This window comes from Luedemannella flava, from assembly GCF_039528515.1.
Taxonomy (GTDB): Bacteria; Actinomycetota; Actinomycetes; order Mycobacteriales; family Micromonosporaceae; genus Luedemannella; species Luedemannella flava.
The window spans coordinates 1-57671 of the sequence record NZ_BAAALT010000182.1 but is presented as its reverse complement, the minus strand read 5'-3'; the positions used below and the strand labels follow the sequence as shown (position 1 = coordinate 57671).

At 67.5% G+C, this 57671-nt stretch carries 55 protein-coding genes, 2 tRNA genes and 1 pseudogene (1 of these 58 running past the window's edge); 13 read left to right on the top strand and 45 right to left on the bottom strand.

What is annotated here, in order from left to right:
* The 15 genes from ABD211_RS24575 to argS form a co-directional block, all read right to left on the bottom strand.
* Positions 1-368, bottom strand: partial view of a ricin-type beta-trefoil lectin domain protein gene (locus tag ABD211_RS24575; protein ID WP_344136499.1) — the 5' end (the start) only. Its footprint begins 1129 nt before the window's first position; the window shows 368 of its 1497 coding nt (coding positions 1-368); it begins with the start codon at positions 366-368; the stop codon falls past the left edge of the window.
* On the bottom strand, positions 365-940 hold the full coding sequence (locus tag ABD211_RS24570) for a PilW family protein (RefSeq protein ID WP_344136495.1): 576 nt from the start codon (positions 938-940) through the stop codon (positions 365-367). The genes ABD211_RS24575 and ABD211_RS24570 overlap by 4 nt, the downstream gene beginning before the upstream one ends.
* The gene (locus tag ABD211_RS24565; protein ID WP_344136492.1) at positions 937-1524 is read right to left on the bottom strand and encodes a type IV pilus modification PilV family protein; all 588 of its coding nucleotides are present in this window, start codon (positions 1522-1524) and stop codon (positions 937-939) included. The genes ABD211_RS24570 and ABD211_RS24565 overlap by 4 nt, the downstream gene beginning before the upstream one ends.
* Before the next feature lie 3 nt (positions 1525-1527).
* Entirely contained in the window at positions 1528-2109 is a 582-nt protein-coding gene (locus tag ABD211_RS24560) for a hypothetical protein (protein WP_344136489.1), read from the bottom strand.
* Entirely contained in the window at positions 2106-2786 is a 681-nt protein-coding gene (locus ABD211_RS24555) for a PilN domain-containing protein (protein ID WP_344136486.1), read from the bottom strand. The genes ABD211_RS24560 and ABD211_RS24555 overlap by 4 nt, the downstream gene beginning before the upstream one ends.
* A complete protein-coding gene (gene pilM / locus ABD211_RS24550; RefSeq protein ID WP_344136483.1) occupies positions 2783-3811 on the bottom strand; it encodes a type IV pilus assembly protein PilM in 1029 nt (342 codons plus the stop codon). The genes ABD211_RS24555 and pilM overlap by 4 nt, the downstream gene beginning before the upstream one ends.
* A gap of 9 nt (positions 3812-3820) precedes the next feature.
* On the bottom strand, positions 3821-4597 hold the full coding sequence (locus tag ABD211_RS24545; RefSeq protein WP_344136480.1) for a prepilin peptidase: 777 nt from the start codon (positions 4595-4597) through the stop codon (positions 3821-3823).
* 89 nt (positions 4598-4686) lie between these two features.
* Positions 4687-5133: a type II secretion system protein gene (locus tag ABD211_RS24540; protein WP_344136477.1), complete on the bottom strand. Its 447-nt coding sequence runs from the start codon at positions 5131-5133 to the stop codon at positions 4687-4689.
* Positions 5134-5177: 44 nt separating this feature from the next.
* On the bottom strand, positions 5178-6407 hold the full coding sequence (locus ABD211_RS24535) for a type II secretion system F family protein (protein ID WP_344136474.1): 1230 nt from the start codon (positions 6405-6407) through the stop codon (positions 5178-5180).
* A gap of 7 nt (positions 6408-6414) precedes the next feature.
* Entirely contained in the window at positions 6415-7539 is a 1125-nt protein-coding gene (locus tag ABD211_RS24530) for a type IV pilus twitching motility protein PilT (protein ID WP_344136471.1), read from the bottom strand.
* Positions 7540-7612: 73 nt separating this feature from the next.
* Complete coding sequence (locus tag ABD211_RS24525) at positions 7613-9283, bottom strand: GspE/PulE family protein (protein WP_344136468.1); 1671 nt, start codon at positions 9281-9283, stop codon at positions 7613-7615.
* An 80-nt stretch (positions 9284-9363) separates the two neighbouring features.
* Complete coding sequence (thrC, locus tag ABD211_RS24520) at positions 9364-10413, bottom strand: threonine synthase (protein ID WP_344136465.1); 1050 nt, start codon at positions 10411-10413, stop codon at positions 9364-9366.
* 12 nt (positions 10414-10425) lie between these two features.
* Entirely contained in the window at positions 10426-11700 is a 1275-nt protein-coding gene (locus tag ABD211_RS24515) for a homoserine dehydrogenase (protein WP_344136514.1), read from the bottom strand.
* Between the two features lie 18 nt (positions 11701-11718).
* Positions 11719-13101 (bottom strand): diaminopimelate decarboxylase, encoded by a 1383-nt coding sequence (gene lysA, locus ABD211_RS24510; RefSeq protein ID WP_344136462.1) that lies wholly within the window; start codon positions 13099-13101, stop codon positions 11719-11721.
* A 4-nt stretch (positions 13102-13105) separates the two neighbouring features.
* Complete coding sequence (argS, locus tag ABD211_RS24505; RefSeq protein WP_344136459.1) at positions 13106-14773, bottom strand: arginine--tRNA ligase; 1668 nt, start codon at positions 14771-14773, stop codon at positions 13106-13108.
* A gap of 120 nt (positions 14774-14893) precedes the next feature.
* Between argS and ABD211_RS24500 the strand changes: the two genes are divergently transcribed.
* From ABD211_RS24500 to ABD211_RS24490, 3 genes are all read left to right on the top strand, one after another.
* A complete protein-coding gene (locus tag ABD211_RS24500) occupies positions 14894-15697 on the top strand; it encodes a thioredoxin-like domain-containing protein (protein WP_344136456.1) in 804 nt (267 codons plus the stop codon).
* Positions 15694-16329 (top strand): DUF305 domain-containing protein, encoded by a 636-nt coding sequence (locus ABD211_RS24495; protein WP_344136453.1) that lies wholly within the window; start codon positions 15694-15696, stop codon positions 16327-16329. Before ABD211_RS24500 ends, ABD211_RS24495 begins: the two co-directional genes overlap by 4 nt.
* Positions 16330-16397: 68 nt before the next feature.
* Positions 16398-16469: transfer RNA gene (locus ABD211_RS24490), tRNA-Arg, on the top strand.
* Between the two features lie 148 nt (positions 16470-16617).
* Here ABD211_RS24490 and ABD211_RS24485 read toward each other — a convergent pair.
* From ABD211_RS24485 to ABD211_RS24415, 15 genes are all read right to left on the bottom strand, one after another.
* The gene (locus ABD211_RS24485) at positions 16618-17991 is read right to left on the bottom strand and encodes a tyrosine-type recombinase/integrase (RefSeq protein WP_344136450.1); all 1374 of its coding nucleotides are present in this window, start codon (positions 17989-17991) and stop codon (positions 16618-16620) included.
* Positions 17992-18201: a helix-turn-helix transcriptional regulator gene (locus tag ABD211_RS24480; protein WP_344136447.1), complete on the bottom strand. Its 210-nt coding sequence runs from the start codon at positions 18199-18201 to the stop codon at positions 17992-17994.
* A gap of 250 nt (positions 18202-18451) precedes the next feature.
* Positions 18452-19564, bottom strand: coding sequence for an AAA family ATPase (locus tag ABD211_RS24475; RefSeq protein ID WP_344136444.1), 1113 nt, complete (start codon positions 19562-19564; stop codon positions 18452-18454).
* Positions 19561-20457 carry a bifunctional DNA primase/polymerase gene (locus ABD211_RS24470; RefSeq protein WP_425560519.1) on the bottom strand — a complete coding sequence of 299 codons (897 nt, stop codon included), beginning with the start codon at positions 20455-20457 and terminating at the stop codon, positions 19561-19563. Before ABD211_RS24470 ends, ABD211_RS24475 begins: the two co-directional genes overlap by 4 nt.
* Before the next feature lie 80 nt (positions 20458-20537).
* Positions 20538-20681: a hypothetical protein gene (locus tag ABD211_RS24465; RefSeq protein ID WP_344136438.1), complete on the bottom strand. Its 144-nt coding sequence runs from the start codon at positions 20679-20681 to the stop codon at positions 20538-20540.
* A 78-nt stretch (positions 20682-20759) separates the two neighbouring features.
* Positions 20760-21146 (bottom strand): RRQRL motif-containing zinc-binding protein, encoded by a 387-nt coding sequence (locus tag ABD211_RS24460; RefSeq protein WP_344136435.1) that lies wholly within the window; start codon positions 21144-21146, stop codon positions 20760-20762.
* Entirely contained in the window at positions 21146-21424 is a 279-nt protein-coding gene (locus ABD211_RS24455) for a hypothetical protein (RefSeq protein WP_344136432.1), read from the bottom strand. The genes ABD211_RS24460 and ABD211_RS24455 overlap by 1 nt, the downstream gene beginning before the upstream one ends.
* The gene (locus tag ABD211_RS24450) at positions 21421-21759 is read right to left on the bottom strand and encodes a hypothetical protein (protein ID WP_344136429.1); all 339 of its coding nucleotides are present in this window, start codon (positions 21757-21759) and stop codon (positions 21421-21423) included. Before ABD211_RS24450 ends, ABD211_RS24455 begins: the two co-directional genes overlap by 4 nt.
* The gene (locus tag ABD211_RS24445) at positions 21756-22034 is read right to left on the bottom strand and encodes a hypothetical protein (RefSeq protein ID WP_344136426.1); all 279 of its coding nucleotides are present in this window, start codon (positions 22032-22034) and stop codon (positions 21756-21758) included. The genes ABD211_RS24450 and ABD211_RS24445 overlap by 4 nt, the downstream gene beginning before the upstream one ends.
* Positions 22035-22172: 138 nt before the next feature.
* Entirely contained in the window at positions 22173-24347 is a 2175-nt protein-coding gene (locus ABD211_RS24440) for a cell division protein FtsK (protein ID WP_344136423.1), read from the bottom strand.
* 97 nt (positions 24348-24444) lie between these two features.
* The gene (locus tag ABD211_RS24435) at positions 24445-24618 is read right to left on the bottom strand and encodes a hypothetical protein (RefSeq protein WP_344136420.1); all 174 of its coding nucleotides are present in this window, start codon (positions 24616-24618) and stop codon (positions 24445-24447) included.
* Complete coding sequence (locus ABD211_RS24430; protein WP_344136417.1) at positions 24615-25298, bottom strand: DUF2637 domain-containing protein; 684 nt, start codon at positions 25296-25298, stop codon at positions 24615-24617. The genes ABD211_RS24435 and ABD211_RS24430 overlap by 4 nt, the downstream gene beginning before the upstream one ends.
* On the bottom strand, positions 25295-25504 hold the full coding sequence (locus tag ABD211_RS24425) for a hypothetical protein (RefSeq protein WP_344136414.1): 210 nt from the start codon (positions 25502-25504) through the stop codon (positions 25295-25297). The genes ABD211_RS24430 and ABD211_RS24425 overlap by 4 nt, the downstream gene beginning before the upstream one ends.
* Positions 25501-25743, bottom strand: a complete 243-nt coding sequence (locus ABD211_RS24420; RefSeq protein ID WP_344136411.1) for a DUF6284 family protein — start codon at positions 25741-25743, stop codon at positions 25501-25503. The genes ABD211_RS24425 and ABD211_RS24420 overlap by 4 nt, the downstream gene beginning before the upstream one ends.
* A 24-nt stretch (positions 25744-25767) precedes the next feature.
* Positions 25768-25929, bottom strand: coding sequence for a hypothetical protein (locus ABD211_RS24415; RefSeq protein WP_344136408.1), 162 nt, complete (start codon positions 25927-25929; stop codon positions 25768-25770).
* Positions 25930-26419: 490 nt separating this feature from the next.
* Here ABD211_RS24415 and ABD211_RS24410 point away from each other — a divergent pair, with 490 nt between their 5' ends.
* From ABD211_RS24410 to ABD211_RS24400, 3 genes are read left to right on the top strand one after another with little or no spacing between them, the layout of a single operon-like run.
* Complete coding sequence (locus ABD211_RS24410) at positions 26420-27262, top strand: sigma factor-like helix-turn-helix DNA-binding protein (protein WP_344136405.1); 843 nt, start codon at positions 26420-26422, stop codon at positions 27260-27262.
* Entirely contained in the window at positions 27255-28127 is an 873-nt protein-coding gene (locus tag ABD211_RS24405) for a hypothetical protein (RefSeq protein ID WP_344136402.1), read from the top strand. Before ABD211_RS24410 ends, ABD211_RS24405 begins: the two co-directional genes overlap by 8 nt.
* Positions 28124-29122: a hypothetical protein gene (locus ABD211_RS24400; protein WP_344136399.1), complete on the top strand. Its 999-nt coding sequence runs from the start codon at positions 28124-28126 to the stop codon at positions 29120-29122. Before ABD211_RS24405 ends, ABD211_RS24400 begins: the two co-directional genes overlap by 4 nt.
* Before the next feature lie 426 nt (positions 29123-29548).
* Here ABD211_RS24400 and ABD211_RS24395 read toward each other — a convergent pair whose 3' ends face one another.
* Positions 29549-30199, bottom strand: coding sequence for a hypothetical protein (locus tag ABD211_RS24395; RefSeq protein WP_344136396.1), 651 nt, complete (start codon positions 30197-30199; stop codon positions 29549-29551).
* Positions 30196-31416: an AAA family ATPase gene (locus tag ABD211_RS24390; protein WP_344136393.1), complete on the bottom strand. Its 1221-nt coding sequence runs from the start codon at positions 31414-31416 to the stop codon at positions 30196-30198. Before ABD211_RS24390 ends, ABD211_RS24395 begins: the two co-directional genes overlap by 4 nt.
* Positions 31417-31871: 455 nt before the next feature.
* Here ABD211_RS24390 and ABD211_RS24385 point away from each other — a divergent pair, with 455 nt between their 5' ends.
* The 3 genes from ABD211_RS24385 (at position 31872) to ABD211_RS24375 (ending at position 32749) form a co-directional block, all read left to right on the top strand.
* Positions 31872-32135: a hypothetical protein gene (locus ABD211_RS24385; RefSeq protein WP_344136390.1), complete on the top strand. Its 264-nt coding sequence runs from the start codon at positions 31872-31874 to the stop codon at positions 32133-32135.
* 119 nt (positions 32136-32254) lie between these two features.
* Positions 32255-32324: transfer RNA gene (locus ABD211_RS24380), tRNA-Arg, on the top strand.
* Between the two features lie 170 nt (positions 32325-32494).
* Positions 32495-32749, top strand: coding sequence for a hypothetical protein (locus ABD211_RS24375; protein WP_344136387.1), 255 nt, complete (start codon positions 32495-32497; stop codon positions 32747-32749).
* Between the two features lie 508 nt (positions 32750-33257).
* On the opposite strand, the gene ABD211_RS24370 is transcribed toward ABD211_RS24375, so the two are convergent.
* Together ABD211_RS24370 and ABD211_RS24365 are read right to left on the bottom strand one after the other, a co-directional pair.
* Entirely contained in the window at positions 33258-33953 is a 696-nt protein-coding gene (locus ABD211_RS24370; protein ID WP_344136384.1) for an SDR family oxidoreductase, read from the bottom strand.
* Positions 33950-34639, bottom strand: a complete 690-nt coding sequence (locus ABD211_RS24365; RefSeq protein WP_344136382.1) for an SDR family NAD(P)-dependent oxidoreductase — start codon at positions 34637-34639, stop codon at positions 33950-33952. Before ABD211_RS24365 ends, ABD211_RS24370 begins: the two co-directional genes overlap by 4 nt.
* Positions 34640-34762: 123 nt before the next feature.
* Here ABD211_RS24365 and ABD211_RS24360 point away from each other — a divergent pair, with 123 nt between their 5' ends.
* Positions 34763-35809: an RNA polymerase subunit sigma-70 gene (locus tag ABD211_RS24360; protein ID WP_344136379.1), complete on the top strand. Its 1047-nt coding sequence runs from the start codon at positions 34763-34765 to the stop codon at positions 35807-35809.
* A 293-nt stretch (positions 35810-36102) separates the two neighbouring features.
* On the opposite strand, the gene ABD211_RS24355 is transcribed toward ABD211_RS24360, so the two are convergent.
* From ABD211_RS24355 to ABD211_RS24325, 7 genes and pseudogenes are all read right to left on the bottom strand, one after another.
* Positions 36103-36501, bottom strand: coding sequence for a hypothetical protein (locus ABD211_RS24355; protein WP_344136376.1), 399 nt, complete (start codon positions 36499-36501; stop codon positions 36103-36105).
* On the bottom strand, positions 36494-45241 hold the full coding sequence (locus tag ABD211_RS24350) for a hypothetical protein (RefSeq protein WP_344136373.1): 8748 nt from the start codon (positions 45239-45241) through the stop codon (positions 36494-36496). The genes ABD211_RS24355 and ABD211_RS24350 overlap by 8 nt, the downstream gene beginning before the upstream one ends.
* A 1432-nt stretch (positions 45242-46673) precedes the next feature.
* Positions 46674-47519 (bottom strand): hypothetical protein, encoded by an 846-nt coding sequence (locus ABD211_RS24345; protein ID WP_344136370.1) that lies wholly within the window; start codon positions 47517-47519, stop codon positions 46674-46676.
* 210 nt (positions 47520-47729) lie between these two features.
* Positions 47730-48791, bottom strand: coding sequence for an MBL fold metallo-hydrolase (locus ABD211_RS24340; RefSeq protein ID WP_344136367.1), 1062 nt, complete (start codon positions 48789-48791; stop codon positions 47730-47732).
* Between the two features lie 88 nt (positions 48792-48879).
* A complete protein-coding gene (locus ABD211_RS24335) occupies positions 48880-49560 on the bottom strand; it encodes a Rossmann-fold NAD(P)-binding domain-containing protein (protein ID WP_344136364.1) in 681 nt (226 codons plus the stop codon).
* A gap of 169 nt (positions 49561-49729) precedes the next feature.
* Positions 49730-50608 carry an SDR family NAD(P)-dependent oxidoreductase gene (locus ABD211_RS24330; RefSeq protein ID WP_344136361.1) on the bottom strand — a complete coding sequence of 293 codons (879 nt, stop codon included), beginning with the start codon at positions 50606-50608 and terminating at the stop codon, positions 49730-49732.
* Positions 50609-50764: 156 nt separating this feature from the next.
* Positions 50765-51669: pseudogene (locus ABD211_RS24325) on the bottom strand (SDR family oxidoreductase).
* Positions 51670-51766: 97 nt separating this feature from the next.
* On the opposite strand from ABD211_RS24325, the gene ABD211_RS24320 reads away from it, so the two are divergent.
* Complete coding sequence (locus tag ABD211_RS24320; protein ID WP_344136358.1) at positions 51767-52468, top strand: TetR/AcrR family transcriptional regulator; 702 nt, start codon at positions 51767-51769, stop codon at positions 52466-52468.
* 914 nt (positions 52469-53382) lie between these two features.
* On the opposite strand, the gene ABD211_RS24315 is transcribed toward ABD211_RS24320, so the two are convergent.
* Positions 53383-54156: a fibronectin type III domain-containing protein gene (locus tag ABD211_RS24315; RefSeq protein ID WP_425560520.1), complete on the bottom strand. Its 774-nt coding sequence runs from the start codon at positions 54154-54156 to the stop codon at positions 53383-53385.
* 473 nt (positions 54157-54629) lie between these two features.
* Between ABD211_RS24315 and ABD211_RS24310 the strand changes: the two genes are divergently transcribed.
* On the top strand, positions 54630-55220 hold the full coding sequence (locus ABD211_RS24310) for a hypothetical protein (protein ID WP_344136352.1): 591 nt from the start codon (positions 54630-54632) through the stop codon (positions 55218-55220).
* 48 nt (positions 55221-55268) lie between these two features.
* On the opposite strand, the gene ABD211_RS24305 is transcribed toward ABD211_RS24310, so the two are convergent.
* From ABD211_RS24305 to folE, 3 genes are all read right to left on the bottom strand, one after another.
* Complete coding sequence (locus ABD211_RS24305; RefSeq protein WP_344136349.1) at positions 55269-55721, bottom strand: hemerythrin domain-containing protein; 453 nt, start codon at positions 55719-55721, stop codon at positions 55269-55271.
* Positions 55722-55804: 83 nt separating this feature from the next.
* Positions 55805-55996, bottom strand: coding sequence for a hypothetical protein (locus tag ABD211_RS24300; protein ID WP_344136346.1), 192 nt, complete (start codon positions 55994-55996; stop codon positions 55805-55807).
* A gap of 85 nt (positions 55997-56081) precedes the next feature.
* On the bottom strand, positions 56082-56678 hold the full coding sequence (folE, locus tag ABD211_RS24295) for a GTP cyclohydrolase I FolE (protein ID WP_344136343.1): 597 nt from the start codon (positions 56676-56678) through the stop codon (positions 56082-56084).
* Between the two features lie 106 nt (positions 56679-56784).
* On the opposite strand from folE, the gene ABD211_RS24290 reads away from it, so the two are divergent.
* On the top strand, positions 56785-57432 hold the full coding sequence (locus ABD211_RS24290; protein WP_344136340.1) for a helix-turn-helix transcriptional regulator: 648 nt from the start codon (positions 56785-56787) through the stop codon (positions 57430-57432).
* Positions 57433-57671: the final 239 nt, after the last annotated feature.

Sequence of the window (57671 nt, the reverse complement as noted above, 5' to 3'; positions counted from 1 at the left end):
CCCGCGGTGCAGGTCAACCGGTTGGCGGTGACCCACGCGTCGGTGCGGCCCTGCGGGTCGGTGTCGAGGTAGTCGACGGTCACCTGGTAGCGGGCGGGCGCCGCTGCGCTGACCGCGCCGGTGAGCGGCCCGCACGGCAGTTTCGAGATCGGGGCGATGCCCCGCGCGTCGGCGACGGCCCGCAACTGCCCGAGCATCGCCTCCAGGCCCGCCTCCGCCGCGGCGAGCGCGTGGTTGCGCCGGACCTGGTCACGGGTCGCGTCCAGCTGCCTGATCGCCAGCGGTCCGAGGGCCGCTATCAGCATCGATCCGATGAGCACCAGCATGAGCGCCATCGGCAGCGAGCCGGTGTCGTCGCCGCGCCTCACGGCACCTGCCTCCCTTCGACGCATGCGTCGCTCGGCGAGAACTGGGAACTGTTCAGGGCGGTGAAGGTGACGTTCGTCTGCTTCCTGGCCAGGGCCGCGCCCGACCCGTACGTCGCGGTCAGGTCCACCCGCAGCCGCTGCGTGAGATAGGTGGCGTCGGGCGCGAACCGGGTGAACGGCGTCGCCGAGCTCACGTCCGAGATCAGCGGGAGCCAGCTGCCCGGCGTGCCGCCGAGCGGCCAGGACCGCTGCTGCAGCTGGCGGGCCGACACGCGCAGCCGCAGCTGTACGCACACGGAGGTCCCGGTGTTGGTCACCAGGTACTCGACGTAGGGGTCGGCACCCACCGTCCCCGGCGTGCCGATCGCCGAGGCGTACCGGATCTCCGTGTCCAGCCGCGCGAACGCGATCGCGACCCGCGACTGTGCCGCGGCGATCGACTCGTTCTTGTTGACCACCCGGTTGATCTGCAGGACACCGACCGTGACCATCGTGAGCACGATGGACATCAACGTCACGCTGACCATCACCTCGACGAGGGTGACCCCGTCGTCCCCGCGCGCCCGCCTCACCGGAACACCGGATCGGTGATAGCCGAGTTGATCAGCGTGGTCGTGACGTAGGAACACGACGAGGCCACACACCGGTTGTCGGCCCAGGTCACCACGACGACCACGCGGTAGAACACGGCGTAGCCGGCGACCTGGGTGGGGCCGCACGCGCCGCCGCTCACCGGCTGCCAGCAGTTGCCGACGTACCAGTTCTGACCGTACGTGATGCCGTTGACCACGACCGGCCTGGTCACGGTGGGCAGCGCGGCCGTCTGACCGGACGGGTTGATGGCCGCCGGGTCCGACGCGCGCACCATGTCGGCAAGGTAGGCCGTCACGCCCGCGGGCGCGCCGGCCCACTGCTGGTCGGTGGTGGTCCTGTCGCGGCCGACCACCACGGTCGCCCCGGGCATGGCCCGGGCCCGGTCGACGGCCTCGCCGGCGAGCTGGATCGCGACCTGCTTGACGCCCTGGCTGTGGCTGACCTTCATCGTGTTGATGAAGAACGTGGTCGTGGCGCCCATGACGATGGTGATGATGACGGCGGAGACGAGCGTCTCGATCAGCGAGAGCCCGTCGTCCGACCGCGTCCGGTGACCGGGCACGGCTCAGTCCGTCCCGCCGAGCGGTTCGGTCACGAACACCTGCACGGACACGGTCAGGATGCCCTTCTTGCCCGTGCCGTTGCGCAGCAGGTTCACGCTGTCCACGAGCGCCGCGCGCGGCTGGTCCAGCCGCACCTCGTGCACGAACGCGTCGAGCCTGGCCGGCGTGCCGGACAGGGTGAGGGTCAGCCGCAACGAACTCACGGCGGCCACGCCCGGCACCGGCGTGGCGTCCCCGACGGCCAGGGAGTCGACGGAGGCACCCGTCTTGTTCGCGGCGGACTGCAGTTCCCGCAGGAAGTCGGAGGTGGCGGGCGTGGTGGGGAGGGCCTCGCGGTTGGTCTCCAGTTCGGACCGGAAGCGCCCCAGGTCCGCGTGGTCGATCCGGAGCTTGGACAGGCGGCGCTGGTCGGCCACGAGCCGCTGCTCGGCCGCGGCGATGTCCTCCTCCAGCTGGGCCGTCTCGCTGTAGCGTGGGTGGATCAGGACGAACCAGCTGATCGCCAACGCGAGCAGCGCGGCGGCGGCCCCGCCGACCGCCCACAGCCGACTGGCGGTCCAGGACCACGACCAGCCGCGCATCACGGCTTCGCCTTCGTCGCCTCGAACCGCCCGCCGAGCGCGGCGTCCGTGACGTCGAGGCGCACCGCGAAGCGCACCTTGTCGTCCTCCCGCACGGCATCGGTGAGCAGCGGATTGGCCAGGCCGGGCAACACCCCGATCGTGTCGACGTACCGGGCGACGGTGCGCTTGTCGGGGGCCGTACCGGTCACCGTGAACGTGCCGACCACAGACGGCCGGGCGCCGCCCTGGCGCAGCTTGTCCGCGATGCCGGCGAGCTTGGTGCCGGACGCGCCGGTGATCCGCACCTTCGTCGGCGCCGCCTCGCGCACCGACCCGGTCAGCCGGTCCCAGGCCACGTCATCGGCGAAGAGCTCCTGGAGCTTCTTCCCGATCGCGGCCGACTCGCCCTGCGTCTTCTCGACGTCGCGGTAGACCTCCGCGCGCTGGCGCGTCTTCTCGATCTCCGACTCGATCTGCCCCAGGTACGCCCGCGTCGCCGCCGTCTCGTGGACCGCGAAGACATACCACGCCCCGAGCGCGACCAGGAACGGCACGATGGTGATCACGACCAACCGCCGGCTCTGCCGGGTGCGCCGGGCGTCCACGATCTCGGCCGGCAGCAGGTTGGCCGCGATCGACGGCGTACGCAGGGAGGGGTCGTTGCGTGGTAGGGCGCCCGTGGCCGCATGCCTGCTCATCGGCCCGCCCGCAGGCCGAGCCCGATCGACACCGTGGCCGCGGGCAATGAGGTCAGGTCGCGCAGGCCGCTGTGCCGGCGGGGAATGCGCACCCGGGCGAACGGGTCCGCACCGACGACGGGGATGTCGAGCTCGGACTGCAGGGCCGCGTCGAAGCCCTGCAGCAGGGACCCACCGCCGGACAGGACGAGCCGGGCCACCTCCTGGTGCTCCTCCCGGGCGCTGAGGTAGGCGAAGGAGCCCCGCACCTCACGCACGAGCGGCCGGATGACCTCGCGGATCATTCCCGCGGTCTCCGGCTCGGTCTCGTCGTCGTTCAGGCCGACCCGGCGCTTGAGCGCCTCGGCGCCGCTCAGGTCGGCACCGAGCCGCTCGGCGAGCAGTTCGGTGATCTCGTAGCCGCCGCGCGGGACGGTCCGCACGATCAACGGCTCGCCGTTGACGTGCACCACCACCGTGGTGGCCTGCGCGCCGATGTCGACGATGGCCTCGACCGTGTCGTCGAGGCGCGACGCCGCGCGCAGCAGCGCGAAGGAGGCGAGGTCGACCCGCTCGACGTGCAGCCCGGCGCGCTCGACGGTGCGCACCGCCGTCAGCACGGCGTCCTTGGGCGCCGCGACGAGCAGGCCACGCACGTTGCGCCCGTCGTCGACGCGCGCGAGCGGGTGGAAGTCGAGCACCGACTGCTCCGGCGGCAGCGGCAGCATCTCGCGCACCTGGAACGGCAGGGACGCGCGCAGCTCGCGGTCGGGCATGTTGACCAGCGTGACCTCACGCACCACGACCTGCCGGTTCGTGACGCCCAGCACGACGGTCCGGCTACGGAAACGGGTGGTCGCCCACAGGTCCCGCAGCGCGGCGGTGACCGCGGCCCCGTCGTGCACGACGCCGCCCTGGATCGCGTCCGCCGGCACGTCCACCTGCCCGAACTGGACGAGGGTGGGGCCCGACTTGCCGTGCTTGATCTCCACGGCGCGCATCCGCGTCGAGCCGATGTCCAGTCCGACGATGCTCTTGGAAATCATCCGCTCACCTCAGACCGTCGGGAGCAGGAGCGAGGAGTACCAGGCGGCGATCGGCCCGCCCAGGAAGATGGCGAGGAACGCGCCGGCGAGCATGAAGGGGCCGAACGCCACGGCCGACTTGCGGCCGGCGCGCCTGATGAGCATGAGGACGGCACCGACGACGGCGCCGAACAGGAAGCCGGCGAAGGTGCCGACGATCACCGGGCCCCAGCCGAGCCAGCCGAGGTAGAGCCCGAGCAGGCCGGCCAGCTTGACGTCGCCGAAGCCCATCCCGCCGGGCACGAGCGTGGCGACCGCGAAGTAGGCGGTCCACAGCAGCGCCATCGCGGCGGCGCCCCGCGCGGCGGCCCCCCAGTCGTCGCCCGCGACGGCCGCGATCAGCAGCAGGACGGCGGCGACGACATAGGACGGCAGGACGATGGCGTTGGGCAGCCGCTTGACGTCAATGTCGATCATGGCGAGGGCGACGGCGACCGCGGCGAGGTAGAGGTACGCGGGCAGCTGCGCGGTGAGCCCGAACCGCGCGGTCACCGCGACGAACAGGGCGCCCGTCGCCAGCTCGACCAGGGGGTACCGCACGCTGATGGGCACCCGGCACGCGGCGCACCGGCCGCGCAGCGCGAGCCAGCTCAGGACGGGGACGTTCTGCCAGGGGCGGACGGGCGCCAGGCACCGCGGGCAGTGCGACGGCGGATGCACCAGTGACGCGCCCTGCGGGACGCGGTGGATCACGACGTTGAGGAACGACCCCACGAGGAGGCCGAACACACCGGCGATGACGAGCACGTTGCGACCTCCTTCCGGGTTTCGCGCCACGGTGGTGTGGCGGCATCACGCCGCCACACCACCGGTATACCTACTTGACGCGGCTACGCTCAGGCGATGCAGGTCGTGAGGTCGGCGGCCGCCGACTTCTTGACGCTGCCGCCCGTGGCGCTCTTGTACTCGTAGACAGCCCCACCGTCAGCGCTGTAGCTGCAGATGGTGTAGGTGCTGCCCGACACGTCGAGCTTGTAGGCGATCTGGTTGCCGGGGGAGACCTTGGCGACACCGCCGGTGCCGAAGGTCAGGTCGGCGTCCTTGGCCGGCTGGGTGCCCGGGGTCGCCGGGTACGTGTTGTTGTTCTCGGTGTAGTAGGCCTCGACGACCGTGACGGCGTTGCGCAGGTCGGCCTGGGCCGACTTGTTCGCCGCACCCTTGCGGTAGTTGAGGTACACCGGGATCGCGATGCCGGCGAGGATGCCGATGATCACAACGACAACCAGCAGCTCGATCAGGGTGAAGCCGGCCTCGCCGCGCTTCTTCATCGTGAACTTCTGCATATGAGCCTCCATGCTCTTTCGCGGCGGTCCGAAGGCTCGCATGCCTAATCGGTGCCCTGAATCTTCTGAAAGATGGTGAACATCGGCAGATAGAGACAGATCACCATCAACCCGACTACACTGCCCATGACGACCACCATGATCGGCTCGATCGTTGCGGTGAGTGACTCAGCCGCCGCGTCGACCTCTCGGTCGTAGGATTCGGCGACCTTGGCCAGCATCTGACTAATTTGGCCGCTCTCTTCGCCGGCCTGCATCATCTGGGTGACCATGGCGGGCAGCACCTGGCTGTCGCGCAGCGGCGCCGACATCGGCTTGCCGTCCCGCACCGCCTCCCGGACCTCCCCGAGCACCCCGGCGATGACGGCGTTGCCCGTCGTGGCCGCCACGACGTCCAACGCGGTCATGGCGGGCACACCGGCGGCGAGCAGCGCGCTGAGGTTGCGCGTGAACCGGCTGACGGCGACCTTGAGGATGATTGACCCGAAAATGGGCAACCGGAGCTTGAACCGGTCAAAGGCCAGCCGGGCCCGCGGCTTCTCGCGCAGCACCTTGCGCGCCGTCGTGGTGGCCACCATCCCCAGGACTACCGCCAGCGGCGCGGCCCAGAGCATGTGGCGGCTGACGGCCGCGAGGATCCGGGTCGGCAACGGCAACTCGCCACCGAACTGCGCGAACATCCGCACGAAGATCGGGACGATGAAGATGAGCAGACCGGCGGCCATCAGCGTGGCGAACACCGAGACGATCGCCGGATACATGAGCGCACTCTTGATCTTGCCGCGCAGGACGACGTCCTTCTCGAGCGTCGTGGCGATCTGGTCGAGCGCGCTGTCCAGCGAGCCGCCGGTCTCACCGGCCCGGACCATCGCGACCATGATCTCCGGAAACACGAAGGGATGCTTGGCCAGCGCGGCGGACAGGAGGGAGCCGCCCTCGATGTCGGACCGCACCAGACCGACGGCCTTGCGCAGCGCCGCATTGTCGATCTTGTCCTCGAGGGCCGTGAGCGAACGGAGCAGCGGCAGACCCGATCCCACCATCGCGGCGAACTGGCGGATGAAGATCGCCAGGTCCTTCGTGGACACCCTCGTACGGGCGCCCGCGAGCCCGCGCCGGAGCACGGAACTGCCCTGCGCGAGGGAGGTCGGCACGATGCCCTGCTGGCTCAGCGACTGCGCGGCGGCCACGCTGGTCGACGCCTCGAGCTGGCCCTTGACCCGCTTGCCCGTCCGATCGATGCCCCGATAGGCGAATACGGTCGCGCCCGACACCGCGCCCTCAGTCCCGCCCGAGCAGGGCCCGCAGGTCGTCGACCGAATGGCACAGCTTCAGGGCGTCGTCCATGGTCAGGATGCCCTCGCGCACCTGCCGGCACAGGTGGCGGTCGAAGGTGAGCATGCCGTCGTCCGCGCCCGACTGCATGAAGGACGGGATCTGGTGGACCTTGCCCTCGCGGATCAGGTTCCGCACGGCCGGGGTCGCCATCATGATCTCCGTGATGACCGTCCGGCCGGCCCGGTCCGCCCGGGCGTGCAGCGCCTGGCTGACGACGCCCTGCAGCGCCAGCGCCAGCTGCGCGCGGACCTGGTTCTGCTGCTGCGGCGGGAAGATGTCGATCAGCCGGTCGACCGTCTCGGCGGCCCCGCGCGTGTGCAGCGTGGCGAGCACGAGGTGCCCGGTCTCGGCCGCCGCGATCGCGGTCTGGGCCGTCTCCAGGTCGCGCAGCTCGCCCACCAGGATCACGTCGGGGTCCTGCCGCAGCGCGTTCTTGAGCGCCGCCGCGAAGGAGCCGGTGTCCGACCCGACCTCGCGCTGGTTGACCACGCACCTGTTGTGCGCGTGCAGGTACTCGATCGGGTCCTCGATCGTGATGATGTGGTTGGAGCGGGTGCGGTTGACCAGGTCCACCAGCGCCGCCAGGGTGCTGGACTTGCCGGAGCCGGTCGGGCCCGTCACCAGCACGAGGCCGCGGGACAGTTCGGCGAACCGGGCGACCGCCGGCGGCAGGCCGAGCTCCTCCAGCGACTTGATCCGGTGCGGGATCGCCCGGAAGACCGCGCCGAAGGCGCCGCGCTGCTGATAGAAGTTGCCCCGGAACCGGAACAGACCGTTGACCTCGTACGCGAAGTTCAGCTCGTGGTCGCCCCGGAACTGCTCCCACCGCTCCGCGTCGACCGCGGTCCGCAGCAGGGCGGCGATGTCCAGCGCGTTGAGGGGGCCGTGGCCGGGCAGGTGGCACAGCTCGCCGTTGACCCGCATGCTGGGCGGCGCGTTGACCGTGAGGTGCAGGTCGGAGCCCTCCGCCTCGACGAGCGCCATCAGCATCGCGTCCAGGTCGCTGAGCTGCCCGACATCGGGCGTCGGCCGTGTGACGTCGGCCTCGAGCTTCTCGAGTGTGTCCATCGCAACCTCCCTCCACGCATAGCTGTCATCCACTTTTCGGTCGCGAGGGGCGCGGCCTTAGGGAAGCGGGCGGTCAGACGGTGACGCGGAGGATCTCGTCCAGCGAGGTGTGACCGGCGAGCGCCTTGGCCAGCCCGTCGACGCGGAGGTCGACCATGCCCTCGGCGAGCGCGACGCGGTAGATGTCCTTGGCGGTGCCCCGCTGCAGCGCCAGTCGCTCGATCTCCTCGGTCACCGGCATGACCTCATGCAGTGCCAGCCGTCCCCGGTAGCCGGTGTAGGCGCACTCCCGGCACCCCTTCTGCTTCCACAGCGTGCCGGGCTTGCCGAGCATCTCCCACGGCCAGTGGACGGAGTTGAGATCGCTCGGCGACGGGGCGTAGGACTTCTTGCACCAGTCGCACAGGCGCCGGGCCAGACGTTGGGCCAGCACGCAGTCCAGCGACGACCCCACCAGGAACGGCTCGATGCCCATCTCCACGAGCCGGGTCACGGCGCTGGGCGCGCTGTTGGTGTGCAACGTGGACAGGACCAGGTGGCCCGTGAGGGCGGCCTCGACCGCGATCTGCGCGGTGGTCCGGTCACGGATCTCGCCGATGAGCACCACGTCCGGGTCGGAGCGCAGGATCGCCGGCAGCACCGAGCCGAACGTCAGCCCGGCCTTGGGGTCCACCTGCACCTGGTTCACGCCCGCCATCCGGTACTCGACCGGGTCCTCGACCGTGATGATGTTGACTGACGGGCCGCTCACCTCGTGCAGCGTGGCGTAGAGCGTCGTGGACTTGCCCGAGCCGGTGGGTCCGGTGACCAGGACCATGCCGTGCGGCTTGCGGAACGACGCCCGGAACCGGTGCAGGTTCAGCTCGGAGAACGCGAGCTTGTTCAGCTCGAAGTCGGTGTGCTTCGTGTCCAGGACGCGCAGGACGACCTTCTCGCCCCACACCGTGGGCAGCGTCGCGGTACGCAGGTCGACCGTGTGCTCGCCGACCTTGGCCGTGATCCGGCCGTTCTGCGGCTGGCGCCGCTCGGTGATGTCGAGGTTCGACATGACCTTGAGCCGGGCCACCAGTGCCGACTGCACCGCCCGCGGTACGACGTCGATCTCGTGCAGCACGCCGTCGATGCGGTAACGGACCCGCATGTCCTTCTCACTCGGCTCCATGTGCAGGTCGGAGGCGCGGTTGCGGATCGCCTGCTCCAGCAGCGTATTCACGTAGCGGACGGTCAGGGCGTCCTCGCCGCCGGACCCGAGGTCGGACACGGTGGCTACGGGCTCGACGTGCCCGGCGTCCGCGATCTCCTCAAGGTGGCTGCGCTCCCGCCGGAGCTTGTCGACGATCTTGCGCAGCTCGCGCCGGTCGACCATGACCGGGCGGACCGTCAGCCCCGTCGCGGCCCGCACGTCGTCGAGCGCGACGACGTCGCCGGGGTCGGTGATCGCGACCGTGATGTCGCGGTCCGTCACGGCCAGGCCCAGGACCAGGTGACGCTCCACGAGCGGCAGCGGGATCCGGGCCATCGCCGCCGGGTCGATCGGGTACGCCTCGAGATCGATGCTGTCCATGCCGAACGCGTACGCGGACGCCTCGGTCAGCTCGGTCTCCGTCACCACCCGGTTCTTCACCAGGACGCTGCGCAGGGACTTCCCGGTGCGCTCCGACTCGCGGGCGGCCAGGTCGAGCACGTCCGGGTCGACGCCCTGCATCAGCAGCGCGTCGAGCAGTGGATGAGCTAAGTCTCGCATGGGCCCCTGATCTCGCTGTCCGGGACAGATCTAACGCTGTCCCATCGGCGGATCAGGGGTGCGACCTGAGAGATTCGGCCTCAGGCGAGGTCGAGCGCGCGGGCGGCCTCGGTGACGTCGGCCTGGATGCTCCGCGGCGCGGGGGCCGTGGAGATCGCCCACTCGGGGTCCTTGAGCCCGTGGCCGGTGACCGTGCAGACCACCCGCGACCCACGCGGCAGCTCGCCGGAGGCCGACTTGGCCAGCAGACCCGCGACCGACGCCGCGCTGCCCAGCTCGACGAACACGCCGACCTCCCGGGCGAGCAGCTTGTACGCCGCGAGGATCTCCCGGTCCGTGACGGCGTCGATGAGGCCGCCGGAGGCGTCGCGGGCGTCCACGGCCTTGGTCCAGCTCGCCGGGTTGCCGATGCGGATGGCGGTGGCGATCGTCGACGGGTCGCGCACGACCTCACCGTTCACGATCGGCGCCGCCCCGGCCGCCTGGAAGCCGAACATCCGCGGCTTGCGGGTCGCGTTGCCCGCCGCGTAGTCCTCCTCGTAGCCCAGCCAGTACGCGCTGATGTTGCCGGCGTTGCCGACGGGCAGGCAGTGGATGTCCGGGGCGTCGCCGAGCGCCTCGACGATCTCGAACGAGGCGGTCTTCTGGCCCTGGAGACGGTCGGGGTTGACCGAGTTGACCAGCGCGACCGGGTAGTCGATGGCGAGCTTCGAGGCCAGCGACAGGCAGTCGTCGAAATTTCCGGCGACCTGCAGCGGCCGGGCGCCGTGCACGAGGGCCTGCGCCATCTTGCCGAGCGCGATCTTGCCGGCCGGGATGAGCACCGCGCAGGTGAGCCCGGCGCGCGCCGCGTAGGCGGCCGCCGAGGCGGAGGTGTTGCCCGTGGAGGCGCAGATGACCGCCTTCGCGCCGGCCTCGACGGCCTTCGAGACGGCCACCGTCATGCCCCGGTCCTTGAAGGAGCCGGTCGGGTTGGCGCCCTCGACCTTGAGGTACACGTCGCAGCCCGTACGGTCGCTGAGGACGGGGGCGGGCACGAGCGGCGTGTTGCCCTCGTGCAGCGTCACCACCGGCGTGGTGGCGGTGACCGGCAGCCGGTCCCGGTACGCCTCGATCAACCCGCGCCACATAGCGACTCTCCCTTACTCTCCCTCGACCCGCATCACGCTGGTCACGTCGCGGACGATATCCAGAGACCGCAGTTGGCGCACCGTCTCGCTGAGCGCGGCGTCGGTGGCCGCGTGCGTGACGATGACGAGGACGGCCCCGGCGCCGCGGCCCTCCTGACGGACGGTCTGGATGCTCACGTCCTGCTGGGCGAAGACCCCGGCGACCGCGGACAGTACGCCCGCCTTATCGGCCACGTCCAGCGAGATGTGATAGCGGGTGACGACCTCGCCCATCGACCGGATCCGCAGGTCGGCGTACGCGGACTCGCTGGCCGCCCGGACCCCGGCGAGCCGGTTGCGGGCCACGGCCACCATGTCGCCGACGACCGCGCTCGCGGTCGGCGCCCCACCGGCGCCCCGGCCGTAGAACATGAGCTGCCCGGCCGCCTCCGCCTCGACGAACACGGCGTTGAAGGCGTCGCCCACGCTCGCGAGGGGGTGCGTGCGCGGGATCATCGCGGGGTGCACCCGCACGGAGACCGCGTCGTCGGCGCGGGAGGCGATGCACAGCAGCTTGATCGTCGCGCCCATGCCGCGCGCCGCTTCCATATCGGCAGCGGTGACCTCCGTGATGCCCTCGCGGTAGACATCGGCGGCACGCACCCGGGTGTGGAACGCCAGGGACGCGAGGATCGCCGCCTTGGCCGCGGCGTCGAAGCCCTCGATGTCGGCCGTCGGGTCCGCCTCGGCGTAGCCGAGCGCGCTGGCCTCCTCCAGGGCCTCCGTGAAGCCGGCACCCGTGGCGTCCATGCGGGACAGGATGAAGTTCGTGGTGCCGTTGACGATCCCCGTGACGCGGGTGATCTGGTCGCCGTGCAGCGACTCGCGCAGCGGGCGCAGCAGGGGGATCGCCCCCGCGACGGCCGCCTCGTAGTAGAGGTCGGCGCCGCCCTCGGCGGCCGCGTCGTGCAGGGCCGGGCCGTCCTCGGCGAGCAGGGCCTTGTTCGCCGTGACGACGCTCTTGCCGGACCTGAGCGCCTCGACCAGCCAGGTGCGCGACGGCTCGATACCGCCGACCACCTCGACGACCATGTCCACGTCGTCGCGCTTGACCAGGCCGAGCGCGTCGGTGGTGAACAGCGACGGGTCGATCGGCAGGTCGCCGCGGTCGCGGCCGAGGCGGCGCACGGCCACGCCGACGAGCTCCAGCGGCGCCCCAATCCGGGCCGTGAGGTCGGCCTCCTGCTCGCGCATCAGGCGCACGACCTCGGCGCCGACAGTGCCACAGCCCAGCAGGGCCACCTTCACGGGTTCGCCAGCCATCTCTCAGCCCACATCCAGTGCCAACAGGTCGTCCTCGGTCTCGCGACGCACGATCACCCGGGCGACCCCGTCCGCCACGGCGAGCACGGGCGGCCGGGGCACATGGTTGTAGTTGCTCGCCATGCTCCGGCAGTACGCGCCCGTTCCGGGCACCGCGAGAAGATCTCCGGGCTGCACGTCGCCGGGCAGGAATTCATCCTGCACGATGATGTCCCCGGACTCACAATGTTTTCCCACGACGCGGGCCAGGATCGGCGGCGCCGCCGACGCCCGGCTCGCCACCGTCGCGCTGTAGTGCGCGTCGTAGAGCGCCGGGCGGATGTTGTCGCTCATCCCGCCGTCGACGCTGACGTACGTGCGGATGCCGTCCACGTCCTTGACGGTCCCGACCTCGTACAGGGTGAACACGGCCGGCCCGACGATCGCGCGGCCGGGCTCGACGCTCAGCCGCGGCACCGCGAGCCCTCGCAGCGCGCACTCCTCCGCCACGATCTTGCGCAGGCCGGCCGCCAGGTCGCCGGGCGTCGAGGGCGTGTCCTGCGAGGTGTACGCGATGCCGTAGCCACCGCCCAGGTCCAGCTCGGGCAGCTCCACGCCGTGCTCGTCGCGGATCGCCGCGTGCAGCGTCAGCACCCGCCGGGCCGAGATCTCGAACCCGGACGTGTCGAAGATCTGCGACCCGATGTGCGAGTGCAGGCCGACCAGCTCCAGCACGTCCTCGTGCAGGATCCGCGCCGCCGCCTTCGCCGCCGCCCCGCTGGCCAGCGAGAAGCCGAACTTCTGGTCCTCGTGCGCGGTCGCGATGAACTCGTGCGTGTGCGCCTCGACGCCCACGGTCACCCGGATCATGACCTTCGGCCGCGCGCCCCGCGACCGGGCCAGCGCCGTCAGCCGGTCGATCTCGTCGAACGAGTCGACCACGATCCGCCCGACGCCGGCCTCGACCGCCCGGGTCAGCTCGGCGACCGACTTGTTGTTGCCGTGCAGCGCGATCCGCTCCGCCGGCATGCCGGCGGCCAGCGCCACGGCCAGCTCGCCGCCCGAGCACACGTCGAGGCTCAGACCCTCCTCGGCCACGATCCGCACGACCGCCCTGCTGCAGAACGCCTTGCTCGCGTAGTGCACCTCGCCGCCCGCGAACGCGTCGCGCCAGTCCCGGCACCGGGCCCGGAAATCAGCCTCATCGAGTACGTACGCCGGGGTGTCGAACTGGTCCTTGATGGCCGCGACGCTGAGCCCGCCCACGGACAGCACCCCGTCGGCGCCGCGTTCGACGGTGCGCGGCCACAACTGCGGCAGCAGCGCGTTGACGTCGCTCGGCTGACGCAGCCAGACGGGCGCGTGCCCGATCTCCGCGTGCAGGGCTCCGGCCTCATGGGCGCTCACCGGATCACATCCTCTCGGGCGCCGAGACGCCCAGCATGCCGAGGCCGTTGACCAGGACCTGGCGGGCGGCGTCGTTGAGCCACAGCCGGGCGCGGTGCAGCGGCGTGATCTCCTCGTCGCCGACCGGCGTGACCCGGCAGTCGTCATAGAAGCGGTGGTACGACGCGGCGACCTGCTCCTCCAGGTAGCGCGCGACGCGGTGCGGCTCGCGCAGCTCCGCGGCGGCCCGCACCACGCCCGGGAACTCCCCCAGCGCCTTGAGCAGCTCGTGCTCCTTGGGGTGGGTGAGCAGCGACGGGTCGAAGTCGGCCGGCTCGCCCCGGGTCAGGCCCAGGTCGGCCGCGTTGCGGCCCACGCCGGCGGTGCGGGCGGCCACGTACTGCACGTAGTAGACCGGGTTGTCGTTCTTGGCCCGGGTCCACAGCTCGACGTCGATGTCGATCGGCGAATCCGACGAGTACCGGGCCAGGGCGTACCGGGAGGCGTCCACGCCGATCGCGTCGACCAGGTCCTCCAGCGTGACGACCGTGCCGGCGCGCTTGCTCATCCGCACCGGCTGGCCCTCGCGCACCAGGTTGACGAGCTGGCCGATGAGGATCTCGATGTGCTTGTCCGGGTCGTCGCCGAAGCAGGCGGCCATGGCCTTCATCCGGCCGACGTAGCCGTGGTGGTCGGCGCCCAGCATGAACACCACGTGGTCGAAGCCGCGCTCGCGCTTGTCCAGGTAGTACGCGCAGTCGGCGGCGAAGTACGTCCACTCGCCGTTGCTGCGGACCAGCACCCGGTCCTTGTCGTCCTTGAAATCGGTCGTGCGCAGCCACACCGCGCCGTCGGCCTCGAAGATGTGGCCCTGGGCACGCAGCCGGGCCAGCGCGGCGTCCAGCTCGCCCCGGTCGTGCAGGTCCTTCTCGTTGAAGTACACGTCGAAGTGCACGCCGAAGTCGGCCAGCGACGACTTGATCTCGTCGAACATCAGCGCGACGCCGTTGACCCGGAACGCCTCCTGCGCCTCGTCGTCGGGCAGCGCCAGCACGTCGGGGTTCTTGGCGACGACCGCGGAGGCGATGTCGGAGATGTACGCGCCGCCGTAGCCGTCCTCCGGGGTGTCCTCGCCGCGCGCGGCGGCCAGCAGCGACCGGGCGAACCGGTCGATCTGGGAGCCGGCGTCGTTGAAGTAGTACTCCGTTGTGACGGACGCGCCGCTCGCGCGCAGGAGGCGCGACAGCGCGTCGCCGACGGCCGCCCAGCGGACGCCGCCGATGTGCACGGGGCCGGTCGGGTTGGCGGAGACGAACTCCAGGTTCACCGTCTGGCCGGCGAGGGCGTCGTGGTGCCCGTACTCCCCGCCCTTGAGCACGATCGTGCGGGCGAGCTCGCCCGCGGCGGCCGCGTCCAGCCGGATGTTGACGAAGCCCGGGCCGGCGATCCCGGCACCGGCGATGCCCGGCATCGCCTGCAACTTTCGGGCCAGTTCCTCGGCGAACTCCCGAGGGTTGAGACCGGCCTTCTTGGCCACCTGGAGAGCGAGCGTCGACGCGTAGTCGCCGTGCTCAGGATTACGAGGTCGCTCGACGGTCGTCGTCGCCGGCAGCACCGCCTGATCAAGGCCTCGGGAGGCCAGAACGTCACGGGCAGCTGTCAATACGACGTCGGCAAGCTCAGCGGGACTCACCGCGTCATGCTACCGAGGGTAGACTTTTGCCCTTGGCGGCGACCCCATCCCGCTTGCCATCATTCGGGACACCGCCCCCAGTCGGACAAAACCGACTTACCCGACAGACGAGGCCCCTCCATGTCTATGAGCACCCCTGGCGACGTGCGTCGCCCCTCGACCAAGAAGGTCGCGACCCCCGCCGCCGGCGCGAAGAAGTCCGGCGGCTCCGGTAAGGGCACGCCCACCCGCCCCGCCGCCACAGGTGGCGGCAAGGGCCGGCGCCCGGTGGCTCCCGTCAAGGTCAGCCAGGGACGCAACTGGGGCCCCATCGCCCTCTACGTCACGGCCGGCGCCGTGGCCCTCGGCATCGTTGTCTTCGCCACCGTCTACCTGCTGCAGAACAAGCCGGACACCCGGCCCTGGGCGGAGCGCGCGGCGGACATCTCGGGCATCACGAACTACCGCGAGACCGACCCGAAGGCGCTCGACCGCACGCACGCGTGGGGCCCGCTGACCTACACGATCAACCCGCCGGTCGGCGGCACGCACAACTACAACTGGCAGAACTGCATGGGCGAGCACTACAAGGAGCCCATCGCGCAGGAGCACGCCGTGCACAGCCTCGAGCACGGCGCGGTGTGGATCACCTACCGCCCCGACCTGCCCCAGGACCAGGTCGACAAGCTGGCGAAGAAGATCGACGGCCTGTCGTACACGATGCTCAGCCCGTACCCGAACCTCGACAGCCCGATCTCGCTGCAGGCCTGGGGCTACAAGCTCAAGGTCGACAACGCCGACGACGAGCGCGTCACCAAGTTCATCCAGGCGCTGCGCCTCAACGCCACGATGGAAGAGGGCGCCACCTGCTCGACGGGCATCACGCAGACCGGCACCACGCCGTACGACCTCGGCAAGGACTCGGGGCAGACGTCCACCCAATGAGCACGACCGACAGTGGCACGCCACGGCGCTGGACCCATGTCCTCGCCGTGGCGCTCGCCGCCTGCCTCCTGATCGGGGTCGGCGTCTCCGTCGGCCTGCTGCTCTCCCACGAGAGCACCCCCGGCACCGACTCGGCCGAGGCCGGTTTCGCCCGCGACATGTCCGAGCACCACGCCCAGGCGGTCCAGCTCAGCATGATCGCGTACAGCAGGGCGACCTCGTCCGACGTACGCACCCTGGCCTCCGACATCGCACTGACCCAGCAGGCCCAGATCGGGATCATGCAGGAGTGGCTCAAGGCATGGCACCTGAACCCCACCGGCGACAAGCCGGTGATGTCCTGGATGCCCGACGGCCAGATGTCCGTGGAGAGCGGCAACCGGATGCCCGGCATGGCCACCCTCGAGGAGATCGACAAGCTCCGCAGCGCCACCGGCCAGCAGGTCGACATCCAGTTCTGCCAACTGATGCTCCGCCACCACCTCGGTGGCATCCACATGGTCGACGGCCTCCTGGCCAAGGCCTCCGACCCGCGGGTCATCGAGCTGGCCAAGGGCATGAAGTCGGCCCAGACCGGCGAGGTGCAGGCCCTGGAGATGCTCCTCAAGTCGATGAACGCCCCGACCGGATAGCGGCGTCCCCCGCCGGCAACCCACGCGAGTGGCGGCGGGGGAACCTGGTACAGTTTCCGAGTCGCTGAGCCCCCGTAGCTCAGGGGATAGAGCACCGCCCTCCGGAGGCGGGGGCGCAGGTTCGAATCCTGCCGGGGGCACCCTGCCGCGAAATACCTCTCACCAGCCAAAACGAAGCCCTTGACCAGGCATAACGCCGGTCAAGGGCTTCGCTCGTATGTCCGGTTGTCACTGGCTCTGACCGGCCTTGTTCGGCCGGCTGCGGAAAATACCCGGAAAAATCTTGAGCTACGCCGGACGGTGCCCGAGCGCGGCCTCTACCCGCTGCCGCAGCCGTTCCGCTCCCCCGTCGAGACACTTGGCGTAGATCTTGAGCAAGACCTCAACCGAGTGTCCGGCCCACGCCGCGACCTCGGCGGGTGGCACCCCGCCATTGAGCCAGGTCGACACGGCAGCGTGCCGCAGGTCGTACGGCGTCGCGGCCAGCGGCGACGCCGCGACCTCGGGCGTGAACGTCGCCCGGCGGGCGGCCCGCCACGCTCGGTTGATCGTGCCCTTGGGCAGCTCGCCCTTGTTGCGCTCGCCGGTGAACACGCGCCCGTCCGGTGCCGTGCCGAACTGGTCGATGTGCCAGTGCAGCAGTGCGGTTAGCTCCGGTGGACACGGCACGGTGCGGCTCTCCCCCACGGCGCGCTGTTTGAGCTGGCGCCGGTCGCGGTTCTGGCCGCTGTTGGTCCACTCCTTGCCGGCGTGCGGTTCGGCGATCTCTAGGTGGAACTCACCCCATCCCTCGTCGGGCAGCGACAGATTCGATTTGCGCAGGCCAACCGCCTCCTCCGGTCGCATCCCGGCGAAGTACAGGCATCCGAAGAACGCCACCAGGCGCGGCCCGCAGCGGCCGTGCTCACGTACCGCGTTGAGCAGCGTGCGCGCCTGCACCGGGTTGGCTACCGATCGCCGGTCAACGGCGTGCGTGGTGCGGACCTTGGTCCACTTGAGCGCCGGGATCGGGTTGGCGTCCAAGAGCTTCAGCTCGACGGCGTACTCCACCGCCGTGCCGAAGATCTTGCGCTTTCGGCTGGTCACGCTGGGCGCGGCGGGCGTTCCGTCGAGCTTGACCGTGAGGCTGTCAAGCGCGGCACGCAGGACGTCCGGCTTGGCCAGCGCGGAGACAGGCCGGGTGTTCCTGGCGAGCCAGGCCATAGCCGCCTTGACCTCCGCCGGGCACTGCGGGTCGGTTCGCCGGTTGGTGTTGAACGCCCACCGGCACAGGGCGTGCCGGATGAGCTTGTCGTCAGGCTTGCCCCGGGTGCCGGCGAGCAGCGAGGCCGTGATGGCAGTGAGCGCTTCGGCGTGCGTGCGCCTGGTGGTCGCGGCCACGCGCGGCCACTTGAGATCTACGAACGCACAGGCGAAGTCGTACCAGGACATCTCGCGGTTGGCGCGTCGCATCGAGACCGGCAGGCCGGTCTCGATGTCGAACGCCTCGCCCCGGCGGGCCGCCGCGACCAGCTCGGACCGGAAGCTGTCGGCAAGCGTCGAGTTCTGGAACGCCTCCGACCACTCCCGGCCCGCGACCGACCATCGCACGTAGTAGCCGGTCTTCCGAACGCCCTTGTAGACCTTGGTCTTCCACAGGCGAACGTCGTACGTCGTGTTCACTCAGGCCGCCTTGTCTTCCAGGGCAGAGAACCAGTCTTCGAAGTCCGACCGGCGGATGCGGAGGTCTCCGTTGGGCAGCCGGTAGCACTTGGGCGCCCGGCGCTTGGCGCGCCAGTCGTAGAAGGTTGATCGCGTGATGTGCAGCTCTTCGCACAGCTCGTTGACCGTCATCGGCTGGTCGGCCGGGCGTCGGGGCCGAGGCGGCGTCATCTGGTGCTGTCCTCCCGTGAGTTGTGGAGCGCGGTGCGGGCCGTCCGCCGTGCGAGCCGACTCGGCGGAGGGTTGGGCAAGCGAAACGGTGGCGGGCCCCTGAGAGGCCCTCTGTACGGGCCGTAGAGCCAAGATCTGTGCGCGTTTGGTGTCTTGGATAGGGTCTTTGCTGAAACACGGCTTAGATGTGGTTACATCCGTTGATCGCCTAGCTCGCCCCGCGAGTGTTCCAGCGATCTTCGGGGACACTTCAGTCATCGTGTCCCCCTTGATCGAAATCGTTTGCGCTGGTCAAGGGCACTTCGGGGACACTGGGGACACCGGGGACACTTCCCGCGCCTGTCCCCGGCTCGTCGTCGGCCACGCGGTAGCGGCCGGACGCGTCGGCGTGGAGTTGGGCGTCGGCGAGCATGCGCTGGCAGGTCTTCTTGACCGTGTTGTAGGCCAGCCCGGTCCCCGCCTCGATTGCCCTCGGCGCGGCGGGTCCGTTGCTACGCAGCCAGCGCAGGATCGTGGCGCGGCTGTCGCCCATCGTGTACTCGGCCGGCGGCCCGTCGAGCATCGACCAGGCCCCGACCTCGGGGTAGAACCGCAGCGCGTACTCCGACTCGTCCACGTCGCGGCCGGTCACGTACAGGGTGCCGTCCGCCTCGCCACGCGACCGCTTGAGCACAAGGGTTGCGTCGGCGGCCCCGGCGATGCCGTTGGTGCCAGAGACCTCGGCCAGGAAGTCGTCGGAGCCCTGCTTGCGCACGTGGTGCACGAGCAAGATCGCGACCCCGTAGGCGTCCGCGATCTTCTTGATCCGGCCCACGGCCAGGTAATCGGCGTCGTAGGCGCTCGCGCCCATCGGGGACTGTCCCCGGACCTTGGCGAACACGTCGATGACGACCATGCGCGCGTTGCGGTGCGCGTCGAGCCACCCGGCGATCGCCTCGTCGCCGCCGTGGGTCAGCGGCGGGCACTCGGTGACCAGGTGCAGATCTCGCGGCGCTCGCTGCCCGTTGGGCAGCATCTTCGCGACGCGGGTCTGCAACCGGCGCGGTACGTCCTCAAGGGCGAGGTAGAGCACCGGGCCGGGCTCGACCGGGATCGCGTCGAATGCCTGGTTACCTGCGGCGACGGACAGTCCGAGGTTGAGCGACATCCAGGACTTGCCGACCTTGGGCGGCCCGCACAGCAGGTTGACGCCCTCGCACAGCACGCCGGGCACCGCCCACCGGGCGGGCGGAAACTCGGTGCTCATCAGCTCGTCAGCGGTCCAGGCCCGGCCGAGCTGGGCGCGCGGGCGGCGCGGTTCGTCGTCGCCGACCAGCCGCAGGCCCGGCGTGGTGTCGTGGGTGGTGATGGTGTTCGGGTTCACGCGGCCACGCTCCTGGGTCGGTGGGCGCCGGCCCGCAGGCCGGACGCGATGGTTCGGTTGATCTCGGCCGGCGTCAGCGGCGGCGTCAGTGATGCGGCGGCGCGGGCCAACACCTGGTCGACCTCGCCGGTGGTGAGCGATCCGCCGGCCGCGAGCTGGCCCAGCGCGGTCGCGGCGACGTAGAGCGCCCGGTTGCGCTGCCCGTGCGGTGCGTTGCGGACGCGGTCGACCTCGCCGGTGATGGCGGCTTCGAGGTAGCGGGAGCGCCGGTGATCGGCCAGGTCGACGGTGGTCGCCGTCTGCGGCGGCAGCGGCGCCGGGGCAAGCCGGTCGGCCAGCCACGCGGGCAGCGGAGCCGGACGTGTCTCGTCGGCCGCCCGGTACTCCCGGCCAGCGACGATGCTGCCGGCGGCGACGACGTAGCCGCCCACGGCGCGGGTGTCGATCAGCCATCCGAGCGTGCCGCTCGTGTTGCGTAGGGCCAGCGTGTGCCCGTCATCGTGCGGTGCGGTGTAGTACAGGTGCGTTCCGCGCCGGCCCGTGGTGACTGTGTGCGTGTCCAGAGGCATGGGCTGTCCGGCCTGTTCGCACACGGCGGCGAACACGTCGCCGCCGTCGCGAATGCCTTCCCGCTGCCACTCCGGCGGCACCGTCTGGTCGGGTTTGGGCTGGTCAAGGTCGACCACGACCAGCCCGGACACCCCGCACGCGATCCCGATGTTGAACGGCGCGACCGACCACGCCCGGCGGATGCGGTCCGGGTCCACGGAGGCGCGGTTCTCCCACCCGACATGGGTGCCGAACCGGCGGCATCGCGGGTCGCGGCCGGTGCACCGGTCGGCGGTGTGGTCGGGGAACGCGGGCCGCTTGTCGCCGGGCCTCAGCGGGAACACGAACCACCCGCGCTCGGCAAGGGTCAAAGCGCTGTGTAGCAACGCTTCTCGGTCAATCTGGTGATTCAACTCCTGACCTCCTAGGCGATGCGGCGACGCCGGGGCGCTGCCGTGGGCGTGGGTAGCGGGATGACCGGCGCGAGGGTCACGGCCTGGTCGTCGTTGTCGTGTTCGTGCTGCTCGGCGCAGACCTTGTGGCAGGGCCGCCCGACCTCGTCACGCATGAACGCAGGTCGCCGGCAGTACCGGCACGGCCGCAGGTCCCCGGTTGCGTGGTGACGCCAGTTCAGGGCCACGGCAGATCAGCCCGCCGCTTCGAGCGGGCTGCCGTAGCCGTCGTGGCAGTTCAGGCACTCCCCGAGCGAGCGCGGGACGTAGTAGGGCCGTACCTGCTGGCAGGTTGAGCAGGTACGCCGGGCGCGAAGCGCAGCGTGGACCGCGCGCAGCTGCGCGGCTGTGGCGGTGCGCTTCGGGCGGGCGAGGTCGACCCGGTACAGGTAGGCGACGCGGGTCCCGCCGACGCCGGCCCACATGACCTGCGCGGCGACCGGCTGGCCGGCAGGCCGCAGCCCGGCGGCCCGTAGTTGCCGGCGAGTGGCGTAGCCGGCGGGAGCGCCGCGCCACCAGAACGTGGGGATGCCGTACCGGTCGCCGTCCGGGTCGTGGAACACGGCTCGGATGCGCGGCATCAGGCAGCCCTGCCCGGTGTGTGCCGCGTGCCGGTCCGGAACGCGAACGGGGGCAGGTGTGCGGCGCGGTTGAACGCGTCGATCGCCGCGCCGGGCACGCTGCCGGGGTAGACCCGTGCGCTTTCGAGGGAGGCGAGCAGGATCGCGCCGTGGTAAACGCACCCGTGGACCTGCTCGCCGTAGGCGCTGACGACGCGTACCGCGTCGGCCGGACCGTTGCACGGTGTCGAGTCGTGCGGGTGCGCTGCCGCGCAGCGCGTGGGTGTGGTCGTGTTCATGCCGCTGCCTTCCTCCCAGGTCGGGTCGCCGCGACCAGCGCGTCGCGGACGGCGAGATCCATGCCGATCACGAGGCGTTGCGCCTGGTGGTGGGCGGTGCGCTGGTTGGGGTCGAGCCGCACGACGGCGCGCAGCTCCAGGCGGTCTTTGCCGGCCCGCGTGCGGACGCGGGTGGCGATGAACTTGCCGTAGGGCGTGGCCCAGACGAGCAGGTCCGAGCGGTGCTCGCCGGTCGGCAGGGTGTAGGCGGTGCAGGAGTGGTCGCGGGCGCACCAGTACGGGTGCCCGTCGCGGGCCGGGCGGGTGGTGATGACGTTGCGCCGCAAGCGGTTCATGGCTTGCTCCCCTTGTCGTGGAGGGCTCGCAGGTAGTTGATGACCAGGCGGCCGGGGCGTAGGCGACGTCCGGTGCCGTCGCAGCGGCGGCACAGCCCGAACGCGCGTCCGCCGAAGCGGGCGTGGCGCTTGCCGGTGCCGTGGCAGCGTCGGCAGTTGGTGAAGGGCCAGAGCCAGCACGCGAGGGCGTAACCGAGCGTGATGACGATCAGAGTGAGGAGGATGAGTCCGGCGCCGGTGGCAGACGGGGTAGCGGTAGCGGCGTGCAGGGGCACGACGGGCCTCCAGACGGGCTGTTTTCGGGTGCAGAGGGCTGCTGGCGCTACCCGCTACCGGTGCGGGTAGCGGCTGGCCAGGGCGGTAGCGGGAGGGGTAGCGGCGGCGCTACCGGGTAGCAGCGCCGCCGCTACCGATCAGGCGCTCCTTCGCGCCTTGATTGCGGCGTCGATGTCCGTCTTGCGGGTGCCTCGGTTGTTGATCCCAGCCACCTTGATCTGCACGCTGCGTACATGCGGACGCATCAACGCGGAGATCGCCTCAGCCGTCGTGTCCGCGTAGTGCTCCGGGTGTCGCTCGGCCAGCCGGTCAGCGATCGTCTGCCAGTGCAGGCCCGGTTCGTCGCCGGTGAACACGCTGCGGACGTCGGCGAGCACGTCACGCAGCTCCCGGGCGACGACCTCACCGGCCGCGTAGCCGGTGACGGTCCCCGCGGCTTCCCGATGCCGCCGCGCGGCGGTCAGGATCTTCTCCGCGTCCGTGTGGTCAGCCAGGTACGTGCGCACGATAGGCGTCTGATCGGTGGCGCCGTAGAGGATGCCGACGCCCCGGAACTCCTCGCCGTTGGGCAGCGCGGACGCGTCGAACCCCTCCGCGTACGCCTCACCACCCAAGATGGCCTCCGAGACGACCCGGTTGCCGCACTTGAGCGCGAACCGCACGTCGTGGTTGTCCCGGTACCGGTTGAACAGCCGGGCCACGTCACCAGCGCCGATGCCGGAGGGCTTCTGCGACGACGACAGGATGATCACACCGGCGGACGGGCCGACGGCCTTGATGAAGGACAGGTCGGCGGCGATCTGCTTGTTGACCTCCTGGTCGTCGGTCTCGAAGTAGTTCTGGAACTCCTCCATGACCAGCAACCACGGCCGCAGCAGGGCGTACCTGCGCGACAGCTCCGGGGTCAGCTTGCCCTCCGGACACTCCGACGTCGGCAGCGTCGACAGGAAGTCGTTGACGGCCTCGATGTGGGAGCGGATTTCGCGCAGCATCTCCAGGAAGTGGGTGATCGGGTCGTTGTCGCGGCTGTTTGGGACCGTGCCGCACACGTAGCGGTGCGCGACGAGTCGGAACTTGTCCCAGTCGGCCGACATCTTCCCGTCCACGATCAGCAGCGTGACCAGCGGATCCAGCGCCGCGAACAACGCGAGTGCGCGGGTGGCGAACGTCTTGCCCTTGCGCGGCTGCGCACCGACTAGGATCGACACCCACATGAGCAGCAGCTCCACCTTGCGGCCACGCTCGTCCAGCCCGAACGGGGCCGGCTTCCAGATATCGCGGACCTTCCCGTCCAGCAGCGGCGTCTTGCCGGCCGGGATGGCGAGCGGGTCGCGGTCGGCGACGAACAGAAGGTGCCGGCGGTGCGACGACTTGTCCGGGGTCAGGAACACCTGGTTGATGGACACGTCCAGACCGGAAGCGATGCGGCCTTTGGCCTTGATGACGTCTTCCCAGCCCTTGCCGTACGGCAGGTCAATGGACACCTGCGACCCGGTGCCGGTCGTGTCTCGGGCCATGGTCGACCCGAACTTGACCTGCTGCTCCGGCTTCTCGGGATGCCCGAGACCTGCGGCGTAGTAGGCGCGCAAAATGATGTCGGGGTTCACGCGCCGGTAGCGGCCCTCCACCACGGCCGCAGACAGGATCGGCCGCCCGGTCGGGCGCCCGTAGCGGGCCAGCACAGGCACGGCGACGGTGAGCACGGCCGCGACGCCCCACCACGGGGTGAACGCGTAGAGGATCGGCCCGCCGATCGCCACGGTCGCGGTCTCGACGACGAGGATCGTGCCGCGCCACGCGCGGGTGGCCTTGACCTCGCGGTGCAGCTTGTACCAGGCCTGCCAGTCACCCTCATCGGCCGCGCGCTGACGTAGCCCGTACTGCTCGGACACCCACCACCAGCGCAAATGGGCACCGGCCACCTTGACCACACCGAACGTGCCCCAGAACCCGGCCTGCGCCGCGTACCACGGTGCGCGTACCAGGTGAAAGCCGCCACGGTGGACCAGGTCCAGGGCGAGATCGCGGGTGCTGGCCTTGATGTTCTGCCAGCCAGCCCACGCCTGCGGGATGATCGCCCGACGGCCGGACGGGTCAGCGGGCGGCGGGTCCACGAGATGCCCGCCGCGCTGCGGCTCGTCGTCGAGCGGCACGTCGAAGTGCGTCGCGTCGTTGTCGGTGGTGTCGCCACCACGGCGGCGGCGCGCGGCGTCGAAGTCGAGCACGTCAGCGTCATGCACGTCAGCTTCGGCGGCGGCCCAGTCGAACCCTTCCGGGCGACCGCCGTTCTGTTCGGGGATGTTGCTCGTCATGATGAGAACTCCTCCGTGATGTCCTCGTGGCTGATCGGGATAGGGGCCGGCGCGCGGCCATCGGTTTCCAGGCCACAGGGCCGCGCGCCGGGCAGGGTCAGTACGGGGGTGCCGGAACCTTGTCGCCGGTGGCGAGGGCTTCCATGGCGGTGTAGAGGTGTTCGGCGATGTACTGCCGGTCGCCGTAGTCCGTGTTCAGGTGCGTGTGCGCCCAGGTCGCGAGGTCGATCAGCGCCGCGCGTAGCGCGGCCAGTTCGGCGGCGGCGTTCACGCGGCGACCGCCTCAAGAACCGGCTCCGGGGCCGGCTGCGGTGTCGACACGCTGTCGACAGCCTGTCGACGGTGACGCTTCACCGTCGCCTCCGACAGCCCTGTCCGACCGGCGATCGTCGCGTCACTCGCGTGCGGGCTACGCGCCACCGCAGCGGCCACCCGATCGGCGGCAGACGGCTGACGCTTCGGCGTCGCCCGCTTCGCCGGTGCCGGCTTCACCTCCTGCTGGGCAGGCGCGATGGCCGGCTGCGCTGTAGGCGCGTCGGACGCGGTCACGGTGACGGTCTCGATGACCTCGGCCGTCTGCGTGATGCGCTTACCAGCGCGAGACAGGATCTCGACCACCAGCAGCAGCGCGACCGCCGGCCACGCCGACACGATGCGCGCGCCGAGCGTGTCCTGCGCGTGCGCGACGTTCGCCGCGAGCGACGCCGCGACGCCGACCACGAACGCCAGCCGCGCCGACCAGCGCACCCGGCGGCCCGCCCGCTTGTCGTCCGCCATGGCGACCGACGCGACGATGAGCATGCCGTCCACGGACGCGGGCAGGACGTAGGCGACCTCGGGGCGTTCGCCGTAGTGCAGGGCGACGCCGACCATGTGGGAGTAGGACGACCAGGCCGCGATACCGGCTACGACGCCAGCGGACAGGTTGCAGGCAAGACGAACGCCGTTCACGGCGTCACCTCCGGATCAGGGCGGGGGATCAGGACGTGAGCGGTTACGGTCACGCTCACCAGCCGGGACGATCGGTGCGGGGCGACCGGGTCGCCGATGTGCTCGACGTCGAGCACGGTGTAGATCTCGCGTAGCGCGATCTCGACCGCGCGGGGCAGGCCGACGACGGTGAGGTTGACCAGGCCCGGCGTGTGCCCGGCCATCACGCGGCACGCCTCTCGATCTCGGCGGCGCCGTAGAACGCGACGAACTCGCGGCTGACGCGCTGCTCAGCGCGGCGCAGCCGGCGCCAGTCCAGCTCGGTCAGCGGCCGGTCGGCACACAGGATGGCGATCTCTGCGGCCACCAGGTCCATCTCGGCCTCGATCAGCGGCCACTCGTTCTGGATGGCGGCCAGGTCAGCGGGCGTCGGACCGTCGTCGTCCGACAGCGAACGGGTGATCATTAGTGGTGTCCTTCCGGGATGCGGCTACGCCGCGCGGCGGCGCGGCTTGGCCGTGGGAGTCGTGCAGGTCTGGCAGTGCGTCTCATCGGGGGCCAGCGCGGCGAGGTCGCCGCATCCGGCGCACGTCCGCCAGATGGCGCGGCGCTTGGTCGAGATCCGCACAACGGCGGCGAGGTTCGAGGTCATGGGTCATCTCCAGTGCTCGGAACCGCTTGACGGCGGCCGGGCACCACGCGGTGCCCGGCCAGGAACGGCCCACGCGACCGGGCCGACGGATGGGTGCACGGACCTACGCCGTGCGCGGCAGCCTTATTCGGAGGGAGGCGCGACCCTGATCCAGTTATCAATGACCAACCCGGACTCAGCGGTGTCATGGCGTACGGCAACCGGTGCCGCCGTTCCCGTCCTTGCTGCCGGAAATTCGGTCCAACACGGGCAAAACAGGCCAGCCACGGGCGCACGGCATCGCCGCGTCACCACCGCGTTTTTGCTGGTCCTTTGCTCGCTATCCCGGTAATCCGTACGTGTTTACCGGGCTAGACACAGCGTGCAGCACTGCTGCCGCCGCTGTCAACCCCCCTAACCAAGCGTGTTTATGGGGGCGACTAGATCGAGAGGCGGATATGGGGATTGACCAGTTAGGATCGCGTTAGCCCTCTAGCGGATGGAGCGTGACGTGGCAGACGCGCCGCCTGCCGACGTACGAGCGAACCTGCTCGAACGCGCGCAGTCGATCAACGAAAAGATCGAAGAACACCAGGCAGCGATAGCTGAGCTGTCTGGAGAGCGTCGGGAGTGCCTGGAAGACCTGCTCGCGGCTGGAATGACTCAGATCCAGATCGCGAACGCGCTCGGCATGTCGCGCGGCAGGATTTCGCAGCTCATGAGCGCTGGCGTCAAAGCCGAGCGAGCGTTTTTTGGCACGGGGAAGGTAACCGTGGCCATCGGCGGGAAGCTCGAAACCGGGCGGGTCGACGGCAAGCCGCTGGTGGTGGCCTCGGGTGAAGCGTTCGGCGCGTACGAGCGTCTTGCGGACCTGCTCCGCACTCTTGGGCTTGAGTCCGAGTCTGAGATTGTGCCGCCTCCGGGGTTGCTTCAGCTCAACCGGCCCAACCTCGTAGTGCTGACCAGCCCTCGTCTCCTGCCGTTCGTCGGCCAGGTGCTCGACTCCGATCCGCATCTTGGCTTCGCTTCGGATGACGACGGCTGGTTCCTGGTCGACAAGACCACGAACACGGTCTACCGCTCGCCCAGCGACGGTGGGGAGTCGACGGACTACGCCTACCTCGGCAGGTTGCCCCGGCCTGACGGCAAGGGGACATTCCTCTACCTGGCCGGCATCCACTCTCCGGGGACGGCCGGCGCGGTGCGGCACGTCGAGGCCCACCTTCCGGAGCTCTACCGCGAGGTCAAGAACCGCCGTTGGTCCATGCTCGTCGCCACGAAGTTTGACGGGAAGACGCGGAAGGTCCTGGAAACCAGTGCCGTCACTCCGATCTACAGGCACGACAATGGCTGAGTACTTCGCGAATGTGCAGGTCGCGGCCGCGCCAGGCAGTGCGGCGAAGCCTCCCGAGGATTGGGCGCATGCGTCCGCTGAGCTGGTGGTCGTGCTGGATGGCGCCACGGCACGGACCGACACGGGATGCGTTCACGGGGTCCAGTGGTATGCGGCTCGACTCGGTACGGCTCTGTTGGACCTTGCCGGCGACCCACGCGCTGAGCTGGTCGACGCTCTACGCGGTGCAATCGAGCGGGTCGCCGGAGAGCACTCAACTACGTGCGATCTTTCGCACCCTGGAACCCCGTCGGCAGGTGTTGCGATCCTGCGCCCAGATGGCCGCTACCTCGTGCTCGGCGACGTGACGATCGCTGCGGACGGATCGAAGGGCCCGGTCGTCGTGGTCGATCCGAGGGTGGAGCAGACTGCAAAGGCGGAACGTGCGGAGGTCGATCGGCACCTGATCGGCACGCCCGAGAAGGCGGCAGCGCTCATCCCGATGAAGCGAGCCGAGCTGGCCGCGCGCAACGTCGCCGGCGGCTATTGGATCGCCGCGGCGGACCCGTCGGCGGCGACGCATGCCCTGACTGGACGGATTAGCGCATCGGGCCGCGTGGCCGTCCTGACTGACGGTGCCGCGCGAGCCGTCACGCTGGGCCTGATGGACTGGTCAACACTGCTCGACGTCATCACCCACGCCGGTCCCGCTGAGGTGATCGCGCGCGTTAGGGCTGCTGAGGCTGCCGATCCGTTAGGCGCCAGGTGGCCACGGAACAAGGCAAGTGACGACGCCACGGCCGTAGCGGTAACGCGGTCGATTCAAGCGAGCAGGAATGGTGAGGAATCCCCTCTGAATCGCGGTCAATGGGAGGGCAGCGCATGACGACCGCACCGCAGGACGACCGAGATTTGGGGCGCTTCGTCTACGCCAAGGAATGGACTCCCGTCCTTGGTGCATATCTGTACCCATTACGATTCTTCGGTCCCGAACGGGAGACCGACCCGAATGACTACCTAGAGGTAATTCAGGTTGCACGCCTCGACAGCGGCGATGTGGCAATAACCCGCGGAGGCGGACTCTATGCCAGGATGCACGATAACACTCGGTCAGAGGCCGAGGTCGCACGGGTAGCAGCGCTACTAAACCTAATCGTTTGCGAACTAGCGTTCCGCGGGATAACATCCAGCCCCGTAACAGATACCGATGTTCAGATGGGAAAACTAATAGGCCATCATGCATCGATCGTTGGCGGCTTCGGTGAGTACGGAAAGCGTAACTGGGGCCCATTTAGCCTGATTTGCAGTACGCCAACTTTTATCACCAGAGCAGGGACCTACTGGCCTCCGAACTTCTACTGGATGCAGACAGATGCCGCCGCCTTGGACGACCTTGGCAGACTGGAAAACGCTAAGGAATTGGCGCAAGTTGGTGCGCATATCCCCGCCATTTTTAGTGCCGCGATTTCACACGCAGCCCAGCACAGCGTAGGCGAGACCATAATTTCATCCTGGCTGGTCTGCGAGGCGATTCTGACGCACGTCTGGTCGACGTACACCTCCAGCCTTGAGAAGGCTCGCAAACGGCGGCTGGAGGATTTTCGCGTATACAGCTCCGCCGTCCAGTTGGAGACGCTTTTCACCGCAGGCTTGATATCCGAATCCATCTATTCCGACTTCCACGCTGCGAGAAAGATTCGAAACGAGTTGGCGCACAACACCAAGATGTCGCTCAACGGCGCCGCCCAAGCAGTGCAGGCACTATTCTCTGCCCTTCGACTCCTGAATGTCGATACCAGACTACTGCCAGGCTTTGGGTTTATGGGCGGAGGCATTGGCCTGCCTGAGAATACTTTGGAGCCAGTGTTCGATTTCCGATAGGGCACGCCAAAAGCCGAGAGTCAAATTGGGCCGCCCTTACAGGCCAGCAATGCGCGAACTTCAACAATCCGGCAGTTGAGGCGCCGGTAGAGCCGGACTAGTTGTCTCCGGATCGCCGGCCGGTCCCGTAGTTCACATCGGACAGATTGCCAGCGTGGTCGCCATTGAGGCGTATCCCGCCAATTGGCTCCGTGTTCTGCTCTGGCGTGATCGGCTTACCACCGACCAGCGAACGGCGGCACGCGGCGACGGCGATACCGCTACTCGCCTCGCGGTCGCGGACGAAACCAAGATTGATCTTGGCTTACATGCGGATGTCCGGTTCGACCTAAGAATCTGGACCGACCGCATTGCGGCGACTGAAGCGGCCCGAGCTATTCGAAATGCGTTGAACGGGCCTAGATCGTGACAAGATGCTGATACAAACTAGAGGTCGTTTGCTATTCGAACGAACCGCTGCCAGCTATCACTTCGCGCTGCCCAGGGTTTCTTATGGAGCTGCAGAGCGATGATCTTCTGCGCAATATCCACACTGTCCTTCTCTGCGTAGCCCCTGAAAGACTTCCCCCGAAAACCGGCCGGGCGCACAGCGGACTTCAGCTTTTCTTTGGCGTTGGCAACCTTGCCGACGTCCTTGTTTAGGTAGTCATCCGGCTTTCGCCAGGAACTGCGTAGCGCTGCGACTGCATCTGGGAAGAGAAACCACCAGGCCTCCATCTCCCAGGCGGGAACTACGGCATGGACCTTCCACGGCATCGCTGCGTAGGAATTTTCGATTCTCTCCGCAATAGCAACATGGGCGGGTTCGAGGGCGTCAGCGTCCTCATGCATCAGCACACAGCGAATTTCTTGCCGCGCATGTGCGGCACGCAAAGCTGCTGCGACTCGGTCCACCTTCCGTCCAACCTTGCCCGGCGAGATATCTTTGACAAGCGCCATTGGTTCGCGCAAGAGCTTGACGGCACTTGGCGATATGTCAGGCCTTAGGCCACACAACAGCACCTTGATTGACTGTCGATCATTGTCGTCTTCGCCAAAAACTATAATCTGCTTCTCGGTGCTGTTGGCACTGCTCACGAGGGGACACCGCCGAGCGCCCCCGTAAACCACAGTTCGCCCAACCCTATCTCGCCACCAAGCTCCTTTTCCATTTTCCGTACGGTCTCGGAGTCGATGGCAGGAATCCTGGAACTGGCATCGCCGTCACGTTCGCAGACAATTAGTTCCTCGGGCTTGAGCCTATTAACAAGAGGAGGGGAATGCGTCGCGATGATGAATTGGGTGCGTTCCGACGCTTCCCGCAAGAGTTCGACGAGTCTATCTAAGACATGGGGGTGCAAACCGTGATCAATTTCTTCGATGCAGGTCATCTTGGGAGGGTTGGGATCATGTAGCAATGCCAGCAGGCTCAATGCTCGAATTGATCCAAACGACGCTTCTGAGAGCTGAGTCGTGTCATCCAAGCCATCTTCACTGAGGCTCAAGACCGTACCTTCGCCAGCTCCCCCAATCGACTCGAACTCAAGTGACTTAAGGCCAGGGATGAAGATGCGCGCGTCTTTGATGATATCTGCGAACACATCCTCGTGGTCTTCTGCGATATAGCGCAAGAAGGCCGCCAGGTTGCTTGCGTCGTTCTTGAGATTTTCTGATCGAGGGGTTGGAGACGGCTTTCGTGCCGCGGCAACATTAATATCGAATACGCGGAAGCTCTCGAAAAGCAACGCCAACTCTTCGACCTGTGCGCCACCCTCTTCGGCGCTCAACTTCGGCAGAGTGGCAAGACCAAGCGATCCTTCCCTGAGGCTGCCTTTGTGTTCGTGCTCGCCGGTAGTAAAGGTGACTCCGCCACCAGCGATGGATATACGCCGGCCGGGGCCTGCCGTACGCTTGAAGAGAAACGTCTCTTCTCTGATCAGGTAGGTTCTTGCTCGTTTCCCCGAACGGGCTGGAACGCTACCCTGGCGTATCGAAAGCGTGTAGTGGTCGGTAGTCTTTCTGCTGCTGTTTTTCGTAAGCGCGGCTTCGATTTCAATGACTATTTTTTTCACGCCTTTTGAGCGCGCTCCCCGAAAGAAAACGCGCTCGAAACCTCCTCGACGACCGAGCGCAGGCTCCAGGTCGTCGCGCACTGAGTCCCCAAGAAAGGCAATCACGTCTAGCAGGTTTGATTTGCCTGCGCCGTTGGGACCAACAAGCACATTAAGTGGTTGAAGGTGCACTTCTATTTCGCGCAAACTGCGAAAGTTAGCTGCCTTCAACCGCAGCAGGTAGGGAGGACGAGTTGCAGCCACAGGCACAGAGTACTGTCTGACCCCGACTGATGGGCAAGAGAGCCGGCGCGTGGCGTCTCCGCCTGGGTGACTATCGAGGTGGACAGGCGACGCAGGCGCAGCCTAGGCGAGCCATGCTTTCGTCGGCAGTCACGAACAGCGGACGCACGTCCGTCTGGAGCATCGGCCACCGTAGTCGGAGTTTGAAGCCCCGAGCGACGCGACTGAGTCTGTAGGCCATGCGGCGGCTGGATCCGTCGGCCGCTGTCAGGGCTGGCTTCATGTTGGGGGTCTAAGCCGTCCCCGCCGTCCAAGCGCGAAGCCTTTGGGCAGGTGTCCCCGGTGTCCCCGGTGTCCCCGACTGCGCTCTGACCTGCTCATATGGTTTTGATCTAGGGGGACACTGCACCGAACGTGTCCCCCTAGATCACTGACTAAGACTCCCCTTAGAACAAGCGTTCGCCTAAAGTCGGACCATGATCGGGAAAGTCGGACGCTGGTGGAACGGGTCATGGGACCCGATTGCGCGGGCCGGCATCTCGGTGCAGAAGATCACCACCTGGCGCGTAGACGCACGGCGCGGCGACGCCGACTCGCAACGCATCACGCGCAGCGACTTCGCGACCGAGACGGACGCCCGCACGTTCGTAACCCGGCTCATGGATGCGTGTCCCGGTGAGCGCCGCGACATGCTCGACGCCGGTCGCGGCAGCGCTGACGCCGGGCCGCACAGTCGGTGACTGGATGGCTGTAACACGCTCCGGTGAGTGTTTCAGCCGTCCAGTCTGGCGCCGCTGCGGAAAATACCCGGAAAATCAGCAGGCGACCGCGCGTCGGCGCAGCGTTATTGCAGCTCAAGGCCACGTAACGGCAACATGCGGCCGGTCCCTCCGGAGGCGGGGGCGCAGGTTCGAATCCTGCCGGGGGCACTTTTTGTCCCATTATATAGCTAATGTCTGATTTTTTGGATCATGGCTGTTGCCTGCTCGAGCTGCGTCAACCTAGACAGTTGGCGAGTTGATCAGGGGAGCAGGTTGCCGCGACAGCGCCCACGAATTGGCTCACTCGTGCGCGCGTTTTGCCCCGGATTCCCTGCTCCATGATGAACTTGGGCGTGAATATGCCACCCGAGCTGGACTTCGAATACAAGATCACCATCGTTGAGGATGAGCGGCCACAGTATCTGGCGGCAGCTCAAGCAGCGTCCATCCTGGAAGTTCAGGAATGGTTCGCCCGTTCCGCATCAACGCCTGCAGGATCTGTCCAGGAACAGGATGAGACCTCAGCCATGCGCCAGCAAATTGGCGAACCGCCCTCGAAGTCGTGCATAGAAGTCAGACGCTCGCCCACGTAGCGCCTCGTCGAGGGCTCGCTCCCAATGGCCCTTCCCACTCGGGCGCACGAAGGGACTCAAGCCCCAACCTTCTGATCCGTAGGTCTACCGGCTGTCTATGTCGTTTTCGACATGCTGGTCCGACCGTGTACCGACGAGTGTCAGCAGGTCCGGGCGCGCACCCACGACCGCCGTCCCGCCAAAGGATTCCAGCACCTCGGGTGTGTCAGAAAACCTCGACCAGTCCGTCGCGATCACCGTCGTCCGAGCACCATCGGAGCACCATCCCGCTCCACGAACCACGACTTTGGTCTCGGTTGACGCTCATGCCGAATCGACCCGCGCAGGGCGAAGCGCTGTACGCCCTCGCCGCGGTGCTGCGTAAGGCGGAGCTCGCTCGCCACGAGCGTTGGCGACATTCTCGCCGGACTCGCTGACCTGAAGCCGCTCGGCCATACGAAGCTGCGATAGGACCCCGGTGCAGCGGGGGACGCGCCGGCACGTCCCCCGCTGTCGACACCATCCGCAGTCAAGAAACGGATCGCAGGCCGGCGGCGGTGAGCAGGTACGCTGGGGCGACGTTGGTGGCGTCCATGCTGAGCAGTTCCATCAGGGCTTTGCCCGCACCTTCGGGGGTCAGCGGATCGCCCAGGTGTTGCAGGTACTGTGCCTCGGTCTGGCGGGCCCGCGCCGCGTATGCCCGCACGGCCGGGCGGCCCAGGTCGGTCAGCGGGGTGAGCTTCGGCAGCACCGCGGTGAACGTGATGCCCAGGCCGGCGCGCTCGGCCTCCTCACGCGCATACGCGGTCATGAACCGCTGTGTGGCTTTGGCGCCGGCGTACCCGCCGCTGAGCGGCGACCCGGCGAGGGCTGCGCCACTGCTGAGCACGACCATCCGGCTGCCGGGCCGCATCGGCTGCCGCAGCGCCGCGCGCAGCCAGTGGAACGCGATACGCACGTCGGCATGCCAGTTGATCGAGAAGCTCTCCCAGGTCTGGTCCTGCAGCGGCAACATGGCTGGGCGCGCGCCGGCTACCACGACGACTGCATCTGGCTTGTGACGCTCGAGCAGCAGCGCGGCGGTCGTTTCGTCGGCGGCGTCAGCGACTTCGGTGGCGGCGCCGGAGGTCCGGCTCACGGTGACCACGTCGGCGCGTGCCTCGCTGAGCGCGTCGGCGATGCCGCGGCCGAGTCCGCGGCTTGCCCCGACGACGAGGGCGGTCATGCCGCGGCCCGCAGCAGTGCGGCGTTCGCCTGCTCGAGCGTCCGGATGGGGCCGGTGGCCCAGCCCGGCTCGATCGACGCCGACAGCGGGTCGGGGAAGATGTCCTCGGCGCCGGCGGCCACACCGTCGAAGATGGCCCGGGCGACCGACGCTGGGTCGGCCTTCAGCACGGGCAGGTCTCGCACCATGTCGGTGTCGACGGGACCGGCCAGTACGGCGTGCACCCGCACTCCTTGCGGGGCGAGTAGCCCGCGTTGCGACTGTGTGAGCGAGTACGCCGCGGCCTTGGAGATCGAGTAGGCGGGCATCACCGGTACCGATGCCAGCGACGCGAGCGACAAGACGTTGACCACGGTGCCGCGGGAGAGCAGCAGGTGCGGCAGGAGTGTTTGGGTGACCGCGTACGGGCCGAACAAGTTGACCGCGAGATGCTGCTCGAGGACCGAACGTTCACCGAGGTCGTCGAGCACCGACACGCCGGCGTTGTTGACCAGCATGTCGAGCTCGACCACTCGATCGGCCAGGGCCTGCACCTGCGCGGTGTCGGTCACGTCCAGTGGCAGCGGGATGACGCGGGCGTCGGGGTGCGGGACCGGCCGCCGCATCGCCGCATACACCCGTTGCGCGCCTCGGTGCAGGGCCTCGTCGACGATGGCACGGCCGATGCCCCGATTGGCGCCGGTCACCAGGATTGTTGTCATCATGCAGGGTCAGACGCGCCGGGTCGCCGAAATCCGTCGGCCCGGTAGCGACCAGTTTTCGGGCCGGTCGACGTCAGTACCGGGAAACAATGGTGACGGAGGTGGGCGATGTCCGGGACGTCGGCCGAACTGCTGCAGCGGGCCCGAGCCGGCGATCGTGAGGCGTTCACGGCGCTGGTGCAGCCGCACCGCGGCGAGCTGCAGGTCCACTGCTACCGCATGCTCGGCTCGGTCCAAGACGCCGAAGATGCCGTGCAGGACACGCTGCTGTCGGCCTGGGTAGGCCTGTCCGGTTTCGAAGGCCGCTCGTCGATCCGCACCTGGCTGTACCGCATCGCCACCAACCAGTGCCTCAGCGCGCTGCGGTCATCCGCCCGCCGCCCGCCCACTGTGGCCGCCGAACGTCCCGGCGAGGTGCTGTGGCTGCAGCCGTACCCGGACCTGATGCTCGACGACCTACCCGATCATGTACCAGGCCCCGACGCGCGATACGAGTCCCGCGAAGCCGTCTCCCTCGCCTTCGTGACCGCCGTGCAACTGCTGCCACCCAACCAGCGCGCCGTCCTGCTGCTACGTGACGTGCTCGGCTACCGCGCCGCCGAGACCGCCGACCTGCTCGGCCTGAGCGAGGACGCGGTCACCAGCGCGCTGCGGCGCGCCCGGGCCACCATCGACGCCTCCCGCACCCGCGACCTGCCCCCACCGGCCGGCGGCCCGCAGGAGCGCGAGCTCGTCGACCGCTTCGTCGCCGCCTTCACCGCACCCGACGTCGACGCGCTCATCACGCTGATGACCGACGACGTGTGGCTTCGCATGCCACCACAGCCGTTCGAATACCACGGCACCGACGCCGTCCGCCGGTTCCTCACCACGATTGACGCCCACCGCCGCAGCATCGCCCGCATGGTGCCGACCCGCGCCAACCACCAGCCCGGCTGGGGCGAATACGTCCACGACCCGGTCACCGGCAGCCTGCACCTCACCGGCATCCTCGTTGCCGGCCTCGCCGGCGACCGCATCAGCGCACTTACCCACTTCGAGACCACACTCGCCCCGCACTTCGCCCTGCCCCGCACCCTCCGGCCAAGCGAGCGAGGCGACCCGCGACCGGCGGTTGGTACGGCAGTCGGAGATCGTGATCGGTACGGACGGTGACGAGTCAGCACTACCTGCGCCGCACTGTGTCCGACTCCTTCGCACCCGCCCACCTGCCGTGATGGCAGCGAGGCTGCTGACCCACCGCCGTCCGTCAGGCAGTGACCCATCGCTTCACCGGCCAAGCCACCTCAGATGTCACCTATCCGTGCAGCAGACCCCAGTCCCCAACACGCCATCCGGCAATGCCGACGGGCGATCGTCCTGGCACTGGTCGGCTGGCTGCAGTGATCACTATCGTGGCAGTCGGTCACCAGACACCAGCTGACCGTCCATGACCGGCCGCTCCCGTGTCACTTCGGCGGCTCCGCCCTTCCCGGAACAAATGTGGCTGTCCCGTCCTCGGCAATGATCCAAGTCTGAGTCGTACAGGCGACGCTGTTCACACGTGCCAGAACCCGACCATTCTCATCCTGCGCCTCGATCAATGTGGCCTCGCAGAAGATGCCCTCATTGAAACCCTGAAAGCCGCCAGGGGGAATATCCGTATTAGATTCCATGGACGCGTCCACGATCCTGACCGTGATCTCGTGGGCACGGTCGTTGCGTATGTAAAGCGCTTCTTCCTGCTCGGGTTCGAGGAAGGGTTGGTAGGATCGCACCAAGAAAAAGGATCCCCCGCAGCACAATACGAGCAGTGCAACGACAAGCACGATCAATCCAAGCCACTTTCGACTGCGCACGTCAGACAAGATCACTCCCATCAATCGCGAATACCCCCGTCGAGGGCGTCCCGTTAGCGAGCCCATCAGGAGTAAGTGGCTTACCAGTCGAGTATACTTGCGCGCCGACCTGCGTCACCGCTGACAGCGCCGTGGCCGCGTCTGGCGCAACCCCGAAGTAGATGGTAAAGAACTTGATATCGTTGCTTTCGAAGCGCCCGAGCTTCAGAGTGATGTCTGGACCACAGAGATGCCGCGTGTCACCCTCCCAATTGACTCCCGTGACGGGCGTTGGATTTGGGGACTCGAGGAGCTGGCAGTAGCCGTCATCGCCCGCTCGATCGAGGTAACTGGTGTCTCCGCCGAGCGTTTGCAGGGAATTGTAGGACCAGTAACCGCCGTTATCCCAGTCGATCGACCGAGCGTAGGTCATGTCAGAGATTGGTGCACCGAAATTTATTACGAAAACCTGCATCTTGTAGAGATACCTGCTGTCGAGCAGGCAGGACGACCCGGCTGAAGGCGGGCAATTGGGCACGCGCACGGGGGCAGGCTCGATCCGATGGATAATCTCCAAAGAGCCAAGCGCGGTCACCGTCGATATGATCCCATCGCCCGCGTCGGTCATGCGAACCCCATTCAGCGAAAGGTCCTTACTGCCGCCGGCGTAGTGACTGAAAGCAAGGTAATTGGGCCCAATTGGCGTGTTGACTCCCCATCCATCACCTTGGAAACGGGCAATCCATTCGGTGTCCGGCCTATCCAACAATCGGGCACCGACACCGCTCGCGATTCCTAGGTGCCCAAACGCCGACATCCCGAGGTCGACAAAGCCGTTGCTCAGGACCAGCCCTGTGACCTGGTAGGTGACCTGGTAAGTCACGTCTGACCAGGTGGCCCACTTCCCGCCGTACTCGGCGTTGACCATGGTGATGAACGCACCCGGACAGGTCACGGTAAGCGTAACCGCGGGACTGCCCGACAACGGCTTGCTATCGCCGCACTTGTTCGTTGGCAGACCATCCTCGTCAAGCAGTACGATGCTGCCGCGCACCGCTGGGCTGTCCGCGTCGAACGTCACCGTCACGTCGGTGTCAAACTTCTTGGGGTTCTTGATCTCGATGTAATGTGCGCCGGTCTGTTGGATCTCCGTGGTGCCCTCGACGGTTCCGGCCGCCCCTGGCCCAGTTTCGTCGATGGTCACGGTGTCGTGCCGTGGCCGATGCCCAGGGAAGTCGGCATCGTCCAAGCTCTGCTTCCATCGGGTGGCGTCACTATCCTGGAATCCTACGCCGGATGTGTTCTTGTCAATGGTGTAGGCCCATTCACGGAAGCGTTGTATCTCATCGGCGAAGTTGCCATCGACGCGACGCTGTTCGATCAACTCTTTGATGACTGCACCCGGCAGTGGCGGGGCGTCGCCGACGAGTCGTTCCCACGATTGTCTGATGGAGTCCCTAAGCAGTCTTTCTTCCAGAAACTCCGCCACGATGAACGCGCCGTACTCGGGGCCTCCTCCGCTGATAACTGTGTCGCCTTCGTCGTAGCGTTCACTTGATTCCGCAAGAAAGGCGTCCAATGAACTGTAGTAATCCGAGTCAATGCCCGATTCGCCGGCGAGTTCAGCTGCTGTGTGCTCACCCCATTCGGCGGTCGCCTCCATCCACCAGTTCATCCAGTAGTCGCCCGCAAACCGGTCGTTCATGTATTGGTACTGGACAAAGTGGAAGAGTTCGTGGCGGGCGAGTCCTTTGATGTTTTGCGAATCCCTCGTAAGGAACATTGTCCCATCCCCGCAAGTCAGGCATCCAGCTGGGGGAAGCGACAGGCCCGTTCCGGCCGGCAGCCATTGCACTTGTACTACAACGTCATTGGGAACCTTGTAACCCAGTTCGTTCTTAAAGGCTGTACGGGCCTGTTCAAGCGTCGTCTTGAGGTTTTCGATAAAGTCCGGGCGGACATTGCCGCCCGTGGTGGTCTGATCGATGTCCCCTTCGTCGTAGTAGATCGTGAAGTGATCAGTCTTGACTCGACAGCCAAAATTGCGGCCCGACAACCGGACCCAGAAGCTGCAGTCCGGGTTGTTCGAAGCCAGCGCGTTGGAGGAACGGCCACTCGTAGTCGACGGCCGGCTCACCTCGGTCGGCTCTAGCCAGGCTGAGATTTCCTCCTGCTCAGAGGGCGCCAATGCGGGCCAAAGACGCAGGAGTTCGGCTCGGGCCGCGTCAATGTTGCCGACCGCCACGGCGCCGCCGCTGTACCGGACTGGCACCGCGGTAGGGTCGGTGAGCCCAAACAGTCCGATCTGTACGTAATCGGCAGCGCTGATCGTGCCCGCTTGGTAATCGAACGCCAGGCGCTCCAGCACGTTCGTGTTGTTGGCAAGAGTGACGGACGAGCCGCCAGCCACCACTTCCGTGCCATCCAGTGCTCGCAGGTCGTAGGCACCATCGGGCCAGACCGACGTCGTACCCGTCGTGTTCCAGGTCGCGCTGCAGGCGTCGTCGTTGCGGGTAGCGGCTCCGACTTCCTGCCAGGCGCCGCCACGCAGTCGGGCTTGGATGGTCAGCTGTGTCACACCACTTGAGCAGGCGACGGTGACCGGGATGGTCCCCCAAACGCCACGCCCAGGGACGGGGGCGAGAAAGTGGATGGCAGGCGCGTCAACAATGACCTTGAAGTGTGCGGTCGCACCCGCTGTGCCAGCGAGGTCCACCCCACGGACGTGCAGCCACCAAGTCCCCGACGCGAGCTGCGCATCCCATCGCGGCTCGGCGGTGGTCGTCGTCGTGCTGGGCACGGTGTCGTGACTGTGGTCGAGGGCCACGGCCCACACGGTCGCGGACGTGTCGCTGGCCTGCCACGCTGCCACGAACATGTCGTTTGAGTAGGTCGTTCCGGGTACCGGGTGCGTCATACTGGTGATCTTGGGAGCGCCTGGCGGTAGATCGACCAGGAACTTCCGATGCGCGGCCTCTCCGCGGTTCCCTGCTCCGTCGACTGGGACGACGTGCAAGTACCACTGGCCCTCTCCGGGCAGGTTCTTGGTAAATACGGCGCCAGAGATGGGCGCATCCGACGGGACGTCGTCCGCGCCGTGCGTAACGGAGACGGCGTAGGACACTCCCGATAGGTCCGGCGAGCTCGTGAACTCCGCCACGACATCAGAAGAGTTGACGGGAACGTTCGGATCGGGGTGGGAGGTCAACGTGACGGTAGTCATCGTGGGTGCGGTGGTGTCGATTTTGATCATTTGGTGTGCGACCGGACCTGCGTATCCGTTAGGCATGATGGTCCGTACATGTAGGTAATGCACGCCGTCAGTGAGCTGTCCGGACCAGCCATCGGCTGATTGTGTGAGGGTCGTCCCAGGGTCGTTTGTCGGAATCTGGTCAACCGAAACAGCATATCCAGCGACAGGTAGTTGAGTAATCGAAAATCTATTGTTCGGATGCCAGGTGACCGTGGCTGTTGACGAGGAGGACCATCCGTCTTCTCCTGTCGCTTCACCTAGGTCAACGTTGGCAATTGGCGCACGGACCGCGTTTAAGATATGAATTTTCCAGGTCCCACCGGTAGCGCCTTTTACGGTCAGCCGTAGCTTGTAGATCCCGGGAATAGTCGCCATGCAGAGATCTGAATACATGGCGGTAAGAGTCGTATTGCACACTGTTTCACCGTTGGGCGCGACGAGTTCCGCGCCAAGCGAGTCGGGACCGGATGTTGCACCTATCGCAAGAGGCTGTCTGGCAAGTGCATTAAATTGAACTAGCGTCGACATTCCGGGCGTTGGAAGCGCTACGTCGAATGGGTCACCGTCGACCGTCGTGGCGACCGTTTCCTCCGCTGGAAGGTTGGAGACTTGCACCTTTATGAAACCGACGCCGAGGCCGGCCGGGTCGATCCGAATGGTGTATGAGCCGTCTACAGGTATCGTCGTTTCCCGAATGAGCACCGGATAGTCACCGTATCCGTCTTCCGACTGCATCGTCGCGCCCGACGGATCGAGAAGCTCGATCCGGTAGGGGGTTGTCGTATTGTCGTTGTAGAAACCTCCTGGCCCCGCGACGAGAACGCTGATCCTCTGTCCAGCGGCGGCGGCAAAAATTGCATCGGCAGTCTGGTTCGGCGCAGTGACAGTCAGCGTGACGGAGGGACCGCCGACCGACGTCGTCACGACTGTCGGCGCTTGGAACTTGTAGATGTGGATGCTGAACGTGCCGACATCCATGCCACTCGGGTCGATGATCAGCGAGTAGGTACCCGTCGTCGAAAGATCAAGCGGACCGATCGCGGCAGAAGGATTAGCAGACGACTTGTATGCATTGCCAACGATGGCGCCGGACGGGTCGCGCATGGTAAACGCCATCGAGACGGAGGGATTGCTGAGGTCCTCAAGGAGTACATAGGTCTTGACGCCGGTGGTCGCCTCAAACGTGACGATGCCGTTCTGCCCGGGCGCTTGGACGGCGACTGTCGTGGACATACCCCCCAGCTCACCCACGGTGGTTACGTCTACTGGCACGTCGTACAGACGTATACCGATCGGTCCCGTATATGGGCCGTCGGGGTCGACGGTGAGTGTGTATTCGCCGGTATTGGGCAGCGTCTCGGGATCAATGAAAGATGAGCCGTTGAGGTGCCAGGCTGTCTTGAGTAAGGTGCCATCGGGCTTCGTGATGGACAGGCGCATGCCGGTCGCCGTCGTGGTCAGGTCCAGGGCAACCCGTTGGCCGGCGGTCCCTTGAAATGTCCAGGTCGCGTTCTGACCCGGTGTCGTGATCGAGGTGGCGGTGGGTGTATCGCCAATTTCTGTGGTCAGTGCCTGGTCTACGACGGTGTACGCACGGATGGTGATGTGCCCGACGGCATCGTCGGCGGGATCGACCACGATCGTGTACGCGCCGGTCGCAGGGACGGCCGTCGCATCGATAAAGGTGCCGCTTTCGGGGATGCCCGACGCTGATGCCACGATCGAACCGTCCGGCCCCAAGAGCTTGACGCTGACGCCATGACCCATCGAGTTGTCGCTCAATCCCAAGGAGATGCGCTGACCCGTCGTGGCGTTGAACGTGGCGGTGGCTTGTTGCCCGCTGACAGTCGTGGTCAGTGTTAGTGGCGTGCCGTCGAGGGTAAGGGTGCCTGTAGCCGAAGCGGCCGAGACCCGGAACGTGTACGTGGCCGAGGTGGACTGGTTGCCGGCAGCATCGATCGCAACGACGTAAAGGACGTGCGTCCCCACGGCGTCCGGGGTCACTACGACGGCCGCGCTTGCGCCCGCAGTGGTTGTGGGCTCGGTGTGGGTGGGTGGGTTCTCGTCCAGCCCATACCGGTAGGACACGACGTCGGTGGCGCCACCTGCGCTCAGCGTGAACAGGCCCGGCATTCCGGGCTGCCCAGCCCAGGCTTCGGCTGGGTAGTCGGTGGAGGTGACGGTGGGCGCTGGCGGGGCGGTGGTGTCGATGGTGAATTTCCAATGCCCGGCCGGGCTCCAGGTCCCGGCGGCGTTGACCGCTCGGACGTGTAGATACCACACACCGTCGCCGTAGTTGCCGGAGTAACTGGTCGCGATCGTGTCGATTGTTGTATCGGGTGTGGTGGCGGGCTTGTCGTCGATCTGGACGCTGTACCCGTCAGCGCCGGCGGGAGCCGGCCAGCTGCCGGTAAACGCACCGGACGAGTAGTGCTTGGTCGGGTCGGGGTGGGTGGTGGAACTGACAACGGGTGTCAGCGGTTGGGTGGTGTCGGCGACGAACCGCAGGTGCGCCGCCGTATCGGACCAGTTGCCGGCAGCGTCGCCGGTACGGATGTGGACCCACCACACGCCGTCGGCGTCAACAGTCGTGGTGTAGGTGGTCGTCGTTTGGGTCGCCAGGCTGGGCGGCATCGTGTCCGGATCCTTGTCGACGATGACCGCGTACTGCGTTACGCCGGAGGTGTCGGCTGGTGGGTTCCAGGACACGGTGACTTGGCGGGAAGGGTAGAGCTGTGTCGGGCTCGGATGGGTCAACGAGGTGAGGGCGCTGGGCGCGCTTGGTTTGGTGGTGTCGATGTTGAACGCGAAGTGCTGTGTGGTGGACCAGTTGCCGGCCTTGTCTTGGGCGGCCACGTGCAACCAGTAAGCGCCGTCTGCGAGTCCGCTCGCAGTGACGTTCGCCGTAGTCTGCGTGACAATGTTGCCGGCCAACGTGCCGGGCGACTGGTCAATCACCACGGCGTACCCGTTCAGACCACTGCCGCTGTCGGTTGCGGTCAATGTCGCGGCGAACGCTGACGTTGAGTACCACTGGCTGGGGTCAAGGTGCGTAGAGCTCACGACAGCGGGCTGTGAGGGCGCGGCGGTGTCGACGGTGAACTTGAAGTGAGCGGGCGTGCCCCAAGTGCCGGCCGCGTTCTGGGCGGCCACGTGCAGGTACCACACGCCGTCAGTCCTCGTAGCGTTGTACGTCAACGTCGTCTGGTCGACGGTCGTGTCCGGGGTCGTGGTAGCAACGTTGTCGACCACGAGGCTGTACCCGGTCGCGCCGGAGACGGCCGACCACGATGCGGTGAATGAACCGTTCGGGTAGACGAGATCTGGGTTGGCGTGGCTGGTGGAGGTAATCGTTGGTGCCGGTGGCGGGCCGGTATACACCATGAACTTGAGATGCACGGCCGTGGCGGACCAGTTGCCGGCGCCGTCCCGGGCGCGGATGTGAACCCACCAGGTGCCGTCGGTAGGCACTGTCGTGGTGAACGTCATGGCCGTCTGAGTGGGGCTGGTGTCGGGGATGGTGCTGTCAGATTGGTCAACGACGACCACGTAGCTAGATACGCCGGAGGCGTCCTCCGGCGCACCCCACGACACCGTCATGGTTCGCGACGGGTAGGCGATGTCGCTGGACGGATGCGTAGACGAGGTGGGGTTGGTCGGTGCGCCCGGCTTCCCGGTATCCACTTTGAACTGGTAATGCGCGGCCGGTGACCAGTTACCCGCCAGGTCTACGGCGGCGACATGTAGGTAGTGCACGCCTTCGGTCTGCCCGGCCGCCGACACGGTTACGGCGGTCTGGGTGACTGTTGTCCCGGGGCTGGTGGTCGCTGCAGTGTCGATTTTGACTGCGTATCCGGCGACGCCGTTGGTGTCGCTTGCCGCAAGGGACGCGGTGAGGGTCGAGCTGTTGTAGTACGCGCTCTGTATGGGGTGGGATGTGCTGGTGATGGTCGGGGTTGCGGGTGGGGTCGTGTCGACCTTGAACTCGCAGGGATCTTCCCAGTCGGCCCAGAGGTACTCATCAGATCCGTGGACACGCCAGGAGTAGGTGCCGTTCTCGGCAAACGCACCGGCGGGCACGGTGGTGGCGTAGGTGCTGCCCGAGGTTCCGTATGCGGTGGTGGCTCCGCCGATCTTTGCCCCGCCCGCGACGTACCACTCGAACTCAGCCTTGGTGTTCAGACCGTCCGGGTCGGTGACCTTCGCCTTAAGGGTGGGAGTCTTGGTGTTGATGTACGGCCGGGACGTACCGGTAACGCATGTGGTTGCGGGGACCGTCGACCGGGTGCCCATGACGGGGTACCGGTTGTAGGTGATGTTGGTGTAGGGCACTTGGCTCGAGTCTGCGGCGTTGCGGGACCTGAACTGCTTGAACGCGTTGGCGTCAGTCTCGCTGGTGGCGCGCAGACCCATGTACCCGCGGTTCTGGTTGTTGTCAGCCGCCCGACGGAAGAAGGTCGTCGACGACACCGACACCCAGCCGTCGTTGCATGAGGAGCTGAACCCCTTCGTCTGCGTGGACGACGCCTCCTTGACCAACCAGTCGGGCTGAGTTGTCCAGACCATGCCCTCGACGTTCTGCGAGGTAGTCCACATGTCCCACGATTTCGCTGTGCACGTGGGCGACCACCAGTTCCAGAAGTACGTCGTGGCCGACGAAACGTAGGTGCCCGCGAACTCGGTCGTGTCCCACCTCACCAAAGACCGCGCGACGTCACCGCTGACTAGCCCGAACTGCAGGTCGTTCTCTCCGCCCCGGTCGACGGTGTCGCCCTGCTTCACATAGGTGTCGAACGTCGTGTACAAAGGGTTGATCGTCGGGTCGATCGTGATCGGGAAGACCCGCCGCGTGTCATCAAGCCAGTCCGTATCGGGAAGCAGCCGTAGATCTAGACCCGCCTTTTCGACGACCTTGGCTGCCCGTTTGGTTACACGGGTGTCGATATTGCGTCGCTCAGGCGCTTGACCAGTGGCGATGGGCTTCGCGTCCCACATCTGCGGGGCTGGGATGCGCGCGAAGACCTTACCCGCGTCATTCTTGATCGCCAGGTTGCCCCCTGCGTCCCGCATGAAGCTTGCGGCGGCCTTAGACGTCACGGGCAAGGTGATGTCGCGTACCTTCGCCAGCCCTGCCCGCGTCTTGACCTTAAGCAGTTCCTGGAAGCCTGTCCGGGTCGCCCTGACCACGAGGTCCACATCAGGCAGGACGTCAGCGTAGGTCGCGGTGTCGCCGTCCAACATCGGCTCGGGCAGCGGACCGGTCCAGCTCATCGCCACCCGGCCTTCACCATGACCCACCGCGGCCAGCTCGTGCTCGCCTGCGCTCGACACCTGCCCGGACATCGTCAGAGCGCCAGGGTGTGCTTTGGGGGCCACAGTCCCGTCGGCGCCCTTGATCAGGGTCAGGTCCACCTCAGCCCAACCGTCGCCCTTACGCGCACGCACCGGAGCGGCCGAGATCCTCGCCTCGTACAACCCATCCGCCGCCGCGAAGTACTCCCCCGTCTCCGAGGTCAACTCCGCGATCCGTACCCGACCGCCACACTGCCGGGCCGCCCGCAACGCCGCCGCACGATCGGGCTCCTCAGTTGGACACTCGGCCTGCACGGCGACTGGCGGGGCAGCGGTCACCCGGTCGGGCCAACCCACCGCCGGCGCCAACGACGCAGCCACCGTGACCGCCAGCGAGCCAACCAACCGCAAACGCCACGACCTGCGGCGGCGCAGACCCACTTCCCGCTCGCCATCCGTCGAATCAGATACTGAGCGCCCAGAACCGGCTAGACGTGACACTTAGCAACCCCCGCAATCACGACCTAAAAGGCGACCATGATCATGTGGCGTGGTCAACATCGATGTCAAGTGGATTCACGGAACGTAGTGACTATAAGGAAAAATTACCTCCATAACCGTGCCGTTGTAACACCGGCGGTTCTGGACGTAGTCGGTATAGTCCTACCGGCCACTGCGTAGTTGACCCAGCGGTCCGCGGTGGCGCTGGTGAGCCTTTCTGCGAGCAGGATCGCTTCTTCCTCATCAACGCCGGTGCCCAGCTCGCGGCCCTCGCCGACGCATGCTTCATCGGCTGGGTCGAGCGACAGGAACTCGGACAAGTCGCCAGCGTGGTCGTTGCCGAGGTTCTGCACGGTGTGGAGCGAGGTGCGGAAGTACCTGCTCCTGGGAGTGATCGGACCCACCGGACGGCTGACTCGCCATCGACCTCGGTGCCGCCGAGGAACTGTTTGCTGCCGATCATCTCGGCGTTGGAGGCTGGGGCGGTGCGCGGACTCGTCGCCGTCCCGAGCTCGCGGTCCTCACTCGACCACAAGCACTGGCGGGCAAAGTGCCTCAGCCCGGCAAGCCAAGCTTGATTTCCCTGCGTGCGATTACTGTGTGAATATTCTTTGTGTTTGGCCACCGACACCAACCGATCCACCGCTACCAAAGAGGCAGGTCAGCCGCGATGGCCAGACGTCCCGACGGGGAGCAGTGTTGGGGTGTATCCGGCCGTGGAGATTGGCCTGCGCCTCCACTACGTCTGCGCAGCTCAACGCTATGATGTCTTCGCGTTCGGGGGCGCGTTTCGTATCTCGATCCGAGGGTACGAACCTGCTCCCCCTCCAGCGTCTGTAGCCATGGAGCGCGTGACCGCCTGAGGCGATCGTGACCCGGCGAGCGAGCCACTGTGACGGTGGCGGAGCAGAGTTTCGCTACACGGTCAGCTACGCGCCGATGCAAAACCAGCCAAGATCCGTCCACTTAGGTACAGCCCATGAGCGCAGATCGCGCGAATCATGCCGAGTGCCGCGGCGTTCGGTGCGCGTCTCGGCGGGCCGCGCGAAGTCGAGTTGGGGCGCCGCCCTGCTTCCCCACTCGTCATGAAGCGAGCTGGTGGGGTGCATGTATTCCAGGGGTGGCTATTCCTATGGCGGAAGGACCGGTTGACCGATCAGGATCGGTTGGCGGTGCGTAGGTCTGCGTACGTGATCGTGAGGCCGATGACCAGTAGGGCCCCTGTGGGGGCAGCGAAGGCGGTGTGGATGGTGTCGATGAGTGCGCCTTGGAGTCCTATGCCGTCGGCGCCGAACCCGGGATGGCCGAACAGGATGAGGCTGAGCGCGCCGAAGATCAGGCTGAGAGCGGCCTCGAACGCGACGACGACGGCTGCGACGACGGCCCAGCGGGCCAGCGCGCGGCCGGGTCGGGTGTGGGTGAGGGCGAGGGAGCGTAGGAGTGGGTTGCGGCTGTGCTCGAACAGGACGGCGTAGCTGAACATGGATAGCGCGAACAGTAGGTAGATGCCGGGTACGACGAAGGCGTAGAGGCCGGCGATGAGCAGGAACGCGGCGGCGAGGGTCCAGGGCCACAGGGACGTCAGGCGGCTCAGGCCGTAGCGGTAGGCGTCGGCGATGCTGACGGGCTGGCCGGTCACTGTAGGGCCGACGAGTGCCCACACGCCGCCGGCCCAGCCGATGGTGGCGGTGACGCTGCCGGCGATGAGCAGCAGGGCGGGCAGCACGATTCCCAGCATGAAGGCCGTGGGACTGCTGGTCGCGGTGGCGAGGTCGAAGAGTGAGTTGGCGGTGTGGTGGCCGGTGGCCTCGGTGAGGACGCGTGCTAGTTCGAGTGCGGTCTCCGGGACGGAGATCGAGACTCCCGTAACGAGCAGCGCTGGTCTCCAGCTGCGCCTGGTCACGCTGAGGGTGGTGGCCCACCAGGAACGCAGCTCAGGGGTCGGCGGGGCGAGCTGACTGGCGGGACCGGCCAGTCCGGTCGTGTCGGACGTAGCGCTCATGACGCGCTCGCAAGGGCGTGTGCACTGCCGTCAGTGATGATCGTCGACACTTGTATAGCTCTCTGTTCGCCGGGACGGGGTGATGGGGCCGCGCGGGTCCGCGGGCGGTCAGTGCCGAACGGCGCTTGGTGGTGGGTCAGCGCGCCGGACCTGACGGCCGTCTTGTCGGCGTGGATCCATTCATGATTGCTCGTGAGCCTGTCGCGGGGCCTAGCGGGTGAGGAACTGCCACCAGGCGTCGACCGGCGGGGGGTTGTCGACGTCGACCCGTTGGCCGGGTTGAGGGATGGCAAGCGCCACGTCGTGGTCCTTGGCTGCCCGCCAGGTCCGGTCGGCGGGTTCGGCCCAGTCGTGTAGTGCCAGGTTGAACGTGGCCCAGTGCACCGGGATGAGCAGACCTCCGTTGACGTCGAGGTGGGCTTGGACGCCGTCCTCGGGGAGCATGTGGATGTCGGGCCAGTTGGTGTCGTACGCGCCGATCTGGATGAGGGTGGCGTCGAACGGTCCGTGCTGTGTGCCGATCTCGGTGAAGCCGGGGAAGTAGCCGGTGTCGCCGGAGTAGAACACTCGGCGGGTGGGGCCTTTGATCACCCAGCTTGCCCAGAGTGTGTCGTTGCGGTGCAGGCCGCGGCCGGAGAAGTGCCGCGCCGGGGTGGCGGTCAGCTCCATGTCCGCCACCCGGGTGGTCTCGTGCCAGTCGAGTTCGATGATGCGGGAGTCGGGGACGCCCCAGCGTCGCAGGTGGGCGCCGACGCCGAGGGGGACGACGAACGGGACGGCCTGCAGGGTGTTGAGGTCCTGGATGGTGGCCATGTCGAGGTGGTCGTAGTGATCGTGTGAGATCACCACGGCGTCCAGGGGTGGAAGCTCACGCAAGGGCACCGGCGCCTCGTGAAGTCGCTTCGGACCGGCGAACGGGGCCGGCGAGCACCGCTGGCTCCACACCGGGTCGAGCAGCACACGGTGTCCTTCAATCTCGACCAGCGCCGACGAGTGCCCGAACCACGTTACGTGCAGGCCGGTGGGGTCGCCCGCAGCCGGCGTGTGCAGGGGGACGGGTCGGTGCGGGCGGCGGGCCGCGCGTCCGGTCGCCATCGCCACAAGGACCCGGGGCATGTTTGCGGCTGGAGGGTTGGAGGCCGGCATGGTGTTGCTGAACTGGCCATCGCGGAACTGGGGTGAGGCCTCGATCCGTGTTCGTTGTACGCCGGTCGCCCGTCCGCCCAGCTGGGCGGGCAGGTCGCGCAGGCTGCGGAGGCTGTTGCTGGTCATGCTTGTTGATGCCCCTATCTGCTGGGTGCTGGTTGTGCTCAGTAGGCGCAGGGTGGCGTCCTGCGCCTGGGTGACGCGCGGGTTCGGCTCAGCCGGGCTGTTGGGCAGCTACGGTGACGATGTCGCGGTTCTCCAGGACGTGGCGGGTGTAGCCCTGCCGGGCGAGCCGCAAGGCGACCTGTCCCAACTGCTGCGTGCTGGTCAGCAGGACCGGCTCCAGGCGCAACAGCTTGATCAGCGCTGCGAGCGCGGGGAAGACGGGGTCCGCGAGCCGGTACGCCCGGGTCTTGGACCTCTTGCCGTGCATGGGGCGGACGAAACCAGGACGCAGTGCGTAGCCGTTGGGGAAGGTGGCGATGACCGCGTTCTCGGTGCGGCCCTTGACGCGGGCCCAACGGCTGCGGCCTTGTTCGGTGCTGTCGGTGCCGCCGCCGGAGACGTAGACGAACGTCAGGGCCGGGTTGGCGGCGGCCAGAACCTGGGCCGCGGCCATCGTGTAGTCGTAGGTGATGCGCTCGTAGTCCGCTGGGCTCATACCGGCGGAAGAGACGCCGAGGCCCCAGAAGCATGCGTCGGCGCCGGCCAGGTTGTCGGCGATCGGGGTGAAGTCGCCGAAGTCGGCGTGCACGACCTGGCGCAGTTTGGGGTGCGTCACGTCCAGCGGCGCCCGGCCGACGGCGACGACCTCCGTGACGTCGTCAGCGAGCAGGCTCTCCTGGAGGAACCCGTCGCCGACAAGGCCGCTACCTCCGAAGACGACTACCTTCATGCTGTCTCAGCTCCTTGCGCATCGTTGATCTGACCCGCGTGTCACCCGTCCGCGCGGTGTCAGGTCTGGTTGGTGGTCGGCTTCCGTACCGGGCCCGTCTGCGCTGCTGTCAGGACGCCCGAACCAACTCCCACGGGCCTTTGGCTGTGCCTTCTTGGCACATCGCCATTTATCTGAGGTAGGGGTCGACGACTTTCATGCAGTAGTTCCAGACCGCGGCCTCGTTCGCGGGGGTGTAGTGGCGTTCGCTGACCTGCTCCAGGCCCTTGGGCCCGTAGTAGCGGTCCGAGAGGCCTTCGACCTCGGGGGACGTTGCGGCGTAGATGGTCGGTGCGGCGCCTTGCGCCGCGGTGCGCATGAGCAGAGGTGCCAGTGGCCTGCCGACGGTGTAGATCACCGTCATGTACCACGGTCGCTTCTCGCTTCCCCCGAGGTTGGTCAGGGCAATGCCGGGGTGGGTGGTGTTCACGTCGATGGTCTCGATGCCCTGCTCGCTCAGGTGCTTGCGAAGAGATCGCATCGCCCAGATCACGTACAGCTTCGACAGGCCGTACGCGCGCCTGAAGGAGTAGTTGTCCTTCAGTTCGATGTCGTCGATGAACGGCTTTCCGCCCTGGGCGTGGGAGGCGGAGGAGACGGTCACGATGCGTGCGCGGGGACTCTTCTTCAGGCTGTCGATGAGCAGCAGCGACAGCAGTACGGGGGCGAAGAGGTTCACCGCCATGGTCTTCTCGTGGCCTTCGGCGGTGCCGGCCCACCTGGTGCCGTACTGGTTGCCGGCGTTGTTGACGAGCACGTCAAGCCGGTCGTACTTGGCCGTGAACTCCTGGGCCATCGCCTTGACCTCGGCAAGGGATTCGAGGTCGGCGATGAGCACGTCGGTATTGGGGTTGCCGGTCTCGGCGACGAGCTCCTTCTGCACGGTGAGGGTCTTCTCGCGGTTGCGGCCATGCAAGATCACGGTGTGGCCCTGGGCGAGGAGGGCCTTGGCTTCCTCGCGGCCGAGGCCGTTGGTCGCGCCGGTGACCAAGATGATCTTGCTGTCCATGCTCGTTCCTTATGTGGGGCGGGTGTTGCAGACGGTGTACTGGAGGGCGGGGTGTGGTGGTGGCCGAGGCTCGCGCCGCCGGCGGCGCGAGCACGAAGGCCGCGCCTTTAGACCGGAGGGCCGGCCGGTTGGTGGTCGGCTTCGTTGTACGGATCGTCAGGGCGCGGTGACGCCAGTGAGGCGTTCGGCTTCGGCCCACAGGCGCGCGGCGACCGCCTTGTCCCGGCCCGGGCGCGGCAGCTCGACGGCCTTCGTCGGGCCCACCATCGACCAACGCGGACCGTAGTAGCCGCCGGACGTGGCGTCGGGGCTGGTCGCTGCGTAGAGCAGCGGTTCGGCGCCCTGCTCGGGCCCCTGATTGGGCACGATCTTGTAGAGCACCTTCTCGAAGAGGCGGGGACCCTGGCCGCCGAGGTTGGGGCCCGAGGTCATCAGGTTGGTCCGGGTGCTGCCGGGGTGCCCGCCTGCCGACAACAGCTTCCAACCTTGTTCGGCCGCGATCTCGGCCAGGTGGACCATCATCAGCATGTCGGCCAGCTTCGACTGCGCGTAAGCCCTGTACCGGCTGTAGCTGCGCGTGGACTGGAGGTCGTCGAAATCGATCTTCGCCCGGTTGGCGGTGCCGCTACTCATGGTCGCCACCCGCGGAGCGGGGGCGGCCAGCAGCAGGGGCAGCAGCCGGACGGTGAGCGCGAACGGGCCGAGGAAGTTACTGCCCAGCTGCAGCTCGAAGCCGTCGACGGTCTCCATCCGCTGCGGCACGTTCATCACCCCGGCGTTGTTCACCAGCAGGTCCAACGGGCGGCCGTCGGCGGTCAGGCCGTCGGCGAAGTCGCGGACCGAGGCGAGGTCGGCGAGGTCGAGCCGGCGCACCTCGACCTTGGCCCGCGGGTGGGCGGACTGAATCTCGGCGCGGGCCTGCTCGCCTTGGCGGGCGTGCGTACCGCGAGGACCACGTCCGCGCCGGCCGCGGCGAGGCGCTTGGCGGTCTCCTTGCCGGTGCCGCTGTTCGCGCCGGTCACGACGGCGAGCCTGCCGTGCTGGTCGGGGACCTGGTACATCGCTTGCTCCTTAGAGACTGCCGGTCTGTTGCGCCTTCCACGGTAACAAGACCAGCGGTCTTTTAACAAGAGACCTGAGGTCTGTAAGCTCACAGGTATGGAGTTCAAACGCGCCCGCAGCGACGAACAGCGGAACGAACGGCGGCTGCAGATCTTGCGGACCGCGGCCGAGATGCTGGCCGAGATGCCGGTCGCCAAGATCACCCTGAACGAGCTGAGCCGCCGCGTCGGGCTGGCCAAGTCCAATGTTCTGCGCTACTTCGAGTCACGCGAGGCGGTTCTGCTCGAACTGCTCGACGCGGAGGCCCAGGACTGGCTGGCACACCTCGACCGCGCCCTTGAGGCTGGCGGCGGCACCCCGCGCCAGCGCGGCGACCGGCTCGCCGCCATCCTGGCCGAGTCCCTCGCCCAGCGGCCGGCGCTGTGCGACCTGACCAACGCGCACGCCAGTGTGCTGGAACACAACGTGTCCGCCGAGGTCGCCCTGCGGCACAAGCGCGCCACCCGGGCCACCTACGAGACACAGTCTCAGCTCATCCTGCGGTGCCTACCCGAGCTCGGCAGCCACGACGCGACCCAGCTGGCCGCCACCGCCACGCTGATCACCGCGGCCGCCTGGCCGTACAGCCGGCCACCCGAGGCGCTACTGGCCGCCTACGCCGCAGACCCGGAACTGGCCACTATGCGCCTGGACTTCACCGACCTGCTACGCCAGACCCTGGCCGTGACCATCTCCGGACTCCTCGCCCGCCGGCACAACCCGCCGGTCGACGAAGCCACCATGACAGCCGAGAGCTGAGCTGCGCCGGCGCAGCCAGAGGCGTCCTTCCATTCGAACTCGATGTCGGAACGACAGCCCCAAGGCAGCGAGCAAGGGCATACTCGCCTCGCCCCACAATCTAAGGTGCACGGCGTCCGTACATCCGACTCGTGTCCCGTCAGCCGATGGGCAGTTCAGCCGCGATGGCCAGGTGACCGCGTGGGGAGCAGTGTTGGGCTGTATCCGGCCGGGGGCACCACGCCTAGAACTTCTCCCAGCAACCAAGTCGAAGCCCTTGACCAGGTATTACCCAGTCAAGGGCTTCGCTCGATGGGCCGGCTGTCACTGGCTATAACCGCGCTGGTCGGCCGGCCGCGGCACATACGCGACCGCGTCTATCCGCGTCGGTGATTGTTCAGGCGGTCCGCGCCGATGCGGAGATCACTATCTCCGGTACAGGCATGCAGTCCGATCGCCGGCTGTTGGCGCGCGTCGTTCCACGATCGCTGAACGCGGTGCGAACGCACAGTCCCGGCGACCCGAGAAGCGACAAATCGCCCCTCGCTTGTCGCGAAGATCGCCGTCCCGTGCACCAGAACGCAGCCCAACTGCACTCCTGCACACGAAATGGAGATCTTGGAAACAACGAGGGGAACTGCACCCGGCCTCATGATCGCGTCCGTGAGCGGGAAGCCACACAAACCGTGGCTACACCACGGTTTCGCGCTCCGAACGCCGATCCCCCTTCGCCAGCCTCACATCTGGATCGATCCGAACGGCGACGGAATTTCGCAACTCGCCAGAACTGCCCAGGTCGGCGTGGGCCCCGTCGAACAACGGGGCCACGTTCTCAGGCAGTGAACGACAGCCCTACCGGTTGGTGCACCGCTGCCGGCCCGTCCGGGCGTCCGGGCCGGCGCACCGGCCGACGCGGACACCCGGACGGGCCGTGGTCACCGACCCAGGCGAACCGCGGGCCTGCGCCGCCAGCCGAGCACCACCAGCACGGCACCAACGGACAGCAGCGCGATCGCGGCGACCAGGATGCCCGTCGCCCGGCTACCGGTCTGCGCCAGCTGCGGGGCCACGGTGACCGGCAGCTTCATGTAGTACGGATTTCCAGCCGCGTCCACACCGGAGGCGATGATGGTGTGTTCGCCCACCGTCGCGCCGGCCGGGATGGTGATCTCCTGGCGGAAGCTACCCTGTGCGTCGGTCACCACTGTGGCGAGTAAGGTCGGCTCCGAGTAGAGGGTGATGTCCACGGTGGAGTAGGCCGCGTAGCCCTCGCCCCCAACCGTGATCTTCATGCCCACCCCCACGGTTTGGCCCGAACTCAGGTCGCTCGTCATCGTCGCGTCCGTAGCGGGCGGCGTCGGAGAAACGACCGGCGCTTCAAGGGTGACCGGGTTCGAGGGTGCCGATGGCGCGGAGGCGACGTTCCCCGCGTAGGCGACCACGGTGTAGGTGTACTCGGTGCCGGCCGCACCGCCGATGACGCAGGCGGTCCCGTCGGTCGTGCAGGTCGCCGGGCCGGGTGCCGCCGTGACGACATACTTCGTGATCGATCCAGGGCTCGCGGTCCACTCGACGAGCGCCGACGACACACCCGCGATAGCGGTCACCCCGGTCGGCGCGTCAGGTGCGGACGGTCCCGGGGACCCGGTCGGCGAGGGTGGAGCACTCGTCGGGGCCGCACTCGTGGGGGCCGCGCTTGTGGGAAGCATGGTGGTCGTGGGCGCCGCGCTCGTGGGAGCCGCGGAGGTCATGGGGGGCTCGCTTGTCGGAGCCTCGGACGTGGCAGGGGGCTCGCTTGTCGGAGCGGATGTGTCAGTGGTGGCAACCGCCGCCACCATGCCGGCAGGCGGACGCGTTTCGGCAGCTGCCGAGGCGGCGAACCCGCCCACCACCATGATCCCGGCGACCAGCGCCAGCGCGCCTACGCGCGCATGGGGTGACGTTGACTGACGCAGCGACATGCGAAGTACCCCCTTGGGTGATGTTTACGCATTTTGGGTGCCTTTTCTATGTTTGCACCCTACGTGGTAGATCAGCACTAAGGTGATCTTTCGCAACCTGGCCGGGCGAATCTTGGCGGGCTGAGCACGTTTCAGGTGTTCAAGCCGTGTAAGAATCTCCGACTCCGGACCACGCCCGGCAGAAGGTCGGTAGCCGGTGCGGCGGGTCAGGGAGCTGAGATATGGCAGATGCGCCGCCGGACGGAATGACCTGGGGCCTGGCCGGACGCTGGGTGGTGGTAGTACTCGCGTCAGCCATCGGGCTGGCGCTCGCCATCGGCGACCTGGCACTCCCCGGGTTTAGCGGCGGCGATGAGCCGACGTCCGGGTCATCGCCGCGACCGTTCGCGTGCCTCGCCTTCGGCGGAGCGGACGGGACGCACTACTGCGAACGCGCCGCGATCGAGGTCGGCCGGCGCCCCGCGGTCACCGAGGAGCAGCGCCGGCGCGGCATGGACATCTCCCGGAAGGCGAGCGATGAGATCGGGTTCGCGCTTCTCTGCGCCCAGGGTCACGGGGACTGTCCACCGGGCGCCGAAGCGCCGACAGTCGAGCAGACCCTGGAGGACATCCGCCAGCGGTTCCTCCGCAACGGCCTCACCGGGACGGTCCGCGTCGCCGGACCCGACGACATCGGACCCCCGGGCACCATCTTGTACGGCGTGCTCGTCGCAGACGCCTGCGTCGTGGGTTATCTGAAGTTCCCGAACGGCGGTGGGTCGTCCTTCATGACCGGCACGCTCCCGGACGGAGGTTGCCTCAGCAGCGCATGAGCGCGGCCCTTGACCGCCACCTGCCCGGTCAAGGGCCGCGCCACACCGTCACATGTTCTCCGCTTCGACCAGGTCGTCGGCCATCTTGGCCAGCTCCTCCGCCGGGATGTCGGCCCGCAGGCGCGGGAACTCCTCCATCTCCTCGCGCTCGGCGTGGGCCAGCACGGCGTTGCGGAACTCGGTGAACTGCACGTCGAACATCGGGTCGTCGACGTCCATCTCGGCCATCTCGGCCATGACCATGTCGGCGTTCGCTTCCTCGGTGAGACGGTCGCCGGCGATTCGACCGCCCGACTCGACGTCGTCACGGGTGGCCGGGTGGACCACCTGCTGCTCGCCGCGCTCGTGACGCTCCAGCAGCTCGGTCACGAGCGCGAATGCCTCGGCCTTCTCGGCGCCCTGCAGGGCGGGGACCCGCGCCATGGCGCGCTTGATCTGGTCGTGCTGCGCCAGCAGGACGTCGACGACGTCGCCGTCGACACGCTCCAGGGTGACACTCATCTGAACCTCCTCCTCGCGACGGTGCCCCGTCACTGTCCCCCTCTTCCCCGGGGTCAGCCCGGCAAACACCTGGGACGACGAACCTAAGGGCTAGCGGTGAGCTGGCGGTGAGCGTCCCGGCTCGACAACGCGTCCGCCGCTTGGCGCAGCACCGACGACGTGCGGGTGGAACCCTTGCGGCGCTCCATGGACTCGCTGATGGCGCGGACGACCGCCGCGAGGAGCGGAATGGCGACCGCTATCAACGCCCATCGGACCACGAACTTCCAGAACACGATGTGCCTCCCGTTGACACGGGTGTCAGAGCCCAGGAACTACCCACGGCTGACCAGGCAAAACGCATCGGGTGCCAATGGGGTTTCAGGCGTGGGAGATGCCGGCCAGGGTGAAGAACTCCGCCCGCGAGCGGGGGTCCTCGCGCAGCGTGCCGAGCAGGGTCGAGGTGATGGTCGTGGCGCCGACCGCCCGGACCCCGCGCAGCGTCATGCACAGGTGCTCGGCCTCGATCACGACGCCGACGCCCTTCGGGTTGAGGTGACCGGTCAGCCAGTCCGCGATCTGCTTGGTCAGGCGCTCCTGCACCTGCGGACCGTGGGCGAACAGCTCCACGACGCGGGCGAGTTTGGACAGGCCGAGGATCCGCTCGCCGGGCAGGTAACCGACGTGGGCGACGCCGATGAACGGCAGCAGGTGGTGCTCGCACACCGACCGGATGGGGATGGCCCGGGCGAGCACGAGCTCGTCGTACCCCTCGTCGTTGTCGAAGGTCGTGAGCTGGAACTCGCGCGGGGTGAGCAGCTCCGCGTAGGCCCGCGCCATCCGGCCGGGGGTCTCGGCCAGGCTCTCGGAGGTCAGGTCGACGCCCAACGCGGCGAGGAAGTCGGCCGCGGCCCGCTCGGCGGCGGCCGGGTCGTGGCGCGGTCGCTGACGGGCGACCCGAAGCGGGGTGACGGTCATCGACTATCTCCGATCAAGTTTTCACCAACGATCGCTAGCGTTAATCGCCATCCTGGACCAGTGTCGAGGTAATTTCAACAGCGGCCGTTGGTGATAATCTGCGGACGTGCAGGACCAATGGGTCGCGCTCGCCGCCCTCGCCGACCCCTCGCGTCGGGCGCTCTACGACTACGTGCGGCGCCAGGGGCATCCGGTCACCCGGGAGATGGCCGCGGAGGCCCAGCGCATGTCGCGCGGCCTCGCCGCGTTCCACCTGGACAAGCTCGTCGACGCGGGCGTGTTGACGTCGCGCTACGAGGCGCCGCCCGACGAGCCGCGCGGCCGCGGCCGGGCACCGAAGGTCTACGAACCCGCCGGCGACGGCATGGCGATCACCATCCCCCGACGGCGCTACGAGCTGATCGCCGAGATCCTCGCCGAGGCGGTGGCGACGGACCCGGCGCACGCCGACGAGGCCGCGCACCGGCTCGCCCACGAACACGGCCGGGCGCTCGGGACACACCTGAGCGCGGACAATCTCGACGTCGTCACCGTGCTGGCGGAGCTGGGCTTCGAACCGCAGCGCGGCCCGGACGGCGAACTACTCCTCCACAACTGCCCGTTCCATGCCCTGGCCACCCGGCACACCGCGCTGGTGTGCGGCCTGAACCACGCCCTGATCGCCGGCCTCGTGAACGGCCTCGGCAGCACCGACTGCCGGGCCCGACTGGCGCCCCGGCCCGGCGCCTGCTGCGTCCGGCTCGACGACGCCTGACCAGACCCCAGGGTCTGTCTCGAAGTGTCGTCGCTCGCACGACCGATCTCGTCCACGGTCCAGCTACCGCCACCGGCTGAGCGAGCCTGCACAGGCGGCATATCGCGTCAAATCCGTGTTGCACAAAAGTGCGGCACAGGTTCCACACCATTTCAGCATTCGTCCAGTGACCCGTGACGACGACATGACGGTGGCCCTAGCTGGTGTTAAACGATGGCCGCGACCGGCGTGGCGACCAT

Bases quoted from the DNA above. Each gene is read 5' to 3' on its own strand.
- ABD211_RS24320 (WP_344136358.1), top strand. From the start codon at position 51,767: ATGGAGTTCAAACGCGCCCGCAGCGACGAACAGCGGAACGAACGGCGG.
- ABD211_RS24455 (WP_344136432.1), bottom strand. From the start codon at position 21,424: ATGAACACGACCACACCCACGCGCTGCGCGGCAGCGCACCCGCACGAC.
- ABD211_RS24305 (WP_344136349.1), bottom strand. From the start codon at position 55,721: ATGAGTGTCACCCTGGAGCGTGTCGACGGCGACGTCGTCGACGTCCTG.
- ABD211_RS24415 (WP_344136408.1), bottom strand. From the start codon at position 25,929: ATGACCTCGAACCTCGCCGCCGTTGTGCGGATCTCGACCAAGCGCCGC.
- ABD211_RS24450 (WP_344136429.1), bottom strand. From the start codon at position 21,759: ATGAACCGCTTGCGGCGCAACGTCATCACCACCCGCCCGGCCCGCGAC.
- ABD211_RS24315 (WP_425560520.1), bottom strand. From the start codon at position 54,156: ATGCTTCCCACAAGCGCGGCCCCCACGAGTGCGGCCCCGACGAGTGCT.
- ABD211_RS24375 (WP_344136387.1), top strand. From the start codon at position 32,495: ATGATGAACTTGGGCGTGAATATGCCACCCGAGCTGGACTTCGAATAC.
- ABD211_RS24405 (WP_344136402.1), top strand. From the start codon at position 27,255: ATGGCTGAGTACTTCGCGAATGTGCAGGTCGCGGCCGCGCCAGGCAGT.
- ABD211_RS24360 (WP_344136379.1), top strand. From the start codon at position 34,763: ATGTCCGGGACGTCGGCCGAACTGCTGCAGCGGGCCCGAGCCGGCGAT.
- ABD211_RS24335 (WP_344136364.1), bottom strand. From the start codon at position 49,560: ATGAAGGTAGTCGTCTTCGGAGGTAGCGGCCTTGTCGGCGACGGGTTC.
- folE (WP_344136343.1), bottom strand. From the start codon at position 56,678: ATGACCGTCACCCCGCTTCGGGTCGCCCGTCAGCGACCGCGCCACGAC.
- ABD211_RS24500 (WP_344136456.1), top strand. From the start codon at position 14,894: ATGTCTATGAGCACCCCTGGCGACGTGCGTCGCCCCTCGACCAAGAAG.
- ABD211_RS24495 (WP_344136453.1), top strand. From the start codon at position 15,694: ATGAGCACGACCGACAGTGGCACGCCACGGCGCTGGACCCATGTCCTC.
- ABD211_RS24480 (WP_344136447.1), bottom strand. From the start codon at position 18,201: ATGACGCCGCCTCGGCCCCGACGCCCGGCCGACCAGCCGATGACGGTC.
- ABD211_RS24420 (WP_344136411.1), bottom strand. From the start codon at position 25,743: ATGATCACCCGTTCGCTGTCGGACGACGACGGTCCGACGCCCGCTGAC.
- ABD211_RS24460 (WP_344136435.1), bottom strand. From the start codon at position 21,146: ATGCCGCGCATCCGAGCCGTGTTCCACGACCCGGACGGCGACCGGTAC.
- ABD211_RS24465 (WP_344136438.1), bottom strand. From the start codon at position 20,681: ATGCGTGACGAGGTCGGGCGGCCCTGCCACAAGGTCTGCGCCGAGCAG.
- pilM (WP_344136483.1), bottom strand. From the start codon at position 3,811: ATGATTTCCAAGAGCATCGTCGGACTGGACATCGGCTCGACGCGGATG.
- ABD211_RS24330 (WP_344136361.1), bottom strand. From the start codon at position 50,608: ATGGACAGCAAGATCATCTTGGTCACCGGCGCGACCAACGGCCTCGGC.
- ABD211_RS24530 (WP_344136471.1), bottom strand. From the start codon at position 7,539: ATGGACACACTCGAGAAGCTCGAGGCCGACGTCACACGGCCGACGCCC.
- ABD211_RS24345 (WP_344136370.1), bottom strand. From the start codon at position 47,519: ATGAGCGCTACGTCCGACACGACCGGACTGGCCGGTCCCGCCAGTCAG.
- ABD211_RS24540 (WP_344136477.1), bottom strand. From the start codon at position 5,133: ATGCAGAAGTTCACGATGAAGAAGCGCGGCGAGGCCGGCTTCACCCTG.
- ABD211_RS24555 (WP_344136486.1), bottom strand. From the start codon at position 2,786: ATGAGCAGGCATGCGGCCACGGGCGCCCTACCACGCAACGACCCCTCC.
- ABD211_RS24340 (WP_344136367.1), bottom strand. From the start codon at position 48,791: ATGACCAGCAACAGCCTCCGCAGCCTGCGCGACCTGCCCGCCCAGCTG.
- ABD211_RS24440 (WP_344136423.1), bottom strand. From the start codon at position 24,347: ATGACGAGCAACATCCCCGAACAGAACGGCGGTCGCCCGGAAGGGTTC.
- ABD211_RS24370 (WP_344136384.1), bottom strand. From the start codon at position 33,953: ATGACCGCCCTCGTCGTCGGGGCAAGCCGCGGACTCGGCCGCGGCATC.
- ABD211_RS24385 (WP_344136390.1), top strand. From the start codon at position 31,872: ATGATCGGGAAAGTCGGACGCTGGTGGAACGGGTCATGGGACCCGATT.
- ABD211_RS24400 (WP_344136399.1), top strand. From the start codon at position 28,124: ATGACGACCGCACCGCAGGACGACCGAGATTTGGGGCGCTTCGTCTAC.
- thrC (WP_344136465.1), bottom strand. From the start codon at position 10,413: ATGTGGCGCGGGTTGATCGAGGCGTACCGGGACCGGCTGCCGGTCACC.
- ABD211_RS24525 (WP_344136468.1), bottom strand. From the start codon at position 9,283: ATGCGAGACTTAGCTCATCCACTGCTCGACGCGCTGCTGATGCAGGGC.
- ABD211_RS24310 (WP_344136352.1), top strand. From the start codon at position 54,630: ATGGCAGATGCGCCGCCGGACGGAATGACCTGGGGCCTGGCCGGACGC.